This is a genomic window from Bradyrhizobium forestalis (assembly GCF_002795245.1).
In the GTDB taxonomy this organism is placed as follows: Bacteria; Pseudomonadota; Alphaproteobacteria; order Rhizobiales; family Xanthobacteraceae; genus Bradyrhizobium; species Bradyrhizobium forestalis.
In genome coordinates this window covers 1-51,524 of the sequence record NZ_PGVG01000047.1, presented here as the reverse complement: position 1 = coordinate 51,524, position 51,524 = coordinate 1, and the positions used below count along the sequence as shown (strand labels likewise).

General features: G+C 65.1%; 47 protein-coding genes. 28 read left to right on the top strand and 19 right to left on the bottom strand.

Annotation, left to right across the window (positions count from 1 at the left end; genetic code table 11):
* Positions 1–163: 163 nt before the first annotated feature.
* From CVM73_RS33895 to CVM73_RS33885, 3 genes are read right to left on the bottom strand one after another with little or no spacing between them, the layout of a single operon-like run.
* The gene (locus CVM73_RS33895; RefSeq protein ID WP_100236119.1) at positions 164–1,375 is read right to left on the bottom strand and encodes an ABC transporter substrate-binding protein; all 1,212 of its coding nucleotides are present in this window, start codon (positions 1,373–1,375) and stop codon (positions 164–166) included.
* Positions 1,376–1,425: 50 nt separating this feature from the next.
* Positions 1,426–1,749, bottom strand: a complete 324-nt coding sequence (locus CVM73_RS33890) for a 2Fe-2S iron-sulfur cluster-binding protein (protein WP_100236116.1) — start codon at positions 1,747–1,749, stop codon at positions 1,426–1,428.
* A gap of 12 nt (positions 1,750–1,761) precedes the next feature.
* Positions 1,762–2,970 carry a cytochrome P450 gene (locus CVM73_RS33885; protein WP_100236115.1) on the bottom strand — a complete coding sequence of 403 codons (1,209 nt, stop codon included), beginning with the start codon at positions 2,968–2,970 and terminating at the stop codon, positions 1,762–1,764.
* 83 nt (positions 2,971–3,053) lie between these two features.
* On the opposite strand from CVM73_RS33885, the gene CVM73_RS33880 reads away from it, so the two are divergent.
* The gene (locus tag CVM73_RS33880) at positions 3,054–3,560 is read left to right on the top strand and encodes a MarR family winged helix-turn-helix transcriptional regulator (protein WP_100236114.1); all 507 of its coding nucleotides are present in this window, start codon (positions 3,054–3,056) and stop codon (positions 3,558–3,560) included.
* Between the two features lie 359 nt (positions 3,561–3,919).
* On the opposite strand, the gene CVM73_RS33875 is transcribed toward CVM73_RS33880, so the two are convergent.
* Complete coding sequence (locus CVM73_RS33875; protein ID WP_167407217.1) at positions 3,920–5,770, bottom strand: feruloyl-CoA synthase; 1,851 nt, start codon at positions 5,768–5,770, stop codon at positions 3,920–3,922.
* 149 nt (positions 5,771–5,919) lie between these two features.
* On the opposite strand from CVM73_RS33875, the gene CVM73_RS33870 reads away from it, so the two are divergent.
* Both CVM73_RS33870 and atzF read left to right on the top strand, forming a co-directional pair.
* Positions 5,920–6,414: a MarR family winged helix-turn-helix transcriptional regulator gene (locus CVM73_RS33870; RefSeq protein ID WP_100236112.1), complete on the top strand. Its 495-nt coding sequence runs from the start codon at positions 5,920–5,922 to the stop codon at positions 6,412–6,414.
* A 194-nt stretch (positions 6,415–6,608) separates the two neighbouring features.
* On the top strand, positions 6,609–8,417 hold the full coding sequence (atzF, locus tag CVM73_RS33865) for an allophanate hydrolase (RefSeq protein WP_100236111.1): 1,809 nt from the start codon (positions 6,609–6,611) through the stop codon (positions 8,415–8,417).
* A gap of 141 nt (positions 8,418–8,558) precedes the next feature.
* Here atzF and CVM73_RS33860 read toward each other — a convergent pair whose 3' ends face one another.
* From CVM73_RS33860 to CVM73_RS33825, 8 genes are all read right to left on the bottom strand, one after another.
* Positions 8,559–9,281: a GntR family transcriptional regulator gene (locus CVM73_RS33860; protein WP_100236110.1), complete on the bottom strand. Its 723-nt coding sequence runs from the start codon at positions 9,279–9,281 to the stop codon at positions 8,559–8,561.
* Positions 9,278–9,673: an oxalurate catabolism protein HpxZ gene (hpxZ, locus tag CVM73_RS33855; RefSeq protein WP_100236109.1), complete on the bottom strand. Its 396-nt coding sequence runs from the start codon at positions 9,671–9,673 to the stop codon at positions 9,278–9,280. Before hpxZ ends, CVM73_RS33860 begins: the two co-directional genes overlap by 4 nt.
* 12 nt (positions 9,674–9,685) lie before the next feature.
* Positions 9,686–11,080 (bottom strand): AtzE family amidohydrolase, encoded by a 1,395-nt coding sequence (locus CVM73_RS33850; RefSeq protein WP_167407216.1) that lies wholly within the window; start codon positions 11,078–11,080, stop codon positions 9,686–9,688.
* A gap of 4 nt (positions 11,081–11,084) precedes the next feature.
* Positions 11,085–11,264, bottom strand: a complete 180-nt coding sequence (locus CVM73_RS33845) for a DUF4089 domain-containing protein (protein WP_166812384.1) — start codon at positions 11,262–11,264, stop codon at positions 11,085–11,087.
* A gap of 26 nt (positions 11,265–11,290) precedes the next feature.
* Positions 11,291–13,015 carry a dipeptide ABC transporter ATP-binding protein gene (locus CVM73_RS33840; RefSeq protein ID WP_100236106.1) on the bottom strand — a complete coding sequence of 575 codons (1,725 nt, stop codon included), beginning with the start codon at positions 13,013–13,015 and terminating at the stop codon, positions 11,291–11,293.
* 286 nt (positions 13,016–13,301) lie between these two features.
* Positions 13,302–14,201, bottom strand: coding sequence for an ABC transporter permease (locus CVM73_RS33835; protein WP_100236105.1), 900 nt, complete (start codon positions 14,199–14,201; stop codon positions 13,302–13,304).
* Between the two features lie 10 nt (positions 14,202–14,211).
* Positions 14,212–15,225: an ABC transporter permease gene (locus tag CVM73_RS33830; protein WP_100236104.1), complete on the bottom strand. Its 1,014-nt coding sequence runs from the start codon at positions 15,223–15,225 to the stop codon at positions 14,212–14,214.
* 188 nt (positions 15,226–15,413) lie between these two features.
* Positions 15,414–17,036: an ABC transporter substrate-binding protein gene (locus tag CVM73_RS33825; protein ID WP_100236103.1), complete on the bottom strand. Its 1,623-nt coding sequence runs from the start codon at positions 17,034–17,036 to the stop codon at positions 15,414–15,416.
* Between CVM73_RS33825 and CVM73_RS39450 the strand changes: the two genes are divergently transcribed.
* Positions 16,972–17,418: a hypothetical protein gene (locus CVM73_RS39450; protein WP_167407211.1), complete on the top strand. Its 447-nt coding sequence runs from the start codon at positions 16,972–16,974 to the stop codon at positions 17,416–17,418. The two genes, CVM73_RS33825 and CVM73_RS39450, sit on opposite strands and share 65 nt — an antisense overlap.
* 22 nt (positions 17,419–17,440) lie before the next feature.
* Here the strand turns inward: CVM73_RS39450 and CVM73_RS33820 are convergent, their stop codons facing one another.
* Both CVM73_RS33820 and ugpB read right to left on the bottom strand, forming a co-directional pair.
* Positions 17,441–18,400, bottom strand: coding sequence for an aminoglycoside phosphotransferase family protein (locus CVM73_RS33820; protein ID WP_100236118.1), 960 nt, complete (start codon positions 18,398–18,400; stop codon positions 17,441–17,443).
* A 223-nt stretch (positions 18,401–18,623) separates the two neighbouring features.
* Positions 18,624–20,006, bottom strand: coding sequence for a sn-glycerol-3-phosphate ABC transporter substrate-binding protein UgpB (ugpB, locus tag CVM73_RS33815; RefSeq protein ID WP_100236102.1), 1,383 nt, complete (start codon positions 20,004–20,006; stop codon positions 18,624–18,626).
* A gap of 144 nt (positions 20,007–20,150) precedes the next feature.
* Here ugpB and CVM73_RS33810 point away from each other — a divergent pair, with 144 nt between their 5' ends.
* From CVM73_RS33810 to CVM73_RS33760, 10 genes are all read left to right on the top strand, one after another.
* Positions 20,151–21,146, top strand: a complete 996-nt coding sequence (locus CVM73_RS33810) for a TRAP transporter substrate-binding protein (protein ID WP_100236101.1) — start codon at positions 20,151–20,153, stop codon at positions 21,144–21,146.
* Between the two features lie 6 nt (positions 21,147–21,152).
* Positions 21,153–23,231, top strand: a complete 2,079-nt coding sequence (locus CVM73_RS33805) for a sensor histidine kinase (protein WP_245452505.1) — start codon at positions 21,153–21,155, stop codon at positions 23,229–23,231.
* A complete protein-coding gene (locus CVM73_RS33800) occupies positions 23,201–24,946 on the top strand; it encodes an ATP-binding response regulator (RefSeq protein WP_100236100.1) in 1,746 nt (581 codons plus the stop codon). The genes CVM73_RS33805 and CVM73_RS33800 overlap by 31 nt, the downstream gene beginning before the upstream one ends.
* 11 nt (positions 24,947–24,957) lie before the next feature.
* A complete protein-coding gene (locus CVM73_RS33795) occupies positions 24,958–25,695 on the top strand; it encodes a response regulator (RefSeq protein ID WP_100236099.1) in 738 nt (245 codons plus the stop codon).
* 438 nt (positions 25,696–26,133) lie between these two features.
* Positions 26,134–26,745: a sigma-70 family RNA polymerase sigma factor gene (locus tag CVM73_RS33790; RefSeq protein ID WP_100236098.1), complete on the top strand. Its 612-nt coding sequence runs from the start codon at positions 26,134–26,136 to the stop codon at positions 26,743–26,745.
* A 512-nt stretch (positions 26,746–27,257) separates the two neighbouring features.
* Positions 27,258–27,953: a cytochrome c biogenesis CcdA family protein gene (locus CVM73_RS33780; RefSeq protein ID WP_100236096.1), complete on the top strand. Its 696-nt coding sequence runs from the start codon at positions 27,258–27,260 to the stop codon at positions 27,951–27,953.
* 31 nt (positions 27,954–27,984) lie between these two features.
* On the top strand, positions 27,985–28,548 hold the full coding sequence (locus CVM73_RS33775; protein WP_100236095.1) for a thioredoxin family protein: 564 nt from the start codon (positions 27,985–27,987) through the stop codon (positions 28,546–28,548).
* Between the two features lie 103 nt (positions 28,549–28,651).
* Positions 28,652–29,626 carry a hypothetical protein gene (locus CVM73_RS33770; protein WP_167407215.1) on the top strand — a complete coding sequence of 325 codons (975 nt, stop codon included), beginning with the start codon at positions 28,652–28,654 and terminating at the stop codon, positions 29,624–29,626.
* A gap of 366 nt (positions 29,627–29,992) precedes the next feature.
* On the top strand, positions 29,993–30,586 hold the full coding sequence (locus CVM73_RS33765) for a L,D-transpeptidase family protein (RefSeq protein WP_100236093.1): 594 nt from the start codon (positions 29,993–29,995) through the stop codon (positions 30,584–30,586).
* An 87-nt stretch (positions 30,587–30,673) separates the two neighbouring features.
* Positions 30,674–31,711: an amino acid ABC transporter substrate-binding protein gene (locus tag CVM73_RS33760; protein ID WP_100236092.1), complete on the top strand. Its 1,038-nt coding sequence runs from the start codon at positions 30,674–30,676 to the stop codon at positions 31,709–31,711.
* Between the two features lie 189 nt (positions 31,712–31,900).
* On the opposite strand, the gene CVM73_RS33755 is transcribed toward CVM73_RS33760, so the two are convergent.
* Positions 31,901–33,067 carry an acyl-CoA dehydrogenase family protein gene (locus tag CVM73_RS33755; protein WP_100236091.1) on the bottom strand — a complete coding sequence of 389 codons (1,167 nt, stop codon included), beginning with the start codon at positions 33,065–33,067 and terminating at the stop codon, positions 31,901–31,903.
* A gap of 159 nt (positions 33,068–33,226) precedes the next feature.
* The gene (locus CVM73_RS33750; protein ID WP_167407214.1) at positions 33,227–34,426 is read right to left on the bottom strand and encodes an acyl-CoA dehydrogenase family protein; all 1,200 of its coding nucleotides are present in this window, start codon (positions 34,424–34,426) and stop codon (positions 33,227–33,229) included.
* Between the two features lie 136 nt (positions 34,427–34,562).
* On the opposite strand from CVM73_RS33750, the gene CVM73_RS33745 reads away from it, so the two are divergent.
* Both CVM73_RS33745 and CVM73_RS33740 read left to right on the top strand, forming a co-directional pair.
* The gene (locus CVM73_RS33745; RefSeq protein WP_100236089.1) at positions 34,563–35,108 is read left to right on the top strand and encodes a carboxymuconolactone decarboxylase family protein; all 546 of its coding nucleotides are present in this window, start codon (positions 34,563–34,565) and stop codon (positions 35,106–35,108) included.
* 90 nt (positions 35,109–35,198) lie between these two features.
* Positions 35,199–35,693 (top strand): VOC family protein, encoded by a 495-nt coding sequence (locus tag CVM73_RS33740; RefSeq protein WP_100236088.1) that lies wholly within the window; start codon positions 35,199–35,201, stop codon positions 35,691–35,693.
* 95 nt (positions 35,694–35,788) lie between these two features.
* On the opposite strand, the gene CVM73_RS33735 is transcribed toward CVM73_RS33740, so the two are convergent.
* Complete coding sequence (locus tag CVM73_RS33735; protein WP_100236087.1) at positions 35,789–37,027, bottom strand: MFS transporter; 1,239 nt, start codon at positions 37,025–37,027, stop codon at positions 35,789–35,791.
* A 142-nt stretch (positions 37,028–37,169) separates the two neighbouring features.
* Complete coding sequence (locus tag CVM73_RS33730) at positions 37,170–38,417, bottom strand: MFS transporter (RefSeq protein WP_100236086.1); 1,248 nt, start codon at positions 38,415–38,417, stop codon at positions 37,170–37,172.
* A 209-nt stretch (positions 38,418–38,626) separates the two neighbouring features.
* Between CVM73_RS33730 and CVM73_RS33725 the strand changes: the two genes are divergently transcribed.
* A complete protein-coding gene (locus CVM73_RS33725) occupies positions 38,627–40,693 on the top strand; it encodes a prolyl oligopeptidase family serine peptidase (protein WP_100236085.1) in 2,067 nt (688 codons plus the stop codon).
* Positions 40,694–40,951: 258 nt separating this feature from the next.
* Here the strand turns inward: CVM73_RS33725 and CVM73_RS33720 are convergent, their stop codons facing one another.
* Entirely contained in the window at positions 40,952–41,623 is a 672-nt protein-coding gene (locus tag CVM73_RS33720) for a DUF938 domain-containing protein (protein WP_100236084.1), read from the bottom strand.
* A 292-nt stretch (positions 41,624–41,915) separates the two neighbouring features.
* Between CVM73_RS33720 and soxX the strand changes: the two genes are divergently transcribed.
* The 11 genes from soxX to CVM73_RS33665 all read left to right on the top strand — a co-directional run bounded on the left by soxX (position 41,916) and on the right by CVM73_RS33665 (position 51,354).
* Entirely contained in the window at positions 41,916–42,209 is a 294-nt protein-coding gene (soxX, locus tag CVM73_RS33715) for a sulfur oxidation c-type cytochrome SoxX (RefSeq protein ID WP_245452507.1), read from the top strand.
* 25 nt (positions 42,210–42,234) lie between these two features.
* Positions 42,235–42,723, top strand: a complete 489-nt coding sequence (soxY, locus tag CVM73_RS33710) for a thiosulfate oxidation carrier protein SoxY (protein WP_100236082.1) — start codon at positions 42,235–42,237, stop codon at positions 42,721–42,723.
* Positions 42,724–42,738: 15 nt separating this feature from the next.
* Positions 42,739–43,050, top strand: coding sequence for a thiosulfate oxidation carrier complex protein SoxZ (gene soxZ, locus CVM73_RS33705; protein WP_100236081.1), 312 nt, complete (start codon positions 42,739–42,741; stop codon positions 43,048–43,050).
* The gene (gene soxA / locus CVM73_RS33700) at positions 43,050–43,913 is read left to right on the top strand and encodes a sulfur oxidation c-type cytochrome SoxA (protein ID WP_167407213.1); all 864 of its coding nucleotides are present in this window, start codon (positions 43,050–43,052) and stop codon (positions 43,911–43,913) included. The genes soxZ and soxA overlap by 1 nt, the downstream gene beginning before the upstream one ends.
* Positions 43,910–44,215, top strand: coding sequence for a hypothetical protein (locus tag CVM73_RS33695; RefSeq protein ID WP_100236079.1), 306 nt, complete (start codon positions 43,910–43,912; stop codon positions 44,213–44,215). Before soxA ends, CVM73_RS33695 begins: the two co-directional genes overlap by 4 nt.
* 51 nt (positions 44,216–44,266) lie before the next feature.
* Positions 44,267–46,018, top strand: a complete 1,752-nt coding sequence (gene soxB, locus CVM73_RS33690) for a thiosulfohydrolase SoxB (protein ID WP_100236078.1) — start codon at positions 44,267–44,269, stop codon at positions 46,016–46,018.
* Complete coding sequence (locus CVM73_RS33685; RefSeq protein WP_100236077.1) at positions 46,015–46,473, top strand: DsrE family protein; 459 nt, start codon at positions 46,015–46,017, stop codon at positions 46,471–46,473. Before soxB ends, CVM73_RS33685 begins: the two co-directional genes overlap by 4 nt.
* A 278-nt stretch (positions 46,474–46,751) precedes the next feature.
* On the top strand, positions 46,752–47,789 hold the full coding sequence (locus CVM73_RS33680) for an MBL fold metallo-hydrolase (protein ID WP_100236076.1): 1,038 nt from the start codon (positions 46,752–46,754) through the stop codon (positions 47,787–47,789).
* A gap of 92 nt (positions 47,790–47,881) precedes the next feature.
* Positions 47,882–48,052, top strand: a complete 171-nt coding sequence (locus CVM73_RS33675) for a hypothetical protein (protein ID WP_167407212.1) — start codon at positions 47,882–47,884, stop codon at positions 48,050–48,052.
* A 176-nt stretch (positions 48,053–48,228) separates the two neighbouring features.
* A complete protein-coding gene (locus CVM73_RS33670; protein ID WP_100236074.1) occupies positions 48,229–49,440 on the top strand; it encodes an MFS transporter in 1,212 nt (403 codons plus the stop codon).
* Positions 49,441–49,644: 204 nt separating this feature from the next.
* Positions 49,645–51,354, top strand: coding sequence for an N-acyl-D-amino-acid deacylase family protein (locus CVM73_RS33665; RefSeq protein WP_100236073.1), 1,710 nt, complete (start codon positions 49,645–49,647; stop codon positions 51,352–51,354).
* The last annotated feature ends 170 nt before the right edge of the window (positions 51,355–51,524 follow it).

Sequence of the window (51,524 nt, the reverse complement as noted above, 5' to 3'; positions counted from 1 at the left end):
AACGTCTCCAAAACGGCCGACCGACCAATCCATTCCTGCCTTCAATGCGGTCATCCTTCTCAACCGCACTGCAAAGAATCAGACTCGATTCACTCAAGGCAAGAAAAATCTGTGCACGCCTTAGCCCACAAGGGGAGAGGGTGCAGCGGCGCTCTTCGCTCGCCTACTTCACTAACTCGCACCCGCCCTCCGCCAGCGGCCTAAACGCCTGGTCGGCGGGAATCGTCGAGACCAGCTTGTAATAGTCGTACGGGTATTTCGACTCCTCCGGCTTCTTGACCTCGAACAGGTACATCGGATGCACGACGCGGCCGTCCTGGCGGATCGCGGTGTCGCCGAACAGCTTGTCCTTGCCCTTGAACTTCTTCATCTCAGGCACGGCGTCCCTGGCATTGTCGCTGCCGGTGGCCGCGACCGCGTTGAGATAAGCGAGCGTGGAGGCATAGACGCCGGCCTGGTTGCCGCTCGGCATCTTGCCGTTCATGCCGGGCCGCGCGGCAAAGCGTTTTGCGAACGCACGGGTGTCGTCGTTCATGTCCCAGTAAAAGGCTTCCATGAGCTGGAGGCCCTGGGCGACCTTGATGCCCATGCCGTGAACGTCGTTGATGAAGAGCAGGAAGGCGACGAGCTTCTGGCCGCTCTGCTGGATGCCGAACTCGGCCGCCTGCTTGACCGCGTTGATGGTGTCGCCGCCGGCATTGGCGAGCCCGATCACCTGCGCTTTGGAGCTCTGCGCCTGCAACAGGAAGGAGGCGAAATCGGAGGTGCCGAGCGGATGCTTTGACGAGCCGATCACCTTGCCGCCATGCGACTCGATGTACTTCTGCGCCTCCGACTCGATGCCCTTGCCGAGCGCGAAGTCGACTGTGAGGAAATACCAATCCTTGCCGCCACGCGAGACCATCGCGGCCGCGGTGGTATTGCCCGTCGCCCAGGTGTCATTGACCCACTGGATGGTGTTGGGCGAGCAAGCCTTGCCGGTAAGGTCCGAGCTCGCGGTCGAGGACGCCAGGAACGTCATGCGGCTGTCGCGCAGCAGCGTATTGATGGAAAGACCGACCGCGGAGTTCGGCACGTCGACGATGGCGTCGACGCCCTCGACGTCGAGCCATTTACGCGCGATGGCATTGCCGACATCGGCCTTGTTCTGGTGATCGGCATAGACGATCTCGACCTTGATGCCCTTGCCGCCGCCGTTGAAATCCTCCGCTGCCATGCGCGCGGCCTCGACCGAGCCCATGCCGTTGGTGTCCTGGAAGATGCCGGAGATGTCGTTGAGCACGCCGATGCGCACCACATTATCCGAGATCTCGGCGCTCGCCGCGCCGCTCATTACGCTCGCGGCCAGTGCGAGCGCCCATTTCAGATGCTTCATCATTCCCTCCCCTGCTTGTTGGTTGCCGGTCGTTGCCGGCACATCGAGATTCAGACCTGCCGATCCGGCAGTCTCAGCACGAGCCCGTCGAGTTCGGGCGTGATGTTGATCTGGCAGGACAGCCGGCTGTTCGGCAGCCGCTCGGCGGCGGCGCCGTCGAGCAGCGCGTCCTCATCGTCGGCGACCGCGGGCAGGCGTGCGAGCCAGCTCTCGTCGACATAGACGTGGCAGGTCGCGCACATGGCATTGCCGCCGCATTCGGCCAGGATGCCGTCGAGGCCGTGGCGGGTCGCGGCCTGCATGACGCTCTCGCCGCCTGAAGTCTCGATGCGGTCGGACTTGCCGTCGGGATGGATAAAGGTGATGGCGGGCATCAAGACTCCTCGTCAGGCCGGGGTGATGGTGACCGGCAGGCTGTCGAGCCCGCGCAGCGTGTTGTTGAAGCGGCGCTTCGGCTCGCCCGTGATCTCGATCTTCGCGACGCGGCGCGCCAGCGCCGTCAGCATCACCTCGCCTTCGAGGCGGGCGACGAGCTGGCCGACGCACATGTGGATGCCGGAGCCGAAGCCGACATGGCCGGAGGTGCGACGGGTGATGTCGTAGCTGTCGGGCTTGTCCCAGCGCCTGGGATCGCGATTGGCGGCGGCGAGGAACATCAGCACCTTCTCGCCCTCGCCGATCCTCGCGCCTGACAGCTCGACCTCACGCGTGGTGGTGCGGAAGAAGGTCTGCACCGGGCTCTCGAACCGCACCGCCTCCTCGAAAGCGCCGCGCGCCAGCGTGAGATCCTCGCGCAGGCGCTGCCATTGATCCGGAAAGCGCGCGAGGCAATAGACCGCAGCCCCGATACCGTTGACCGTGGTGTCGAGACCGGCCGACAGCAGCGAGCGCACCAGCAGCGGCGCCTCGGTGGCCGTGATAGCGCCCTCGTCGACCTGCGCATGAATGCAGGCCCCAAAGCCGCCAGGCGCCAGATTCTCGCGCTGGCACTGCTCGGCGACATAGGCCTGATGCGGCGCCGAGCGTTCGATCGCCTCCTGGCGCAACTGGTTGGGCGGGCCGAACGCGTTGAACACGACGCTGGCATAGGGAATCAGGTGCTCGCGCCCCTCCGGCTTCAGGCCGAGCGCATCGGGAAAGATCGAGAGTGGATAGGCCTCGGCAAGATCCGCGATCGCATCGAAGCTGCGCTTCTCCAGCAGCGCATCGACCCTGGCCTCGGCTGCTTCGGCAAAGCGATCACGGACCTGCTTCATCACGGTCGGCGACAGCACTTTTGAGAGCACGGCGCGGGTGCGGGTGTGCGCGGGCGGATCGGCCTCCAGGATCAGGCTGGGCGGCCGCCACGGCGTCTCCTTCTTGAAATCGCTGAGGCCGACGCCACGGCTGGAGCAGAACGTCGCAGGATCGTTCAGCACGGCATGGACCTCGGCATAGCGCGCGACGCCGTAGACCTTCCATTTGTCGAGATAGACGACGGGGCCCGCTTCCCGCAGCCGCTCGTGCGTGGGATAGGGATCGGCAAAAAAAGTCATGTCGAAGGGGTCGACATCGAGATGCGGGACTCCCGATCCCGCGGTGCCGGATCCGATCATGGAAGACCTCCCTCATTTTGATCTTGTGAAAGGCCGGCGCTTGCCCTTAGGTCTTTCGGTACGCCGCGAGTCAGAAACCCGATATGCCGCCGTCTTCGACCAGAGCCCGCCAGAAGCCCGCGCCCAATGATACGGGGCCGACGCTCGATCTCGAGCGTTACGTGCCGGCGTTCATCACCTTCATCGCCAACAAGCTCTCGAACAGCGCGACCGCGTTCTATCAGAAGCAGTTCGGCGTCAACGTCACGGAATGGCGGATCATGTCGCTGCTGGCGATCGAGCCTGGCATTCCCGCCTCGCGCATCTGCCACGTCATTGGTTTCGACAAGGGCCCGGTGAGCCGGACGCTGGCGGGGCTTGAGAAGCGCGGGCTGATCTCGATCCGCACCGACCCCAACGACGGCCGCACCCATTCGATCGCGCTGACCGCAAGGGGCCGCGCCATCCATGACAAGGTGATCGTGGCGGCGTTCGAGCGCGAGCGGCGACTGCTGTCCTGCCTGAGCAAGGACGAGCGCGAGGTGCTGATCGACCTGCTCCGCCGGCTGCACGACAATCTCGGCGCGGTGACAGACAGCAGCTACACCTGACGCACCGCGTCGCGAGCGCATCTTGTCTTCGGGCACGCGCCCGCGTTTGCCCGCGGCACCACTCCTGCCGAGCATTTGTTTCCTCCGAGATCGGACGCGGCGGTTCGCCCGCCGTCATCCTTGTCTGGAACGGTTCGCACAAATTAGTTGCTTAGGCAACAAAAGAATCGGCAAGATAATGCGGCAGCGTTGCTGGCTTATCGGCGCCGCCCGCTCGCGTGTCCCGGACGCGGCGCGGCATGAAATGACGCGACGCAGAGCCGGGACCCATAAGCCGCGTGCACGACGAGAGATGGGCCCCGGCTCTGCAGCGCATCACTGCGTGCTGTGCTGCGTCCGTGGCACGAGAGATGCTAGTGTTACAGCCCGATCCACTCGTCCGACGCATCATCATTCAGCCGCGCCACTGCATCGGCACGGCGCGTCAGCACGGCGCGCTGGTTGATGTAGCCCTTGTCGGTGATCTCACCGCCGTCGACCGATGGCGGCTCGACGAGGAGCAGCGCGCGCGTGGCGTGGCCGGAGGAGTTGGCGCTCTGCTGCTTCAGCTTTGCGAGGCCCTGCGCGATGGCGCCGCGAACCTTGGCATCCGCCAGCACATCGCCCACAGCTGCCGTCTCGGGCAAGCCGGCATGGGCGCGACAGGCGGCAGCGTTCGGAAATACCAGGAAGCGCACCTCGTCGCCGCCGTGACCCGCCACGACGATGTCCTGTGCGAGCGGTGCCAGCGCGGCGATGCCGGCAACGCGCAGCGTGCCGACATTGACCCAGGTGCCGGAGTTGAGCTTGAAGTCTTCGGCGACGCGGCCGTCGAAGAACAGGCCGCGCTCGGGCCGTTCGCTATCGGCAAGCTTCACGGCGTCGCCGATCAGGTAGAAGCCCTCTTCGTCGAACGCCTGCCTGGTCAGTTCGGGCGCCTTCCAATAGCCGGGCGTGACGTTGGGGCCGCGCACCCGCACCTCGAGCTTGTCGCCGGAGGTGATGAGCTTCAATTCGGTGCCGGGAATGGGCACGCCGATGTTGCCGGAGCGCTCGGCGAGAAAATGACAGTCGGTGGCGAGCGGTGAGGTCTCCGTCGAACCCCAGGCCGAGACCATCGGCAGCGTGCGACCTACGGTCTTGGTCGAAAGCTCTGCCAAGGCATCCCACAAATTCTGCGGCAGCGCGGCGCCAGCATAGAAGGCGAATTTCACCTCGCTGAAAAAGCGGCGGCGCAATTCCTCGTCGCCGCGCAGTGCCGCGATCAGCATGTCGAAGCCGCGCGGCACGTTGAAATAGACCGTCGGCATCACGCTTTTCAGATTGGCGAGCGATGTCGCGAAGAGACCGGGCGCGGGCTTGCCGCCGTCGATATAAAGCGAGCCGCCGTTGCGCAGCACGAGATTGAAATTGTGGTTGGCGCCGAACGTGTGGCTCCAGGGCAGCCAGTCGAGAATGACGAGACTGCCACGGCTCTCTTCAAGGAAGGTCCAGGTCTGCGCCTTGGCTTGCTGGCTCGAGGTCAGCATGCGCTGGGTATTGATGACGGCTTTCGGCGTGCCCGTCGAGCCTGACGTGAACAGGAATTTTGCGATCGTGTCGGGCGTTACTGCGGCGAAGGCTTCTTCGACGTCTGGCGTTTCAGCCGTTGTCGCGATGGTGCGGAACGCGAGCGCGTCGGCGTCGTCGGCATTGCCGCTGATGATTGGCGCGCGGTGCAGCGGCTTGATCGCGGCCAGCGCCGCTGCGAACGGCTTGGTCGCAGAGACGTAGATTGCGCCCGGTTCGAGCAGCGCAATCATGCTCTTGAGCTTGTCGAAATCCTTCGACATCAGCGAATAGGCGGGCGAGATCGCCGCGGCGGGCACGCCGACATGCTGGGCGGCGAGCGCGAGCAGCGCGTGGTCGATGCTGTTGTCGGAGAGGATCGCGAGCGGGCGTTCCGCGCTGAGCCCTTGCTCGAGAATCCACGACGCCGCCCCGCGCACCTGCCGCAGCGCCTGCGCGTAGGTGACCGTGGTCCAGGGAGCTTCAGCACCGACGCGCTCGGCGAGGAAGACCTTATCCGGCGATTGCCGCGCAAAATGCTCCAGCCAGTCGCCGATGCAGCGCGCGCTCTCGCGCAAGGGTTCCGGCGAACGCAGCACGATGCTGCCGTCGGCGCGATGCTCGGCGACGGTCTTGGGCGATGCGAACAGATCTGACGCGTCACCGCGTGCGGCGGTTGTCATGGTTTCCTCCTCGCCCGTATCCGGGAGCGGCTGCAGCCTCGTTCCGGGCTGCTTTGGTCATAATGTTGGGCAGTACAATTGTTGTCGTCAACAACAATCTTTCGCTTGGGGGCTCGAGTCGCTAAGGTGCGCTCCGCAGGAGACACGACGTGACAGCCAGCGCAGCCCAGACGTCCCCGCGTAAACGAGCCGGCAACGGCGCAGTGCGACGCAATGACGCCGACGAGATCGGCCTCGACGCCCTGGTCGGCCACGCCGGCTATGCGGTGCGACGCTTCCAGATCTGGATTTTCCAGGACTTCATCAGGACGCTCGGCGACGTCGACATCAGGCCGACGCAATATTCGGTGCTGACGGTGGTCGGCGCCAATCCCGGCCTATCGCAGATGGCGGTCGCAAAACGCCTCGGCATCGAGCGCGCTCGGCTGGTGCATCTGCTCGACAGCCTCGAACAACGCAAGCTGGTGAAGCGGACCAAGTCGAAAGAGGACCGGCGCTCCCATGCGCTGCACCTCACAGCGCAGGGCGAGACGGCGCTGGCGAAATTCAAGCATCTCGCCGCCGAGCATGAGCGGCATGTCGAGGCCAGGATCGGCAAGGAAAACCGGGCGCACCTGCTCCGGATCCTCGCGGGCTTCACCTGATCCAGCCTGCCCACGATTTGGGCAGATGCCCGGAACCGGGCGCTGGCGCCCGCGCCCGACCGGCCATCGAAATATCCTCCAACCCGCTGATCCCTCGATAATATCCGGCACGCACGCCCTGCCCGGATAATGTACACAATGGCACATCGCTTGCTTCACTCGGGGCGAAGACGAATTGCCGGAGTTTGGACGCCATGGGGGCTGAACAGCCTGAAACGATCGCCGCGATCGTGGCCGCGCATCGCGCGGGCACGATGACGCCGGCAGAGACGATCGCGCGGACCTATCAGCGCATTCGCGACCACAACGATCCCGCCGTGTTCATCAGCCTGCGCGACGAGAAGGACGCGATCGCAGAGGCCGACAAGCTCGCGGCCCGGGCGGATGCTGCCAGCCTGCCGCTCTACGGCGTGCCGGTCGCGGTGAAGGACAACATCGACGCGCTGGGCTTTCCGACCACGGCGGCCTGCCCGGCTTTCTCCTACACCCCGACGCATGATTCCACCGCGGTGGAGCGCCTGCGCGCCGCGGGCGCCATCATCATCGGCAAGACCAATCTCGACCAATTCGCAACCGGTCTCGTCGGCGTCCGTTCGCCCTACGGCATCCCCCGCAACTCGATCCGCGAGGATCTCGTTCCCGGCGGCTCGAGCTCGGGCTCGGCCACCGCCGTCGGCGCCGGCCTCGTGCCGCTGTCACTCGGCACCGACACTGCCGGCTCTGGCCGCGTGCCGGCGATGCTCAACAACATTGTCGGGCTGAAGCCGAGCCTCGGCATGATCTCGACCGCAGGCCTGGTGCCGGCCTGCCGCACGCTCGACTGCATCTCGGTATTCGCCTTGACGGTGGACGATGCTGCGCTTGCGTTATCCGTGATGGCCGGCCCGGACCAGGCCGATCCATTCTCGCGCGACCGGCCGCTTGGCGCGATCACGCCGCTCCCCGCGAATCTGCGCCTCGGCGTCCCGCGCAATGGGCAGCTGATCTTCTTCGGCGACAAGAAGGCGGAAGCCGCTTACAGCGATGCACTGAAGCGATGGACTGCGCTTGGGGCCACGCTGGTCGAGTTCGACCTCGAGCCGTTCTACGAGACGGCGCGGCTGCTCTATGAAGGTCCGTGGGTCGCCGAGCGTTATCTCGTGATCAAGAACCTGCTGGCGTCCGCGCCTGACGCGATTCACCCCGTCACCCGCGAGATCACCGCGGCCGGCGCGCGGCTGACCGCGGCGGAAACCTTCTCGGCGCTCTATCGCCTGCAAGGGCTGCGCAAGATCGCCGAGCGCACGTTTGCGAACATCGACGCGCTGGTGCTGCCGACGGCGCCGACGGCCTACACGACCGCACAGGTGCTCGCCAATCCGATCGAGCTCAACAGCCGGCTCGGCACCTACACCAACTTCGTCAACCTGCTCGACCTCTGCGGCCTCGCCATACCGGCTGCGATGCGCAGCGACGGCATTCCCTTCGGCATCACGCTGCTCGCGCCCGCGGGACGCGATGCGATGCTCGCGAGCATCGGCCGCGTGTTCCATGCGGATACGAAGCTGACGATTGGCGCAAAGAGCGTCGCGCAGCCCGCGCTCGCGCCGCTGCCTGCAAGCAGCACCGACGAGATTCCAATCGCAGTCGTCGGCGCGCATCTGTCCGGCATGGCGCTGAACGGCGAACTGACGGCGCTGAACGGACGCCTGATCGAGGCGACCAGGACCGCGCCCGATTACAAACTCTATGCGCTCAAGACCACGCCGCCGAAGCCGGGCCTGCTGCGCGTCGAAGCCGGCAGGGGCGCTTCGATCGAGCTGGAGATCTGGTCACTGTCATCGTCTGCCTTCGGCAAGTTCGTCAACGCGATCCCTGCGCCGATGGCGATTGGCACGGTGCGGCTTGCCGATGGCCGCAGCGTGAAGGGGTTTCTCGTCGAGCCGGAGGCGCTGGGCGAGGCGCGGGATATCACGGCGTATGGTGGCTGGCGGAAATATATGGCGGAAGCTGCGACAGGGTAGGTTCGTGTCCCGGGCGCAGCGCATCACGCAGTGGTGCGCTGCTGAACCGGGACCCATCTAGCGACTTGCGAAATGGATAGGTGGGTCCCGGCTCTGCGGAGCAGCGCTACGCGCTGCACCGCGTCCGGGACACCGAAGTCCCTACACCGACACCGCGTAGATCTCATACTCCCCGCGCACCAGCTCGATATGCGCGCGCATCGCCGCGGCGGCGCCCTGCTTGTCGCCGCGCATGATGGCGACGACGACGCGGTCGTGCTCGGCCTGCGATTTGGCCAGACGCCCGAGGTTGCGGAACTGGGCGCGGCGGAATGGCTGCACACGCACGCGCGTCGCCAGCGTGATCTCGGCGATGTAGCCGTTCTGCGAGCCCGCATAGATCGCGTTGTGGAAGCGCTCGTTGACCTCGTGGAAGCGCTCGGGATTGCCGGCGTAGCTCAGCACCCGCAGCTCCTCGTGGATGGCCTCCAGGCCGTGACGCTCGGCCGCGGACATGCGCTCGGCGGCAAGGCCTGCGCACAATGCCTCGAGCTCCGCCATCGCCTCGAACATGCCTTTCAGCCGCTCGACGGATGGCTGCGCCACCACGGCGCCACGATGCGGCCGCGCCTCGACGAGACCGCTCGCCACCAGCTGGCGCAGCGCCTCGCGCACCGGTGTTCGCGAGACGCTGAAGCGCCGTGCAATGTCGGTCTCGTCCAGCGGCGAGCCTGGCGCCAGGGTTCCGCGCACGATCTCGTCGGCAAGCTGAAGCCGCAGCTCCTCGGCGCGCGTGACCTTCTGCAGCGACGGCAGCGCCCGGTCGACGCGGGGCACCACCGGCTCGGCCGGCAGTGTCCCAGGCGGAAGATCGTCAAGCGTCATACGGTCTCTTTCGGCTCGTCGATGATGCTGACATGAGCCGCGACGACGCGCCAGCCCTCCGGGAAGCGAATCCACGTCTGCATCTGCCGGCCGACCTTGCCGGGCGCCGTGTCGCGATAGAACAAGGTGGACGCCACGGCCGTGTCGCGGCCGTAGCTCGTGATCACGGTTTTGGCGGTGCGGCGGTTCAGCCCGACCGGCGAGCGCGCGGCGCGGAAGCCGGAGATCGCCTCATAGCCATAGAGGTTCTCGCCGATGCCGTAGCGCAGGGTGCGGGGATCGTCGCGGAACAGCTCGCCGAGCGCGGCGACGTCGTTGCTGACGAGGGCCTGCTCATAGCGCTCGAACGCGGCTTTGACTTCCGCAATCGCCTCGGGGAGATCGATCTCCATCTCAGAATCCTCTCAAAGTCCCCTTGGCGCGGGCGCAGCGACGACGCCCATCTTCTCCAATGCGTGCGCGACACGCAGCGCGATGTCCTCGCGCCAGGGCGCTGCGATGATCTGCACGCCGATCGGTAGCGGCTCGAGCGGTACCGGGACGGCGACGACGGGCAGACCGATGAAGGAGATCGGCTGGGTGTGAATGCCGATATTGGCGCGCACCGGCAATTCGACGCCGTCGAGATTGAAGTTCACCTGTCCGAGCTTCGGCGCGGTGCAGGGCGTCGCCGGCGCGATCAGCACGTCGACGGTCTTAAAGATCTCGGCAAGCTGCGCGCGATACCAGCGGCGGAATTTTTGCGCACGATCGACCAGCGGCGCCGGGACCATGGCGCCTGCAATCAGCCGGTCGCGCACGGCGGGATCAAAGTCGTTCGGGCGCTTGCGCAGGCGGGCGAGATGCAGCGAAGCGCCTTCGGTGGTGGTGATGACGTAAGCCGCGGCGCGGGCGCGCGATGCTTCGGGGATATCGACCACTCGCGACGCACCAAGCGCCTTGGCCACGCGGCTGACGGCTTCGACCGCTTCCGGAAACACGTTCTTCTGGAAGTGCCCGCCGGCGATCGCAACGCGCAGGCCCGAAATGGACTCATCGAGCAGCGGCGTGACGGGTTCGACACCGCGCATCGTGCAGGCGCCGTCGTCTGCGTCCGGTCCCTGCATCACGTCATAGGCGAGCGCGAGGTCGGTGACGGAGCGCGCGAACGGGCCAAGATGATCGAGGCTCGCCACGAACGGGAAGGAGCGCGCACGAGAGAGCCGGCCATAGGTCGGCTTCAAACCAAAGATGCCGCAGAACGAGGACGGCACGCGGATCGAGCCGTTGGTGTCGGAGCCGAGCGCGATCGGCACCAGCGCGCCGCCGACGGCGCTGCCCGAGCCGCCCGACGAACCGCCGGTCATTCGCGTCGTATCATGCGGATTGCGCGAGGGGCCGTCATGGACGTTCTCGCCGGTGAAGTCGTAGGCATATTCGCCCATGTTGAGCGCGCCGACCAGCACGGCGCCGGCGGCTTCCATGCGCTCGATCAGCGTCGCGTCGCGCCTGGCCTTCGGCAGGTCGCGGTTGATCTTCGAGCCGGCGCGGGTCGGAAGCCCCGCGACATCGAACAGGTTCTTCACGGCGAAGGGGACGCCAGCGAGCGGGCCGACGGTCTTGCCCGCGGCGATGTCGGCATCGATCGCGCGCGCTTTCGCGCGGGCGCGATCAGCGGTGACGTCGGTGAAAGAATTGAGGATGCTGTCGTGCTGCTGGATGCGCGCGAGCGCGGCTTCCGTGGCATCGAGCGCGGACATTTTGCGGGCCACGACCGCGCTTGCGATCTCAGAGGCCGTCATCTCTGGCTTAGCGGTCATGGCATCAAGCCGTGAAGATCGGCGCCGGCTCAGTCTCGTCCGGCAGCGCGAATTCGTCGACGAGGCGGGCGAGCCGCAGCGAGACGTCGAGATTGGCGCGCACCGCCGGTCTCCAGGCCTCCTCGACCGGCAGCGCCAGTGCTTTTGATACTGCGTCGATATAGTCGTCCAGGGGTTCGGCCATCACGCTCTCAAGCAATCAGTGCACTCTCAGTGTACCTGTAACGGCGGATGCGGGATCGCCGTCAGCAGCTCCTTGGTGTAGTCGTCCTGCGGATCGCTCAAGACCTTTTCGGAAGAGCCCTCCTCGACGATCCGTCCCGTCCGCATCACAATGACACGATCGCACAACAAGCGCACCACATTCAAATCATGCGAGACGAACAGATAGCTCATACCTAGCCGCGCCTTGAGGTCCTGCAGCAGGTTGAGGACCACGGCCTGGACCGAGACGTCCAGCGCCGCGGTCGGCTCATCGAGGATGACGAGCTTGGGATGTAGCGCGATCGCCCGGGCGATGCCGACGCGGGCCTTCTGGCCGCCGGACAATTGGTGCGGGAAGCGGTCGAGCAGATTGTGCGGCAGGCCGACCATGGTCGCCAATTCCTCGCAGCGGGCGCGGAGCGCGTCGCGCCCCCTGATGTCGCCGAGCTGCATGATGGGATCGGCGATGGCGCGCGCGGCGGTGAAGCGCGGGTTGAGGCTGTCGGTCGGGTCCTGGAACACCATCTGGATCCGGCTGCGCTGCGGCAACCGGGCAAAAGCTGATGGCGCGATGCTGCCGATGTCCTCGCCGTCGAACTGGATCAGGCCGGAGGTCTGGTCCAAGAGGCGCATCACCATCATCGACGTGGTCGATTTGCCGCAGCCGGACTCGCCGACGAGACCGACGCTCTCACCATGACCGATCGCGAAGCTGATGCCGTCGACAGCGCGGAACACGTCCGGCTCGACCGGCGGCTTGCGGCCGAACAGCTTTCCGAGCGTCGCGGTGGCGCCCTGGCGGGGATACTCTTTCACGAGCTTTTCGATCCGGAGGAGAGGCTTGCTCTCCGCGCTTGCTGCTTCGGCCGGAGCGGGCTCCGCGGGCACGGCGGTCGCAGCGCCCTCTTCCTCCGGCAGCAGGTCCCGCAAGGACACGCCGAGCCGCGGCGTCGCGCGCATCAGTTTCTTGGTGTAGGGGTGCTGCGGGTTTGCGAAGATGTCGGCCGCCTTGGCGGTCTCGACCACGCGGCCCTTCTCCATCACGACGACGCGGTCGCAATAGGCAGCCGCGAGGCCGAGATCGTGGGTGATCAGGATGGTCGACATCGCCTTGCGCCTGGTCAGCTCGACGATCAGGTCCATCACCGCCTTCTGCGTGGTGACGTCCAATCCAGTCGTCGGCTCATCCGCGATCAGGAGCTGCGGATTGCAGGCGAGCGCGAGCGCGATGACAACGCGCTGGCACATGCCGCCTGAGAGCTCGAACGGATAGGCGTGATAGCGCTCGCGCGGCCGGGCGATCTTGACCTGCTCCAGCGCCTCGATCGCCTTCTCGCCATGATCTTTGACCTGGGCCTGCTGCACATGGGTGCGCAGGACGTCCTCGATCTGGTCGCCGACCTTGCGGATCGGGTTCAGCGCCGCGCGCGGGTTCTGGAAGATCATCGAGACTTCGCGGCCGCGCAGGTCGCGCATCTGGTCCTCGGTCGCGGCCTTGACGTCGATGCCGGAGAACATCACCGAGCCCTCGGCGATCTTGCCGGCGCGGTCGAGGATGCGCATCACCGCATAGGAGGTCACCGACTTGCCGGAGCCGGACTCGCCGACGATGGCCAGCGTCTCGCCCTTGGCGACCGAGATGTTGACGTGCTGCACCGCCTTGACGATGCCGCGGCGGGTGCTGAATTCGACCGTGAGGTCCTGGACATCGAGCAGGGGCTGGGCGGTCACGGGCGGCTCCCGATCAAAAAGGTCGAAAACAACCCCATGCACAGTAGAACGACATTGGAATCATTGGAGAATTTTGGCTGAAAATTTGCGTGTGAGGTGGGCACGGGCCTCTCGCTCCCTCCCCCCTTGCGGGGGAGGGTTGGGGAGAGGGGTGGCCCCGGGAAAGGTCTGAGTTCGTGGCTACCCCTCTCCCTGCCCCTCCCCCGCAGGGGGGGAGGGAATGAGAGAGCAGTGCCCTCCTCACATGCGAGCCTCGCGTGGCTCGCGGAGTGTTTGGAAACAACCATCACGTCCTCCGCTGGGGGTCGACGATGTCGCGCAGGCCGTCGCCGAGGAGGTTGAAGCAGAACACGGCGATCATCAGCGCAAGGCCGGGGAATAGCGCGATCCACCATTCCCCCGACACCATGAAGCCCGCGCCTTCGGCGACCATGATGCCCCATTCGGCGGTCGGCGGGCGGACGCCGAGGCCGATGAAGGACAGGCCTGCGGCGTTGAGGATGGCGTAGCCCATGGTCAGCGACATCTGCACGATCATGATCGGCATGATGTTCGGCAGGATGTGCACCAGGAGGATGCGGAGTTCGCCGTTGCCTGATAGCCGCGCCGCCTGCACGAAGCCGGCGTTGCGGCGGACATTGGCCTCGGCGCGCGCGACGCGGGCGTAGAGCGGGAAGTTCACGATCGCGGTCGCCAGGATGATGTTCTGCACGGTGTTGCCGAGCGCCGCGACGATTCCCATGGCGAGCACAAACAGCGGGAAGGCCATGATGGTATCGGCGATGCGGCCGACGATGCGATCGGTCCAGCCGCCGAAATAGCCCGCCGCGATGCCGGCCAGACCGCCCATCAAGAACACCAGCACGACCGAGGCGATCGCGATGAAGACATCGAGGCGGGTGGCGACGATGACGCGGCTGAAGATGTCGCGCCCGAGCTGGTCGGTGCCGAACCAGTGCGCCGCGGACGGCGGTTTCAGTGCGGCGGCGGTGTCGGAGGCGAGCGGATCGTACGGCACCACGTAAGGGCCGAACAACGCGGCGAACACGATGATCAGGAGCAGCGCGAAGGCGAAGCCCGTGACCTTGTTCTCGCCGAGGACGTAGCGGGTCTGTTCGAGCACCGCTGATAGGCCCGACGTGCGGGCGGGACCGACCGGTTCAACAGCAGGCGCAACGGAGCTCATTCTGTCCCTCCTAGCCCTCAAGCCGCACGCGCGGATCGATCACGCCGTACAAGATGTCGATCACGAGATTGAGCAGCACGTACATGATCGCCATGGTCAGCACGAAACCCTGCACCGGCGCGAAGTCGGAGGAGATCAGCGCTTCCACCGCGTAGGAGCCGATGCCGGGCCAGGCGAACACTTTCTCGACCAGGACGTTGGCGCCCAAGAGGAACGAGAACACCATGCTGAGCGTGGTGATGACGGGCAGCATCGCGTTGCGGAAGGCGTAGGTGACGATGACGGTCGCCGGCGACAGGCCGCTGGCGCGCGCGGTGCGGACGAATTCGGATGCGAGCACCGCGAGCATCGAGGCACGCGTCATGCGCGCGATCGGTGCCAGCGAGAAGACCGCGAGCGTCGTCGCGGGCAGGATGAGCTGACTCAGGGCCGAGCGGAATGCCTCGACATCGCGCGCGATCAGGGTGTCGATCAGGTAGAAGCCCGTCACCGTCGGCGGCACGCTGTAGAACACGTCGAGCCGGCCGAGCGGCGCCGGCGACCAGCCGAGCCGGAAATAGAACACATAGACCAGCACGAGGCCGGTGAAGAACACCGGCAGCGACACGCCGGCCGTCGTCGTGACCCGGCAGAGATGGTCGATCCATGATCCCGGCCGCGTCGCAGCGAGCACGCCGAGCGGAATGGCGATGACGATCGAGACGATGAGGCCGAGCAGCGTCAGCTCGGCCGAGGCTGGCAGGCGATTGCGGATCTCAGTCGCGACCGGCTGGCCCGTGGTGAGCGAATTGCCGAAATCGCCATGGGCGAGGTCGCTCGCGTAGCGGAAGAACTGCTCGATCAGCGGCTTGTCGAGACCGAGTTTTTTCCGGATCTGCTCCACGGCCTCCTTGGTCGCGGCGGGACCGGCGAAGTAGGCCGCGGGATCGCCCGGCAGCGCGCGCGTGAGGAGGAAGGTGACGATGACAACGCCGATCAGCGAGGGAATCGCGAACATCAGGCGCTTGCCGATCATGGTCAGCATGGGATGCTCCCCATCGTGGACAAGACTCTCTCGGCACGCGCAGCCATGTTCCCTCCCCCCTTGCGGGGGAGGGCTAGGGAGAGGGGTGACCCCGGGAGAGGTCTGAGTTCGTGGCTACCCCTCTCCCCAACCCTCCCCCGCAAGGGGGGAGGGAGCCTGAAGAGCGTGCTCACCTCACCCATGTCCCCTCACCCCTTCGCCATCGCGCGATAATCGAGCCTCCGGTGGAACCAGTATTGGTAGCCGCTGATGTTCTTCTGCATCGCGACGTTGACGAAGGGCTGGTACAGCGGGATGCGCGGGATGTCGGTGAAGGCGAGATCGACGAAACCCTTCACGTCGGCGTCGTAGGCCGTCTTGTCGCCAATGGCGGCGGCGGTGCGCGCGCCGTCGATCAGCTTGTCCATCGCCGCCGACTTGTAGCTCATGGTGTTGAAGACGGAATTGTTGCCGTGATAGCACCAGTAGAAGAAGTATTCGGGGTAATCGAGCCAACCCGAGAACACGTTGGTGAAGAGCGGCATCTCCTTCTTGTTCAATTCGGTGCGCCAGTTGGCGCCGGGCACCTTGTTGATGGTGGTCTTGATGCCGAGCTGGGCGAGGCTCTCCTGCACCAGCACGCAGAGCGGCTCGTTGACGCCGGCGAAGTTGAGGTCGAACGAGATCGTGGTCTCGAAGCCGTTGGCATAGCCGGCCTCGCTAAGCAGCGCCTTCGCCTTCTCCATGTCGGTGTTGTATTTGTGCGGCTGCGGCCAGGCGACCTCGGTGGCCTTGTCCTTTGGCGCGCCGAACATGGGATTGCCGAGCCCGAACAGCACGGCGTCCATGATCTTCTGGTACGGCATCGCATAGGCGATGGCCTGCCGCACCTTCGGATTGTCGAAGGGCGGCTTGGTCACGTTCATGCCGATATATTGGATGCCGTTGGAGAACGGCAGCGACACCACGTTGAGCTTGCCGTTCGCCTTCATCTCCTGGAAATCCTTGAACGGCAGCTCGTAGGAGATGTCGGCATCGCCCCGCTCGAGCAGCGCACGGCGGTTGCCGGCCTGCGGCACCATGCGCCAGATCACGCGCTTGATCTTCGGCAAGGGACCACCGACCCAGTCCTCGTTGCGCTCCATGATGACTTCGGTGCCCGCAGTCCACTTCGTCACCTTGTAGGCGCCGGAGCCCGCGGTCTGCTGTTTTGTAAACTCGAGGCCCCAGGGATCCTTTTCGCTCGCGTTCTTCTTCACCAGCTCGGAGTTGACGATGCAGGGCACGATGACGGCGAGATCGGGGATCGTCAGCTTGTCCTTTTTCAGGAAGTCGACGCGCACGGTGTGGTCGTCGATCACGACGAACTGTTCCGGCTTGGTCAGCGAGCCCGCGCTCATCTGGAAGGTCGGGAAGCCGCCGACGCTGACGGCGCGGTCGAGCGACCATTTCACATCCTTGGCCGTGACCGGCGCACCGTCGTGGAATTTGGCGTTCTTCTTCAGCTTGAAGGTGACCGACATGTCGTCGATCCTAAAGTCCTCGGCGAGCTCGCCCTTGAACTTGTCGCGGTCGTAATAGGGCACGCCGCCGGGACCGCTCTTCATCTCGTGGCTGATCAAGCGGTCGTAGCAATTCCAGGACACCTCATAGCCGGGCACGTTGGTGCCGACACCATGGATGTCGAGATTGTTGGGGCCACCTTCCGAGACGATCAGCAGCGTCTCGGAACGGGCATCGGCCTGGGCGGAGGAGATCACAGACGGCATGGCGGGAAGCGCCGCGCCAGCGGCCAACCCGGAAACGGATTTAAGGAAATCGCGGCGCTTCATGAAATCGCTCCAACACAAGGTTTTTGGTTGGAACCGGATTCGCAAGGTTCGTGCCAAGGCTAATGAGGTGTTTCGCTCGGGCTACGTCATTGAAGTGAAATGGTATTTCTATTCCCCTGGGATGGTTTGGCGAGGGGGTGGCGGCCTGCATTGCATACAAAGAAAGGCAATTGATGAAAAATTAGGCCGCGGAAGAGCGTGGCCCATTCGGAAGGCGATGGGAGGAATCGTCGCGCCGCGGCGCAACGGTCAGGCCTGTCATTCCGGGGCGATGCGCAGCATCGAACCCGGAATCCATCGGGCGGCGGAACGCGCGGGACAATGGATTCTCAGGTGCGCAATTGCGCACCATAGCTCGCCGCTGCGCGGCGCCCCGGAATGACGGAGAGAGTTGGGGCCGGCGCTCACCCCGACCAGATCAGCTCCTGCAACTCGACCAAATCATCCGCCTGCTCCTGCCAGCCCTCGATGCAAATGTGCGCGTTGAGGTCGCTGGCGCGGTGCAGCAGCATCAGGGCCATCAGGCGGCGCTTCAACGCGAAATCCAGCTTTGCATAGCCAAAACCTTCGAGCAGGTTGCGCACCCGGCCCGGCCGGCCCGCCGCCATGAAGGCGCTGGGGCCGAGCAGGTCGTAATCGCGCCAGCCCGTCAGCACGTCGCCGAAGTCGAACAACCCCGCGAGCGACCATTGGCCGTTGTCGCAGGCGAGCAGAAAGTTCTCCGGAATGTATTCGCCGATCAGGATCACCGGCGCTGCATCCATCGGAATGAGCTTTGCGGCATCGCGCAGGAGATCGTCGAGGCCGGCGAGGAATTTCGGCGCAAGGCCGAGACGTTGGTGCCTGCTATGGCAGCCCTGCATCTGCTTGCGCATGAAGTCGTCCCAGCGCGGCTCGATTGCTTCGAGCGCTCCGAGCGGCGCGCGCTGCACCGCGGCTATGGTCTCGCCGATCTGGCGCAGCAGGCGTTCCTTCTGGGCTTCCGGCAGAGACGGCCAGACCCCCGAGCCGAGCGTGCCGGCAAGGCGGGTGATGATCAGATAAGGCCAGCCACAGCGCATCCCTTCGGCGACAATCTCGGGGATCGGCAAATTCAGGTGGCCGGCGAGCTGCATCAGCGAGCCGCGCTCGGAGACGAATTGCGCGCGCAAAAGCGGCGGGAAGATCTTGAGGATGAGCTTCTCGCCGAGCCCGACCACGAGATTGGTGCCGGCTGAAAATACATGTGGCGAGCTGGTATCCAGGCCATGGCCGCGCGCGATGTCGAGTGCGATCGGCAGCCATTGCGCGGGCGTGGTGCGAAAGGCGCGAAAGCTTTCGGTGTCGGTGAATGTAGGGAGGTGTTGAGATGAAACCTTCGTCATCCGCATCCGCTCGTGCGACGCGGCTTTTGTTGCTTCGATGCAAGCCGAGAAGGCGGTGCACCTCTCCCGCTTGCGGGAGAGGTCGCGCCGAAGGCGCGGGTGAGGGTTCTTTCCTCTGGGGGATTGTCCCGTTGCGGAGACACCCTCTCCCCAACCCTCCCCCGCAAGCGGGGGAGGGAGCACATCTCGTTCGTGGCTGCACCGAGTCCAAATCTCACAGCACCTACCGCTCCGGACTTGCGCGCTCGAACTGGCGCAAGAGCTTGTTGCCGCGCTCGACCGCGGAATCCAGCGCCTTTTGCGCGCTCTTGTTGCCGGCGAAGGCCTGCTCGAGCTCGTCCTCGATGGCGCCGCGGATCAGCACGAAGGAGCCGAGCCGGATGCCTTTGGAGTTCTCCGTCGGCGGATTGAGCGTGATCTGCTCGAACGAGATCGCCGAGCCGGGATTGCGTTCGTAGAATCCTTGAGAGCGCGTCAGCTCGAAGGCGGCGCGCGTCACAGGCAAATAGCCGGTGTTCTGGTGCCAGGCAGCCTGCACGCCCGGCTGCGACAAATAAGAGAAGAATCGCGCCACGCCCTTGTATTCCTCGCGGGGACGGTCGCGCAGCACCCACAGCGTGGCGCCGCCGATGATGGAGTTCTGTGGCGCGCCCTTCATGTCGGGCCAATAGGGCATCAAGCCGTAACCGATCTCGAATTTCGAATTGGCCTTGATGTCGGCGCGCGTCGCCGAAGAGCCGATGAAGATGCCGCATTCGCCCTTCTGGAAGCGCGGCTCGGCCGACTGCCCGCGGCCACTGTAGTCGAACACCTTGGTCTTCTGCCATTCGCTGAGCGCCGCGATGTGATGGACGAGAGACGGATTGTTGATGGTCAATTCCGCATCCAGCCCGGCAAAGCCGTTCGCCCGCGTCGCCAGGGGCAGGTTATGGAAGGCAGAAAAATTCTCGACATGGATCCAGGACGGCCAGGACGTGGTGAAGCCGCACGCCGCGCCCCGGTCCCGCAGGCGCTTCGCAGCCGCCCCCAATTCCGGCCAGGTCTTCGGCGGCGCCTCCGGATCGAGGCCGGCGTCGCGGAACATGGTCTTGTTGTAGTACAGGATCGGCGTCGAGGAATTGAACGGGAACGACAACAGGTTGCCGGCCGCATCGGTGTAGTAGCCGGAGACCGCAGGCAGGTAGTCGTTCAGCGAGAACGGTTCGCCCTGGTCGCGCATCAGGCTGTACACCGGATAGATCGCGCCCTTGGCCGCGGTCATGGTGGCGGTGGCGACCTCGTTGACCTGGACGATCGCGGGCTGGCTGCGCGAGCGGAAGGCGAAGATCGCGGCCGTCACCGTCTCGGTGTAGTTGCCCTTGTAGGTCGGGACGATGCGGTAATCCGGCTGCGAGGCGTTGAAGTCGGCGGCGAGCTTGTCCAGTTGCCGGCCGAGCTCGCCGGACATGGCGTGCCACAACGCGATGTCGGTGGCGGCGCGCACCGGGGCGGCCAGCGCGAGAGCCGCGAACACGGCGAGAACCTGCAAAAGGCGCGATGCTGACGTCACGATGGCTCTTCCCGTGTCGCACGACGAAAGGCGGCTGCCCTGCTTAAGGCCCGGCATTTGCCGTTTCAACCGGGAATGACAGGCGGCCGCGCCGCACAATCAGCCCGCGGGCCGGGCGCAGGATGGCCTTCCCTTAACCATCTGCTAGATTGCATTGAACCTTTTCCTTCCGCCATAGACTCCACCACTGAGGGGTTGAGTGTGCCAGTGCTGAGCCGTGCCGAACTCTCGCGGACCGGGGTGATCTTCGTCGCGCTTCTGCTTGCCGTCTGGACGACGGGCGCCGTTGCGCGCGAATTTCGCGCCGCCGACACCCAGACCGAGGACTACCCGACCGTCCAGGCGCTGCGCTACATGGGCGCCCTGATCGCCGAGCGCACCAAGGGCCGGCACGAGATCAAGGTGTTCCACTCCCGTCAGCTCGGCGAGGAAAGGGAGACGATCGAGCAGACCCGGGCCGGCGCGATCGACCTCAACCGGACCAATGTCGCCCTGATCGGCAATTTCGTCCCGGCGATGAACGTGCTCGCCATGCCGTTCCTGTTCCGGTCCATCGAGCACATGCAGAAGGTGCTGGACGGGCCTGTTGGCAGCGAGATCCTCGGCAGCTTCGAGCCCTATGGCTTCGTCGGGCTCGCCTTCTACGATTCGGGCGCGCGGTCGATTTACAACGGCGTCCGCCCGGTCCGGAGCGTCGCCGACCTCCGGGGCCTGCGGATCCGGGTGCAGCAGTCGGAGTTGATGAGCCAGATGATTCGCTCGCTCGGCGCCGAACCGGTCGAGATGCCCTATGGGCAGGTGCTGACCGGGCTTGCCAATCACCTGATCGACGGCGCCGAAAACAACTGGCCATCCTTCGTGACGACGGACCATTACAAGCATGCCGGCCATTACACGCTCACCGAGCACACGATGAGCCCGGAGGTGCTAGTGATCTCGCTCAAGGCCTGGAACAGCCTGTCGGCGGAGGAGCAGACGATCTTCAAGGAGGCCGCGCAGCGCTCCAGCCGGTTCATGCGCGAGAAGTGGCGCGACCTCGAGGAGCAGTCGCAGCGCAAGGCGCAGGAAGCCGGCGTGACCATCATCAAGGACGTCGACCGCAAGCCATTCGAGGACGCCATGGCCGCAATCTACGCCAAGGCCGGACGCGATCCCGCGGCGGCCGCGCTGATCGAACGCATTCGCAAGGTGGAGTGAGGCCTGTTGGCTGCGCTTGGACATCACGACCACGCGGACAGGCCGCCCGGCCCGATCGGGCAGCTGCGCGCGCGACTCGTCGGCGTGCTGCGGGCGGTGCCGATCCGCTGGCGCATCCTGTCGATCGCCGCGCTGAACTCCGCCGTGGTGGTGGTGCTGGTGGCGATGATCTGGAACGGCGCGCAGGTGCTCGGCTCGGCCTGGGACGACGTGCGCCAGGTGCGGGAGTCCGACCGGATCCTGGCGCTGCTCGAAAGCGAGACCGGGCGGCTGCAGAACCTGATCCACCGCTACATCAACCAGCCGAGCCCGGACCTGTTCGCGGAGATCCTGCTGCTGCGCGAGGCGGTGCTGGGCACGCTGACCAATCGCGCCGCCAAGGACCCGATGCTGTCGGGCTCGGTGGAGGAGCTGGAGCGCACCACCGACCGCTTCCTCAACGGCTTCGGCGAGCTGCGCAGTGTGCAGGCGACCATCGCCAAGACCTATGAGGAGCAGGTGCAGGGCCCGGCCAGGGACATGGCCGGCCTCTACTCCATCATTGAAGGCGCCACCGGCCATCGCGATGCGCTGATCTGGCCCTCGCTCGGAAAATCCCGCGAGGCCTTCACCGCGATGCTGGTGGCGGCCAATTCCTATTATCTGTCGCTGTCACCGGGCGCGGCCGACGACGCCCGCCGCAACACCGAGACGATCGAGAAGACCATCCCGGTCATGATCGACCTCGCCGACAATGACCTCCAGAGGATGGCGCTGCAAAAGCTCGGGGCCCGCACCGCCGCGCTGCGGGAGGGCTTCGCAAAGCTCTCCGAGCAGCTGGCGAGCCGCACCGAGCTGTTGCGCAACACCATCGACGCTAGCCAGGCCGAGGCGATCGGGGCCATCGACGACCTCTCGACCAAGATGCGCAAGCGCGAGCAGAAGGCGCAGGAGACGTTTGACCGCACGCTGGCCGACATCTCTCGCCGCGTCCTCTCCATTGCGGTGATCTTCCTCGGCATCATCCTCACCGCCGGCGTCTTGATCGCGCTGTCGATCCGCCTGCCGCTGCAACAGATCATGGCGGCGATGCGCGCGATCACGCTCGGCGATCTCGACCGCGAGGTGCAGGGCACCAAGGCACGCGATGAGGTCGGCGCCATGGCGCGCGCGGTGGAGGTGTTCCGCGAGAACGCGATCGCGAAGCGCGAGACCGAGGACGAGCTGCGCGCGTCGAAGGAGAAGGCCGAGAGCGCACTGCTCGAGCTCAACGCCGCGCAGCAGAACCTGATCGACGCCGAGCGGCTCGCCGCGCTCGGCGGCCTGGTCGCCGGCGTCGCCCACGAGGTCAACAATCCGATCGGCATCAGCCTCACCGTGGCCTCCAGCTTTGCCCGGCGCAGCGAGATCTTCGAAGCCCAGCTCAAGGGCGACGGCGCCTTGCGCCGCTCGCAGCTGGAAGAATTCGTGCAGTCCTCGCGCGACGCCTCGCAGCAGCTCGTCGCCAATCTCCAGCGCGCCGGCGAATTGATCCAGTCGTTCAAGCAGGTCGCGGTCGACCGCTCGCATGCCGAGCGGCGGCAGTTCAGCTTAAGCGAGGCCACCGACCAGATCATCGCCAGTCTGCGCCCGGTGCTGAAGCGCTCGCCGATCACGCTGGAGGTCGACGTGCCCGAGGGGCTGCTGCTCGACGGCTATCCCGGCTCCTACGGCCAGATCCTGACCAACCTCTTCCTCAACGCCGCCAACCACGCTTTCGCCGACGGGCGCGCCGGCACGATCTCGATCTCGGCGCGGCCGCGCGGGACCGAGGACATCGAGATCAGCTTCGCCGATGACGGGGCCGGCATGACCCCCGACGTGCAGCGCCAGGCCTTTGACCCTTTCTTTACCACCCGGCGCAATGAAGGCGGCACGGGACTTGGCCTGCATATCGTCTATAACCTCGTCACCCAGCAGCTCGGCGGCCGCATGATGCTGGAATCCAAGCTGGGACAAGGCACTACTTTTCGCATTATCATGCCCCGCCTCGCCAAGGGCGGCGCGCAAAGCACAGAGACTGACGGGACTTCTCAATGGCCGAACAGGACGATGTCCTCCACCTGATCGACGATACCGGTACCGCGTCGGAGGATAGCAACGCCCGGAAATGGAAGATCGCCGTCATCGACGACGATCCGGCCGTGCATGACGGCACGCGTTTTGCTCTCTCGGATTACAGCCTGAACGGCCAGAGCCTGGAGATCCTGTCGGCCTATTCCGCTGCGGAAGGCCGCAAGCTGATGGCCGAGCACGGCGACATCGCCGCCGTGCTGCTCGACGTCATCATGGAGACCGACGTCGCCGGCCTCGAGCTGGTCGAGTTCATCCGCAACGAGATCCGGAACGAGACCGTGCGCATCATCCTGCGCACCGGCCAGCCCGGCCAGGCGCCGGAGCGGCGCGTGATCGTGCAGTACGACATCAACGACTACAAGGCCAAGACCGAGCTCACCGCCGACAAGCTGTTCACCTCGCTGACCGCGGCGCTGCGCTCCTATCAGCAGCTCGAGCGCATGGTGCAGACGCGGCGGGGGCTCGAGATCATCATCGACGCCGCCTCGACGCTGTACGATTTCAAGTCGATGCAGCGGCTCGCCGAGGGCGTGCTGACCCAGCTCGCCTCGCTGCTCAACGTCGATTGCGCCGGCATCCTGGTGCTGCGCGACAATGGCGGCACCGATCCCGAGCTCTCGGTGCTCGCCGGCAGCGGCTGCTACAGCCGCTTCATCGGCACCACGTCCTCGAAGGCGCTCGACCCCGAATTGCGCGAGATGGTGGAAGCCGCGTTCCAGCGCCGCAAGAACGAATTCGCCGACCACCGCAGCGTGATCTATTTGCGCACCGGATCCGGCCGCGAGGTCGTGGTGCTGCTGCAGGCCGAGCGCGAGCTGTCGGAGACCGACCGCTCGCTGGTCGAGATCTTCTCCAGCCGGCTCTCGATCGCCTTCGATAACGTGATCCTCTACCAACAGCTGCAGGACGCCAACACCCAGCTCGAAGACCGCGTCGCCCAGCGCACCCGCGCGCTGATGCAGGCCAACCGCCGGCTCTCGGCGCAATGGCTGCGGCTGCAGCGCGCCAACGGCTTCAAGAACGAGATTCTGGGCACCGTCGCGCACGATCTGAAGAACCCGCTCGGCGTCATCCTCGGCCGCACCGAGATGCTGAAGGAGCTGATCTCGACCGGCGCATCGATGGGCGGCGTGGTCGCCCAGGTCGACCACATCCGCGACGCCACCAAGCGCCTGACCACGATGGTCGATCATTTGATCTCGGATGCGATGGCCGATGCTTTCGACATCACCATCCGCCGCGAGGCGGTCGACGTCGCGGCCCTGGTCAAGGAGGTCGCCGAGCCCAACCAGCCGCTCGCCGTCAACAAGCAGCAGGCGATCAACGTCATCGCGCCGCCCAACATCGTCACCATGTGCGACACCGACCGCATCCGCGAGGCGATCGACAACCTTATCAGCAACGCCATCAAATACTCGCCGATCGGCGGCAAGATCGGCGTCGTCGTCATTCATGACGGCAGCGACACCATCGTCCGCGTCAGCGACGACGGCGCCGGGCTGTCGCCGGAGGATCTCGGCCGGCTGTTCGGCCGGTTCCAGCGGCTGTCGGCCAAGCCGACCGCCGGCGAGAGCTCGACGGGGCTTGGGTTATCCATCGTGAAGCGTATCATCGACATGCACGGCGGTGAGGTGACCGCCGACAGCGAGGGCCCAGGCAAGGGCTCGACCTTCACCATCACCCTTCCCGCGACCGAGATGCCGTGACTTAAGAAGCCATGACCCAAAGCCAGCACATCATGATCGTCGACGACGAGGCCCCGGCCCGGGAGATGGTCGGCGATTACCTCAAGATGCACGGCTTCACCGTGACGCTGTGCGACGGCGGCAAGTCCTTGCGCGCCGCGATCCAGGGCAGCATGCCCGATCTCGTCGTGCTCGATCTCAACATGCCCGAGGAAGACGGGCTCTCGATCATTCGCGACCTCAAGAGCCGCATCAACGTGCCGGTCATCATGCTGACGGCGACCGCGAGCCCGATCGATCGCGTCGTTGGGCTCGAGCTCGGCGCCGACGATTACGTGGCAAAGCCCTGCGAGCTGCGCGAGCTGATGGCGCGCATCCGCTCGGTGCTGCGGCGGAGCGGGCCGGCCAAGGCTGCTACGCAGGATGCATCGGCGGCGAAATCGGACAAGGACCAGTTGGTGCGCTTCGGCACCAAATGGCTCGATCTCGAAGCGCAGGCCTTGCGCGACGACGAGGGCAACGAGCATCCGCTGACGGCGTCCGAGTTCGGGCTGCTCAAGGTGTTCGCCGCCAATCCGAAGCGCGTGCTGTCGCGCGAGCGCCTGCTGGAGTTGGCCAATGCGCGCGACGCCGAGGCCTTCGACCGCGCCGTCGATCTGCGCATCATGCGCATCCGCCGCAAGATCGAGCCTGATCCGGCAAAACCGGCCGTGATCCGCACCATCCGCGGCGGCGGCTACCTGTTCTCGCCGTCGGGCGAGAAGGCGTAAGCAGCCTCACAACTCCGCCGTCGTCCCGGACAAGCGCGCCTCAAGCGCGCGCCGATCCGGGACCCAGCAACAGGGCTGGTTTGGCGCGAGGGCGGTCACTCCGAGTCTTCGTCAAACTGCATCCTGTGATTATGGGTCCCGGGTTCGCTTCGCGCCCCGGGACGACAGGCGAGTGTTTGGCGGGACCGAACGCAAAGTCCGGAAATTCGTTCCCGGTTGCTCAGTCTGCCCTCCAAATCCCCACACCCGCATTTTCCGTACATTGAAATTCCACGACTTTTTGCCTCGAATGTTTCGTCGCGCCCTTCCCGACGAAACAATTTGGCGGCGCACGAAACCATTTTCCGCTTTTCGTGCAGACGTCCCGAAACGTTGGCTCATTAACACTTTGGTCCAAGGAAACGCCGCTCGGTTGCGGCGCTACGGGGAGCCAAGTCCATGCGGAACGTCATTGCCATCAACGCCCAAGCCAGCCAGAGCATCATTGCCGCTCAGGCGACCTCGGACGACATGCTGCTCGAAAGCATCGCCGACGGCAACCGGACCGCCATGCACATCCTTTATTGCCGGCATAATGTGCGGGTGTACCGCTTCATCCTGCGCATCGTGCGCGACGCCACCACGGCCGAAGACCTGGTCAGCCAGGTGTTTTTGGACGTGTGGCGGACCGCCGGCCAGTTCCAGGGCCGCTCGCAGGTGTCGACCTGGCTGCTCTCGATCGCCCGCTTCAAGGCGCTGACCGCGATGCGCCAGCGCCGCTTCGAGGACATCGACCAGGAAGACGTGCGCCAGATTCCCGACGGCTGCGACACGCCGGAGACCTCGCTCGACCGCAGCGACACCAGCGCCATCCTGCGCGCCTGCGTGCAGAAGCTGTCGCCGGCGCATCGGGAGATCATCAACCTCGTCTACTACCACGAGAAGTCGGTGGAGGAGGTCGGCCAGATCATCGGCATCCCCCAGAGCACGGTGAAGACCCGGATGTTCTACGCCCGCAAGCAGCTGGCCGATTTGCTTAAGGGCGCCGGCGTCGATCGTTTCGCGGCCTGAACACAATGATTTCAGGGGGATAGGACCATATCTCAGGCCCTGTCCCCGGACACGGAAGTGTTACCGCCGACGAAACAATTGAAACAATCGACAACATCAGGCGGAAAAACTTCCCTCCTATAAAGCTCGCATACGGTTTCGTTAAACCTCCCAAGACCTCCAACGACCCGGACGGGATGCCCCCCTCCGGGTCGTTTTGTGTTTTGGGGGGCGAGGCTCTCACCGCGCACTCCCGCCTCTCCCGCTTGCGGGAGAAGCCGACGCGTGCGGGCGATGCGAAGCACCGTCCCGCGTGCGGCGGGTGAGGGTTCTTTCCTCTGGGGGAGTATCTCGTTGCGGACACCCTCTCCCCCGCCCTCCCCCGCAAGCGGGGGAGGGAGCGCACCACCGCTATCGCCGGCACTGTTGCTCTCCCCGCCAAATCAGCTTCGCCCGTCACGAACGTGTGACGACGCGTAACGAGCGCCGCATCCATCCCGAACAGCCCTCGTGACCTCCATCACGAGTGCCCGATGCTCGAACTGCTCTTCGCCGTCCTCGCCGGCCTCCTCACCATCGCCGCGCCGTGCACGTTGCCGATGTTGCCGATCCTTCTCGGCGCTTCGATCGGGCGCGCGGGGCATCTGCGCCCGGCGATGATCGCGCTCGGCTTCGTCATTTCCTTCTCCACAGTCGCGCTGCTGCTCGGCGCGATCACGCAGGCATTCGATTTCGATCCGAATGTGCTGCGCGAAGCCGCATCCATCCTGCTGCTCGGCTTCGGCCTGTTGATGCTGTGGCCGGCCCCGTTCGAATGGCTGTCGATCCGGCTCAATGGCTGGCTCGATCTCAGCTCAGGCGGCGCGCAGCGCGAGGGCGCGCTCGGCGGACTGATCCTCGGCACCACGCTCGGGCTGGTGTGGACGCCCTGTGCCGGCCCAGTGCTCGGCTCGATCCTGACACTGGTGGCGACCTCAAAGAACCTGACCTGGGCCGGCACGCTGCTGGTCGCCTATGCCATCGGCGCGGCGATCCCGATGCTGGCGATCGCCTATGGCGGACAGGTCGCGACGACACGGGTACGCAGCCTCGCGTGCATCTCGCCGCGGCTGCAGCAGGGCTTTGGCGTCGTCGTCATCGCCTTCGCGGTCGCCGCCTATTTTCAATACGACACGCTGATCGTGGCGTGGCTTACCGGCTTCTATCCCACCGGCCAGATCGGCCTGTGATCATCGAAGATTTCACCCGGAGGACGCTTCCATGACTGTCAAACTGCTCGCCGTTTCCACCGCACTGATCGGCTTCACCGTCACAGGCGCCGTCATCCCCGGCATCTGCAACGAGGTGTCCCGCGCGGCACCGCTCCGCGTCGCCGCCGCAAGCCAGCAGACCGCGCCCGACTTCACCGGCATCACCAGCTGGTTCAACTCGAAACCGCTCAGCCTCGCCGACCTCCGCGGCAAGGTCGTGCTGGTCGATTTCTGGACCTATGGCTGCGTCAACTGCGTCAACACACTGCCGCATGTCACCGATCTCTATGCCAAGTACAAGGACAAGGGCCTGGTCGTGGTCGGCGTGCACACGCCGGAATTCCCGTTCGAGCGCTCGGCCGCCAACGTGCAGGCCGCGCTGAAGCGCCACGGCATCACCTATCCGGTGGCGCAGGACAACGATTCCAGGACTTGGAACGCCTATCGCAATCAATACTGGCCGGCGCAGTACATCATCGACCAGACCGGCAGGATCGTGTTCCAGCACGCCGGCGAAGGGGCTTACGAGCAGATCGACCGCACCGTGGCAAGGCTGCTGAACGTCGACAGCTGACGCCGCGCGGCCATCGCGGGGCGGGTTTCAGTTGTCGCCCTTGTTGCTTGACTCCACGGACCCGTCCGTGGAGTTTCGCGAGCGACGCAATCAGCCGCACGCAATGGACGACACGCCCAGCCATAGCGACATTCGCCTTCGTGAAGGCTCCTCGATCGCGCAGCGGCTGGTCATGTCCGGCTTTGCGGTCGCCGTCGCGCTGTGCTTCACGCCCGGCCTGTTCACGCACGACATTCTGGAGATCATCATATCGGTGGCTGCGCTGCTCGTGGGCGCGGGGTTCGTCGTCGGCATCATGCTCGCACCGGCCGTGGTGTGGATCATCACGCCGAACGAGATCTTGATCGGGCGACAAAGCCCGTTCGGAAAGCTGCGCACGCGCATCGTCGCGAAAGACGACATCACGGGGTTACAGGTTCCCGGCAGCAAGAGGGTGAAGGCCCGCTTTCAACTCGTCTTCACGCTGGCCTCAGGGGAACGCCTGGCGTCCCCGCCGATCGCCGACGTCACCCATGTTCGTGACACGGTCGCCCGGATCGCGACGCAGTTCGAGGTTCCCAATGTCGAGGAGCCCGTCAATCCGCTCGATGCCAGCAATCCCGAGATGCAGCTTGGCGAACCGCTGGAGCCGTTTTCCGTCAGGGACATTCGGATCGTGTCCCTGATCGCGATCGCCCTGTGCGCTGTGCCCTACGCCTACAAGCTCTGGCGCGGATGGCCGCCCAGCCATGTCGACATCCTGCTGCTGCCGCTCGGTGCGATCGCCGCATACGCCGTGCACCGATACGCCAACCTCGTGACCGGCGCCTTCTGGATCATCCGGCAGAACGATATTCGCGTCGAACGCCTGTGGGGCGACGGCAGCTTGCGCGCCGACCATATCGCCGGGCCCGACGTGAAGGCGATCACGGTCGACCGCCGCGGCCGGTCCGAGGACGAGCACTGCATCGTCACGATCCGGTTGCATTCGGGACGGAGGTTTCGCAGCCCTCGTATCGGGTCGCGGGTCGAGGCGCGCGCGGTGGGGACGGAGATCGTAAGGCGGCTGGGGATCGCGGCGGAGAGCAATAAGATTTGACGGAATGCCTGTTGGGTCAGACGATTTGGCCGCGAACTCGGTCTGAGCCTCTCCCGCTTGCGGCAGAGGTCGACGTGCTCGAAGAGCGCGGCGGGTGAGGGTTCTATCCTCCTGGGGGATTCTTTTTGTGGAGACACCCTCTCCCCCGCCCTCCCCCGCAAGCGGGGGGAGGGAGCGCACCGACTGTGCAGCCGCCGACACTGCTTTTCGCGCCATCCCCTGTTCGTGGCATTGCTCCGGCGCCGTCAAAAAACCAAAGCATTCTCGTGACATGCCAGGACGGCGCGCCATCAACTTGCCATGAACCTGCCCCTCAGGTTTGATGGTTCCGAATGATTTGCGCTGTGGCAGCGGGGAGAGCTTGAAATGACGGATTTTCGTCGCCTGACCGGGATTTTCATGGCTGCGATGGGACTGGTCCTGTCCACGCCGCAGGCCTTCGCCCAGCAGCCGGACCGCGGCGACGAGCCGGGCCTGATCGCCGACGACGGCTACCAGCTCGAGCCGGAATGGCAGAAGCAGGTGGTCTACTTCCGCACCACCGAAGCGCCGGGCACCATCATCGTCTCGACCGCAGAGCGGCACCTCTATCTGGTGCAGCCCGGTGGGCGCGCGATCCGCTACGGCATTGGCGTCGGCCGCGACGGTTTTCAGTGGCAGGGGCTGGTGACCATCACCAACAAGAAGGAGTGGCCGGACTGGACGCCGCCGCCGGAGATGATCCAGCGCCAGCCTTATCTGCCGCGCTTCATGGCCGGCGGCCCCGGCAATCCGCTGGGCGCCCGCGCCATGTATCTGGGCACCACGGTCTACCGCATCCATGGCACCAACCGGCCCGACACGATCGGCACCAAGGTGTCCTCGGGCTGCTTCCGCCTCGTCAACAACGACGTCGCCGATCTCTACGATCGCGTCCCTGTCGGGACCAAGGTCGTCATCCGGCAGAAGCCCGAACTCTAAGGGCTATGGTTCGAGCATGATCGCACCGATCATGCTCTCCTCCTCCTCCAAATTCCTTTCCCCGATAACTTTCGAGAGAGAGACATCATGCGTACTTTTCGTGGCGGCCTGCTGATCGGGCTCGCGGTCGCCGTACTGGTCGGCGTCCTCGCCATCATCTATGAATTCTACGACACCCGCACCCTGAAGCGCACCGTTCGCCGCGGCGAAGTGCTGTGCGGCGTCAACAAGGGCCTGCCTGGCTTCTCATATTCGGAAGACAACAAGAACTGGACCGGCTTCGACGTCGATTTCTGCCGCGCGGTCGCCGCGGCGATCTTCAACGACCCGGCCAAGGCGAAGTTCATTCCGCTCGACGCCAGCGAGCGCTTCAAGGAATTGCAGAGCCGGAAGGTCGACATCCTCTCGCGCAACTCGACCTGGAGCATGGCGCGTGAGCTCGACTACGATCTCTATTTCCCTGCCGTCGCCTATTACGACGGTGCGGGCTTCATGCTGCCGCGTTCGCGCAACAAGGAAACCTCGCTGGATCTGACCGGCAGCAAGGTCTGCGTGCAGGCCGGCACCACGACGGCGCTAAACGTTGCCGATTACTTCCGCGCCAACAACATGAAATATGAAGAGGTCAAGTTCGACAACCTCACCGACGTGGTGAAGGCCTACGACACCGGCAAGTGCGACACGCTCTCCGCCGACGTCTCGCAGCTCTACGCGCTGCGGATCAACCTGTCCAAGCCCGGCGACCACATGATCCTGCCGGACATGATCTCCAAGGAGCCGCTCGCCCCCGTCGTGCGCCAGCGTGACGACGACTGGATGATGATCGTGAAGTGGACGCTGTATGCGATGATCAACGCCGAAGAGCTGGGCGTGACCTCGGAGAACATCGACGAGGCCCTGAAGTCGAAGAAGCCGGAAGTGATGCGCCTCGTCGGCACCGAGGGCAATTACGGCGAGCAGCTCGGCCTCACCAAGGACTGGGCCGCGCGCATCATCCGCCACGTCGGCAATTACGGCGAGATGTACGAGCGCACGATCGGCGAGAAGTCCAAGCTGAAGATCCCGCGCGGCATGAACCAGCTGTGGAACGCGGGTGGCGTGCAGTACGCACCGCCGATGAGGTAGGCGGTCTAGCCATCGTCATTGCGAGCTTGAGCCAAAGCTCGCGCCACACGCTCAGCCGTCATCGCCCGGCTTGACCGGGCGATCCAGTATTCCAGAGACGGTTGTGATCAATCGAGAGGCCGCGGCGTACTGGATCGCCCGGTCAAACCGGGCGATGACACCGAATGCGAGGCGACGGCGGGCCTCGCCTCAATACCCCCGCGCCCGCGCCAGCTGCTCGGTGTGGTAGTTCGCGTCGCCGAACAACTCCTCGCAGACCCGGGCGCGCTTCATGAAGAAGCCGATGTCGAACTGGTCGGTCATGCCCATGCCGCCATGCATCTGCACGCCTTCCTGCACCGCGCGGGTGGCGGTCGTGCCGGCACGGGCTTTGGCGACGGCAACGGCTGATGCAGCCTTGGCGACGGCAACGGCTGATGCAGCCTTGGCGACGTCGGCGTCCAACGCCTGCAGCGCTTTCATGACGGCGGCGCGGGTGATCTCGATGTCGACATAGAGTTCGGCGGCGCGATGTTGCAGCGCCTGGAATTCGCCGATCAGCTTGCCGAACTGTTTTCGGCTCTTCAGGTATTCGACGGTGCGGCCAAAGACCTCGTCGCTGAGGCCAACCATTTCGGCGGCGACGGCGCCGCGGCCGATGTCGAGCACGCCATCGAGCAGGCTGGCTGCCTGATCGACCTCGCCGAGCACGCTGTCGGCGGTAACCTCGACATTGGCGAATTCGATCCGCGCCGCATTGTGCGCGTCGACCATGATGGTGCGCTCGATCGCAACGCCCTTGGCCGCTGGGTTCACCAGGAACAGCGTCAGGCCCTCGCGCTCGCCGGCCGAGCCGGCGGTGCGCGCGGCGACGATGAAGAGATCTGCGACGTGGCCGTCAACGACCAGCGCCTTGGCGCCGGAAAGTTTAAAACCGTTGCCGGCGCGCACGGCCTGCAGGCTGGTCTGCAGCGGACGATGCTTGGCGCCCTCGTCGATCGCAAGCGTTGCGAGCAGCGAGCCGCTCGCGATCTTCGGCAGATATTCCGATTTCTGCGCGGCATTGCCGCCGCGGTTCAGTGCCGAGGCCGCGACCACGCTGGTGGCGAGGAACGGCGAAGGCATCAGGGTGCGGCCGATCTCCTCCATGACGACGCCGGCTTCGACATAGCCGAGGCCGCTGCCGCCGAACTCGTCCGGCACGAGCAAGCCGGCAAAACCCATCTCGGCGAAGGAATGCCAAAACTCCTTGGAGAAGCCGGTGGGGTCCTTGCTGTCGCGCAAGTGGCGCAGGTGCGACACCGGCGCCTTGTCGCTGATCAGCCCGCGCGCGCTGTCGCGGAGCATGGATTGTTCTTCGGTGAGGACGAGGGCCATGGTGCGTGTTTCCGATTCGAATTCTATTTGTCTTCGTCATTCCGGGATGGCCCGAAGGGCCAGGCCCGGAATCCATTTCACCGCGGAGAATGCCGCCTGATGGATTCCGGGCTCGCCGCTATCGCGGCGCCCCGGAATGACGTGTGGTGAGAGCGCACCTCACGCCCCCGGCAGATCGAGGATGCGCTTGGCGACGATGCCGAGCATGACCTCGGACGTGCCGCCTTCGATCGAGTTGGCCTTGGTGCGGAGCCAGGCGCGCGGACGGGCGCCCTGCTTGGAGCGCTCGCTCTCCCATTCCAGCGCATCGACGCCGCCGGCCGACATCAGGATCTCGTAGCGGCGCTTGTTGAGCTCGGTGCCGTAATATTTCATCGCCGAGGAGAACGCCGGATGCGCCTGCCCCGCCTTGGCGAGATCGACGGCGCGCTCGGCGCAGGCAGCTAACGCGGCTTCATCGACGTCGAAGCGCGCGATCTGGCCGCGCAGCATGACGTCGTCGAGCCTGCCTTGCGCATCAGTACCGACGGAATCCGCCGCGATCTGGCCGAGCGGACGGCCGACGCCGCGCTCGCCCATGCCTGAGATCATCGCGCGTTCGTGCTGGAGCAGATATTTTGCGACGTCCCAGCCGCGGTTGATCGTGCCGACCACGTGCGATTTCGGCACGCGGACGCCGTCGAAGAAGGTCTCGCAGAACGGCGAGTAGCCGGAGATCAACAGGATCGGCTTGGTCGAGACGCCCTTCGAGGTCATGTCGAACAGGACGAAGCTGATGCCGTCATGCTTCTTCGCGGCCGGATCGGTACGGACCAGGCAGAAGATCCAGTCGGCGTAGTTGGCGTAGGACGTCCAGATCTTCTGACCGGTGATGATGAAGTCGTCGCCGTCGCTCTCGGCGCGGGTCTGCAGCGAGGCGAGATCGGAGCCGGCATTCGGCTCGGAATAGCCCTGGCACCAGCGAATCTCGCCCGCGGCGATCTTCGGCAGGTGCTCGTTCTTCTGGGCGTCGTTGCCGTATTTTAGGAGCGCCGGCCCGAGCATCCAGATGCCGAAGCTCGACAGCGGCGGCCGCGCGCCCATCCTGGCCATCTCCGCGCGCAGCACCTTGTGCTCGGCGGCGCTGAGGCCACCACCGCCATATTCCTTCGGCCAATCCGGCACGGTCCAGCCCTTGTCGCGCATGCGCTCGAACCAGATGCGCTGCGGCTCGGACGAGAATTTGGCATTGCGCCCGCCCCAGAACACGTCGGCGTCCGAGGTTGCGGGCTTGCGCATCTCCGGCGGGCAGTTGGCTTCCAGCCAGGCGCGTGTCTCGTCGCGGAATGTTTCGAGATCGGCCGTTTCAGAATCGCTCATGGTCGTTTCCATCACTCAAAATCGACTTGTTGGGCGCGACTCTGGGCCATCGCACCGTGGAATTCAACCACTTCCGCAGCTCGCATTCGGCTATAGTCGCCACAAGCGCGAGCTTGAAAACAAAGAGGAAACGAGGATGCGCCTGAAACTTCTTTCGCCTGGCGAAATGAACTGGAGCCAGCGGCAGACCTATGACGAGTCGATTGCCGGCAAGCGCGGCAAGCCGCCGGCGCCGATGATGGCCTGGCTAAACAGCCCGGAGATGGCCCGTCACGCCACGCGGCTCGGCGAGGTGCTGCGTTTCGACACGATCTTCCCCGCCAAGCTTTCGGAGATCGCGATCCTGGTGACGGCGCGGCACTGGACTGCGCATTACGAGTGGTATGCGCACAAGCGCCTCGCGCTCGCGGGCGGCATGACGCCTGAGATCATCGACGCGATCCGCGATCGCCGCACGCCAGAGTTCGACGATCCCAAGGGCAGGATGATCTACGACGTCGCGAAGTCGCTGCACGAGGGCCATGGCGTCGAGAAGGGACTCTATGATGAGGCGGTGAAGCTGCTCGGCGAGCGCGGCGTGGTCGAGGTGATCGGGCTGTGCGGCTATTACACGCTGGTATCGATGACGCTGAACACGTTTGAGTTCGGCCTGCCGGAGGGTGAGGCGTCGGAGCTGTCTTAGTTTCCGATTCGGAAACGATGGGTTTCGAGATGGACTAATGGCACTGTCCCGAGGCCTGCCTTATGTGCATGTTTTCGACGGAGCATTCACATGTCGCAAAGCCCAGCCGTCCATGCCGGCACCAGGATCGGCCACGTCCATCTCAAGGTCGCCGATCTCGATCGCGCGCTCGGTTTCTATTGCGGCGTGCTCGGCTTCGAGCTGATGCAGCGCATGGGCTCGGGCGCGGCCTTCATCTCAGCCGGCGGCTATCACCACCACATCGGGCTCAACACCTGGGAAAGCAAGGGCGGCTCGCCGCCGCCGCCGGGCACCACCGGGCTCTATCACACCGCGATCCTCTATCCGACGCGCTCCTCGCTGGCGGACGCACTGCATCGCGTGCTCACGGCGGGCATCGCGCTCGATGGCGCCAGCGATCACGGCGTCAGCGAGGCGCTTTACTTGCGCGATCCGGACCAGAACGGCGTGGAGCTGTATTGGGACCGGCCGAAGGAGCAATGGCCATTCGGGCCGGACGGCAAGCTCGCGATGTTTACCAAGAGGCTGGATGTTGAGGACTTGTTACGGCAACGCGAGGCGTGATGCCAAGGGTGGGCAAAGCGAAGCGTGCCCACCAATTCTTACTCAACGCGTCGAAAAACTGATGGTGGGCACGGCGCTATGCGCCTTTGCCCACCCTACGAGACCTTTGCTTTGGATACGCCCCGCACCATGATCAGCGCTGCCGCCATCACCTCCAGCACGATGCAGAGATAGAACGGCAGCGAATAGCCGCCCGAGAGATCGCGCAAGGCCCCGACGACGCCGGGGCCGAAGGCGTAGGTGACCTGATTGATCGCGGTGTTGAGGCTGATCAGCACGCCGAACGCGGCGCTATCAAACTCCTGCTGCACGATCAGCGACGGCAACGTGATGAGATTGCCGACCGAGAAGCCGAACACCGCGCAGGCCGCGATCAGCACATAGTCGTTGTGCAGATTGATGACGACGAGCAGCGCCGCCGCCTGGCTGAGGAACGACAGCGCAGACGCCAGGCGCTGGTCGAGGCGGTCGATCACCAGCGAGAACAGCACCCGGCCAACCACCGCCATCGCCGGCAGCACCGCGACCGCCACAGCGGCGCGCTCGCGGCCGATCACGGGATCGAGGAACGAGATCAGGTGCACGATGAAGCCGACCTGGGCGAACAGCACCAGGGCGAAGGCGATCGTCACCGTGAGGAAGCCGACGTCACGCAGCGCTTGGCTGCGGATCTGCGTCGAGGATTGCGGTTTTGCCTTCGCGGCAGCGTGCCAGCCATGGCGATCGGGCGGGCGGCCGACGAGAATGAGGATGACCGGAAGCAGCAGCACCAGCATGGCGCCGGCAGTGGCATACATCGCGCTGGCGAAGCCGACATGGCCGATCAACGCCACCAGCAGCGGCACGCCGACGATGCCGCCGAAGCTGGCGCCGTTCAGCGCAAGGCTGATCGCCATGCCGCGCTTGTGGTCGAACCACAGGCTGATCGTGTTGGTGATCATGGCGAGGCTGGTGCCGGCCCAGCCGAAGGCGAGCACGGCATCGGCGAGATAGAGCTGCCAGGGCTCGCGCACCGCGCCGATCGCGACCGCGGCCGCCGCCATCGCCAGCGTGCCCGCAATCAGGCAGAGGCGCGGGCCGTAGTTTCGCACGGCCTCGCCGACGAAAACGACCAGCAGCGCGCCGAACAGATAGAAGAACGTGGTGCCCGCGGAGATCAAGGTGGTGGGCCAGCCCCGCGCGCGCTGGAGCTCGGCGACATAGACGCTCTGGCCGTAGAAGCCGAGACCCCAGCCGAAGGTGGCGAGCAGGAAGCAGACCGCGACGATGCGCCAGCCTTCGTAGCGGACGGAGGATTCGTCGAGCGATGTCGCATGATGGGGGTTGTCGAGCATTTGCGCTTCTCCTTGGCTTCCCCCCGCGAGCGCCTGGCTTCACGCTCGTCTGTTCATGACGAGCATCATGTAACGACACAGCTCCCGAAAATCACTTCGACGGCGATCGAAGCATCCACGTTGCTGACAACCTCCTGCCAACTTAGACCGCGTCCGGAAACTCGCCCATGGCCGCATCCAGTCGCGCCTTGCGGCGGCGGGCCCAGGAGACCAGCGAGAGCACGACGAGACCGAGGATCACCGGCGGGAAGACCACGAGGTTCACCGCCGACCAGCCGTAATTGGCGAGCAATTGCCCGGAGGAGAACGAGCCGATCGCCATCATGCCGAACACCAGGAAATCGTTGAAGGCCTGCACCTTGTTGCGCTCCTGCGGACGATGCGTCTCCAGCACCAGCGCGGAGGCGCCGATGAAGGAGAAGTTCCAACCGATGCCGAGCACGATCAGCGTCGCCCAGAAATGCATCGCGGTGAGGCCGGAGAGGCCGATGCCGGCGGCGCCGGCTTCGAGCAGCAGGCCGGCCGCGACGATCTTCGGGGCGCCGAAGCGGGCGATCAGCGTGCCCGTGAAGAAGCTCGGTCCATACATCGCGACGATGTGCCATTGAATGCCGAAGTTGGAATCGGACACGCTGAGGCCGCACATCTTCATGGCGAGCGGCGCCGAGGTCATCACCAGATTCATCATGGGATAGGAGATCACGCCGCACAGCGCCGCCGCGATGAAGCGCGGCTGAGTCACGATGGTCAGCAGCGGCCGTCCGCCATGCAGATCGGCCGGCGCGGGCTTGGGCATGTCGACGCCGGCGACGATGCCCATGGCAACCAGCGCCACCGCGGCCTGCACCAGGAAGCTGAAGGCGAACAGATAGGGCTGCCAGACATCCATGGTCCATTGCACGAGCTGCGGACCGAGCACACCGGCGAACACGCCGCCCGCCATCACCCAGGACACTGCCTTGGGGCGGTAGGCCGCGCTGGCGCCGTCGGCGGCGGCGAAGCGATAGGACTGCGCCACCGCGCCGTAGAGGCCGCCGAGGAAGGTCGCGACACAGAACAGCGCGAACGAGCCGTGCAGGATCGCGAACGAGCCGAGCAGGCCGGTGAGCGTGCCGAGGCCCGTGCCGATGACGAAGGCCACGCGGCGACCGAAGCGGCGCGAGATCGCGCCGGTCGGCAGCGTGCCGGCAGCAAGCCCCACCACATACATCGAGATCGGCACGGTCGCGAACGACATGTCGGGCGCGAGCGTGGCGCCGACGATCGCGCCGGTGGCGAAGATCACCGCCGAGTTGGCGCCGGTCAGCGCCTGCGCGGCGGCAAGGCGCACCACATTGGCACGCACGCGGGCGTCGTCGGCGATCTCATTGGCTGCAGTCACGTCCAGCATTCGGCACTTCCGCCCCAACGGGCTTTTGAGGCTTTCAAGGGCCTTGTTGATTCGCGGCACTATGGAGGGGTGCAGAAGGGCGGGCAACCGGTGCAAACGGGCGCGGGCCATGCCTCTGACGCAATCGATGGGATGATAGCGGAGCGGCCCCTTGACGGCTTGCGCTCGATCAAATCCTATCCGCCGCGATTTTTCCGGGAGTTTCGTTCATGACCGTCGACGACAGGCCCACGCTCAGTGCTCCCGACGACGATCCCTGGCTGTGGCTGGAGGAGATCGAGGGCACGCAGGCGCTCGATTTCGTCGAGCGGCAGAATCAACTGACGCTCGCCGCATTCGGCGGCAAAGCCTTCGAGCACGATCGCGACATCCTCGCGGCGATCTACGACCGGCCGGACAACATTCCCTATGTCAGCCGGCGCGGCAACGACCTGCACAATCTCTGGAAGGATGCCATCAACCCGCGCGGCCTATGGCGGCGGACTTCGCTGGCGGAATTTCGCAAAGCCGATCCGGCCTGGGAGACCATGCTGGACATCGACCAGCTCGCGAGAAGCGAAGGCGAGGACTGGCTGCTGAGCTCGATCGCCACCATGCCCGGCAGCTCGCGCGCGATTCTGGGCCTGTCGCGCGGCGGCAGCGACGCCGTCACCTTGCGGGAATTCGACCTCGCCACGAAGAGTTTCGTGGCAAACGGATTTGCGCTGCCAGAAGCGAAAGGCGGCGTCGACTGGCTCGATGCCGACACGCTGCTGCTGTCGAGCGCCTATGGCGAAGGCATGGCGACGAGCTCGGGATATGCGCGGACCGTTCGCCTGTGGCGGCGAGGCCAGCCTGTCGATCAGGCGCAAGTGATCATCGAGACCAGCGCCGATCACATGGCGATCTCCGGCATGGCCGACGACACAGGTGAGGCGCCGCGGGTGTGGATCGTCGATCAGATCGACTTCTTCAACCATGGCATCTGGCTGCGCGATGCGGCCGGTCGCACGACGAAGCTCGATCTGCCGACCGGGATCTGGATGCAGGCGCATGGCGACTGGTTCGCGATGAAGCTGCGCAAGGACTGGACGGTCGAGGGTCGCACCTATGCCACCGACACCGTGCTCGGCATGTCGCTCTCGGCGTTCCTTGCCGGCAGCCGCGATTTTGCGATCCTGTTCGAGCCCGCACCGCGGCGCGCGCTGCAGGGGTTGTTCTGGGCCGCCGGCAAGCTGGTGCTGTCGATCCTCGACGAGCTCAAGCCGAGATTCGAGATCTGCACACCATCCGCTGCGGGCTGGAGCCGTGAGATGCTTCCCGGCCTGCCGCGAATCGGCGTCGTCGATGTCTGGACGCTCGATCGCCATCCCTCCGAGAGCAATGGCGACCTGCTCGCCAATGTGCAGGATCCGCTTACACCGCCCTCGCTGCTGCTGATCGAACGCGGCATCGCCAGCCCGGCCGTGTTGAAGCAGGCGCCGAGGACGTTCACCGCGGATGGGCTCGTGGTGACCCAGCACGAGGCGATCTCCGTCGACGGCGAGCGCATTCCCTATGTGCAGACCGGTCCCGCGAGCGAGACCGGCGATGCGCCGGTCTATATGAGCGCCTATGGCGGCTTCGGAGTCTCGGTGAAGCCGTACTACAACGCCTCGCTCGGCAAGCTATGGCTGGAGCGCGGCGGCACGACCGTGCAGGCGAATTTGCGCGGCGGCGGCGAGTTCGGCACGCGCTGGCACGATGCCGGACGGCTTGCCGGCAAGAAGCTCTCACACGACGATTTCGCCGCGGTCGCGGCCGATCTCGTCCGCCGCGGCGTGACGAGTGCGAAGCGCATCGCCGCGCAGGGCGGATCGAACGGCGGCATCCTCATCACCAACATGCTGGTGCGCTATCCCGAACGCTTCGGCGCGCTGTTCTGCACCATCCCGCTGATCGACATGCGCCGCTACACAAAGCTGCTCGCGGGCGCGAGCTGGATCGCGGAATATGGCGACCCCGACAAGGCGGAGGAATGGGAGTGGCTGAAGACCTATTCGGCCTATCACAACGTGAAGGCCGGCCAAGCCTATCCGCCGATCCTGATCGCCACCACACGGCGCGACGACCGCGTTCATCCCGGCCATGCCCGCAAGATGGCGGCCAAGCTCCAGGCAATGGGCTTTGAAGCCTGGTTCTACGAGCCCGCCGCCGGCGGTCACGGCTACGGCAAGGACAACAAGGAGCGCGCCGGCTTCGAGGTGCTGGGTTTTCGGTTTCTGAAGGAGAGGATCGGGTGGCGGGATGAGGCATAGCAGCGCTGTCGCTTCGAGCTTTCACCGCATCGCGACGTAAGGCGGCCACCACTCTCTCATTCCCTCCCCCCTTGCGGGGGAGGGGCATGGAGAGGGGTGCCACACGGGGACTCTCTCGATTTGCGCGCGTGCCATGATCGGGGATGGATAGACCGTTTGCTGGGCTACCCCTCTCCCCCGCCCTCCCCCGCAAGGGGGGAGGGAGCGCACCGCCTGCGCCGCGTACATCTGGACTTACACGAGCAATGCCGTCGCGCCTCAGCGCGAAAACACCAGCGTCAGATTGTTTGCGGGCATCTCGATCGCATCGACGAGGCCGAGGCCTACCGCCTTCGCCAGCTTCTCGACATCAACGACGTCGCGCACGCCCCATTCGGGATTGCCCTCGCGCAAGGAGGTGTCGAACACCGCATTGCTGAGTGCAGTATGCTTGCCGTCGCGCTTGAAGGGGCCGTAGAGGAACAGCTTGCCGTCGGCGCGCAAATAGCGGCCGGCGCCGGCGAACAGGCCTTCGGCCACGGCCCAGGGCGCGATGTGAATGACGTTGGCACAGAACACGGCCGCAAGGCTGGTCGGGCCCTGCCCGCTTTTCATCTCCGGACACCAGTCGGGATCGGTGAGGTCGATCCGCAGGGGGCTGCGGATGTTCGGCAGGCTCGCATGCACGCGCCAGGCTTCGATGCTCTTGAGGTGGCGCTGGTTGAGGTCGCTCGGCCACCAGATCAGGCCAGGCGTGTGGCGGGCGAAATGAACCACGTGCTGGCCGGTTCCACTGCCGAGTTCCACCACGTCGCCGGTTAGCCCAGTGAGATGCTTTTCCAGCGCCGCCCAAATCGGTTCGTGATTGCGATGGAAAGCCGGCGCATCGAGCCGGCCATCCGGCTCGACCCGTCCGCCGTCCCTGCCAAATTCGACGACATATTCAGCCAAGTGACGTCCCCAAAAATGTGAAACAGAAAACACGGCCATAACGGCCAAACGCCTGAGAATAATTTGCTAGTTCCAGACGATCTGATGAACGAACTATCTCCCCGGTTGCAATACGAAGGATATTAACCCCATTTTGCCGCGTGCATAGTCTTGATTGTCAGGCGATGCCCTTTGTGCTTTTGAACAATTCCGCAAATGAGATCATCGACATAACGCCCGGGACGATGCCTTGACCGCCTTTCCTTGCAAGCCGGCCCTGCTTGTTGCGCTGGCCCTCCTCGCCGGCACGGCCATGGCCCCGGCGGGGGCGCAGTCCACCGTGGCAGAGGGCCAGAAACTCGCCTTCGACCGCGGCAAGGGCAATTGCCTGACCTGCCACGTCATCAAAGGCGGCGACCTGCCCGGAACGATCGGGCCGGAACTGAAGGACCTCAAGGCCAAATACCCCGATCGCAACGAGCTGGTCGCGATCATCTTCGACGAGACCAAGCGCAATCCGCAGACCATGATGCCGCCGTTTGGCCGAAACCGGATTTTGACCGAACAGGAGATCAACGCGATCGTTGATTTCCTGCAGACCCTGTAACGGCCGGCGGCCCAGGAGACTTGAGATGACCACGACCACCGGCGCTCATCCGACGCGGCGCCTGATTCTTCAGGGCGCAGCCTCCGTCGCGCTGCTCGGCCTCGGCAATCTGGCGTTCGCCGCGCCCGCGCGCGCTGCGGCGAACGACAAATATCCGGAAGAGGCCTTCAGGCAGAAGGGCGAGGCGGACGCGATCAAGGCGCTCTACGGCAAGACCGCCGAACCGTCGGACAAGGTCAAGCTGGATGCGCCCGAGATCGCCGAGAACGGCGGCGTGGTGCCGATCTCGGTGACCACGACGCTCGACAAGGTCAGCTCGATCTCTTTCTTCGTGGCCGAGAACCCGTTCGCGCTCGCGGCAAGTTACAAGATCCCCGATGGCACGATCCCTGCCGTCGCCAACCGGCTGAAGATGGCCAAGACCACCAAATTGACCGCGATCGTGGAAGCCGACGGCAAGCTCTACAGCGCGACCAAAGAGGTCAAGGTCACCGTCGGCGGTTGCGGCGGTTAAGCGAGGCAGTTCGACATGGCATCAAGCATTCGCGTACGCGCCACCGCCAACGGCGACATCACCGAGGTGCAGGCGCTGATCCAGCACCCCATGGATACCGGCCTGGTCAAGGATTCCAAGGGCGAAGTGATCCCCGCGCATTTCATCCAGCAGCTGAAGTTCGAATGTAACGGCAAGGACGTCTTCGTCGCCGATTGGGGCACCGCGGTTTCCAAGGATCCCTACGTCAAGTTCAGCTTCAAGGGCGCCAAGAAGGGCGACGAGCTCAAGATCTCCTGGACCGACAACAAGGGTGCGTCGGACGCGACCACCGCGAAGATCGCGTGATGAAGGCCCGCTCCGCCCTCCTGCTTGGCTCGCTCAGCGCCGCACTCGTCGCGTTCGCCCTGACCTCTCCGCGCGTGATCGCGGCCGACAAGGTCGATCCTGTTGCCGACGCAAAAGCGTTCCAGAACTTCTTCTTCCAGAAGTTTCCGAACGTGACGCACGAGGACTTCGTCAATGGTCCTTATTCCATGAACGAGGACATGAAGCGGCAGTGGCAGGAGAAGGAAGAATTCCCGCCTTACGAGTTCGCACTCGATGCCGGCAAGGAGATGTTCTCGACCCCGTTCAAGAACGGCAAGACCTACGCCGACTGCTTCCCGAACGGCGGCATCGGCATCCGTCAGAACTATCCGTACTTCGACACCAAGGAAGGCAAGGTCGTCACCCTCGAGCTCGCGCTCAACCGCTGCCGCGAGGCCAATGGCGAGGCGCCCTACTCCTACGTCAAGGACGAGATGGCCTCGCTCACTGCCTACATGGCCTTCACCTCGCGCGGCAAGCCGATGGACATCAAGATCCCCGATGATCCCCGCGCGCTGGCGGCGTTCGAGAACGGCAAGCGCTATTTCTACACCCGCCGCGGCCAGATGAACTTCTCCTGCGCGAGCTGCCATGTGCAGAGCCCGGGTGAGCGCATCCGCGCCGAGACCCTGGCACCGGCGCTCGGCATCCTCAACGCGATGCCGATCTACCGCTCCGAATGGAGCGGCATGGGCACCACCAGCCGCCGCTTCGTCACCTGCAACAGCCAGACCCGCGCGGTTCCGCTGGAGCCGCAGTCGGATGAATATCGCGACGTCGAATATTTCCTGTCCTACGTCGCCAACGGACTGCCGATCTCAGGCCCGGGAGCACGGCCATGAAGCGGTCACTTGCCTTGGCCATGCTGCTCGCCGTGAGCCTCGCGCCATCCGCGCGCGCGGCCAATGAGGCGGACTACAAGGCGGCCTATGCTGCCGCCGAGGCCGCCTCCAAGGAGGCAGCCGGCATGCGCAACCAGTGGACCGTGACCGTATCGACGCTCGCCGCCGCCAAGAAGGCGGCCGATGGCGGCGATTTCGACCGGGCGGTTGCCGCTTCCAAGGAAGCCGAGGCGCTGGCGAGGGCGTCGATCGTCCAGGCGACGTCCGAAAAAGAAGCCTGGAAGGCCATGGAAATCCGCTAGACTTGAGCGCGTTGAACTGTCGTAGCCGAGCATAGGCGCGGAGAATCTGGGATGGCAATCCGCCGCCGCGATTTCCTGAAGAGTACAGCCGCTGTCGCCACCTCGCTCAGCCTGCCCCGGCTCGCGCGCAGCGCCGAGACCGCCAGCATCTATGACCTCGAGCGGTTCGGCAATGCGCGGATCCTGCACACCACCGACACGCATGCGCAGCTCAACCCGGTCTATTTCCGCGAGCCCAGCGTCAATATCGGCATCGGCGAGATGGCGGGACGGCCGCCGCATCTGGTCGGCCGCGCCTTCCTGGAGCGGTTCGGCATCCGGCCCGACAGCGCGGATGCCTATGCCTTCACCTGCTTCGAGTTCGAGAAGTCCGCAGGCCGCTTCGGCAAGCTCGGCGGCTTCGCCCATCTGAAGACGCTGGTCGATCGCTTGCGCGCCGATGTCGGCGAGAGGCGGTCGCTGCTCGTCGACGGCGGCGATCTCTGGCAGGGCACGGGGCTAGCCAACGTCATGCAGGGCCGCGACATGGTCGAGGTCGCCAATCTGCTCGGCATCGAGGCGATGACCGGGCATTGGGAATTCACCTATGGCGAGCAGGCGCTGCGCGACAATCTCGAGCGCTTCAAGGGCGAGTTCCTGGCACAGAACGTCTTCCTGACCGAGGAAGCCGCATTCAACGACGCCCCCGCCTTCGACAAGGCCACGGGACGTGTGTTCAAGCCTTCCGTTGTCAAGGAGATCGGCAGCCATCGGGTCGCGATCATCGGCCAGGCCTTCCCATACGTGCCGATCGCGCATCCCAAAAGGTTCACGCCGGATTGGACTTTCGGCATCCGCGAGGAGGAATTGCAGAAGCACGTCGATGCCTTGCGCGGCACCGACAAGGTCGATGCCGTCATCCTGCTGTCGCACAACGGCATGGATGTCGACCTCAAGCTCGCAAGCCGCGTCACCGGCATCGACGTCATTCTCGGCGGCCATACCCATGATGCCGTGCCGCAGCCGATTGCCGTGAAGAATGCGGCTGGCACCACGCTCGTCACCAATGCCGGGTCCAACGGGAAATTTTTGGCCGTGCTCGATCTCGCGATCGACAAGGGCAAGGTCAGCGACATCCACTACCATCTGCTGCCGGTTTATTCCGAGCTGCTGAAGCCCGATCCTGCCATGGCCGAGCTGATCGGCCGGCTGCGCGCGCCGCATGTGACCGACTGGTCGGCGAAGATCGCAACGCCCGATCGCCTGCTCTATCGGCGCGGCAATTTCTCCGGGCCCATGGACGAACTGATCTGCACCGCGCTCCGCACCGAGCTCGATGCCGAGATCGCGTTGTCGCCGGGCTTCCGCTGGGGCGTCACCGCGCTGTCCGGCCAGGCGCTGACCATGGAGGATGTGCTGGCGGAGACCGCGATCACCTATCCCGAGACCTATGTGCAGGAGATGACGGGGGCCCAGATCAAGGACGTGCTGGAAGACGTCTGCGACAATCTCTTCAACGCCGATCCCTATTACCAGCAGGGCGGCGACATGGTGCGCGCCGGTGGGCTCAGCTACACCTGCACGCCGGACGCTGCGATCGGCGATCGCATTTCCGAGCTGAGGCTCAGCAACGGCAAGTCGCTCAACGCCAGCCACCGCTACAAGGTCGCGGGCTGGGCTTCGGTCAATGACCAGCGAGGCACGCCGGTGTGGGACGTCGTCGGCAAATATCTGCGCTCGGGCCGGATGTTGCAGGAGCGGCTCGGCTCCGGCGTGACGCTGAAAGGCGTCGACGGCAATCCAGGCATTGCCGGGCAGGGATGATGCGGCTGCTTGTCTTATCCGCGATGATGCTGGCGGTGCTCGCCTGGGCCGCGGCCCCGCCCGCTCTTGCGCAGCAGGTGCCGCTGCAGGACAAGCCGTTCGCCGAGCACAAGGTGGTGCTGCAGCTCTCCGACGGCGACGCGAAGAAGCAGGCGCTGGTGCTGAGCGTCGCCAACAATCTGCTGAAGGCCTACGATCCCGACAAGATCGCGATCGAGGTGGTGGTGTTCGGTCCCGGCATCGACCTGCTTCTTGCCGGCAGCGAGCGCCGCAAGCAGGTCGAGAGCCTGATCGCACAGGGCGTGCGCTTCGACATCTGCCTCAACACCGTCGACACGATCGAACGGGAGACCGGCAAGCGGCCGGACTTCATTCCCGGAGCAACACCGGTGCAGGTCGGGGTCGGGCAGATCCTGTTCCTGGCAGAGAACGGGTACACGGTGGTGCGGCCGTAGGGCTTCGCGGTCTGGCATGGTGCCAAAACACCCTCGGTGTCATTCCCCGCGAAGGCGGGGAATCCAGTACGCCGCGGCCCCTCCGTATCCCACTACGGCCTCTGGAATACTGGATTGCCCGCCTTCGCGGGCGATGACAGCGAATATGTGGTTGCCCGAGACCTTCATCCCACAGAATAAAAATCTTCTAAATTTTCTCTCCCCTGCAGTGAATTACTTCTCTTTCTGACCCGCGTCGTAGTAGAATCCTCGAAGTCAGTTCCAAGCCGGGTCCTGCCATGATCTTCCGCCAGCTCTTCGACAGCGTTTCGGGCACCTACAGCTACGTCCTCGCCAGCCGCCCCGGCGGCGAGGCGTTGATCCTGGATCCCGTGTTGGAGAAAGTCGACCGCTACTGCCAATTGCTGCGCGAGCTCGACCTCAAGCTGGTCAAGGCGGTCGACACCCATCTGCATGCCGACCACGTCACCGGCCTCGGCGAGCTGCGCGACCGCACCCATTGCATGACCGTGATGGGCGACCAGACCAAGGCCGACGTGGTGGCGATGCGGGTCGCCGACGGCGACAAGGTGACGATCGAGGGCTTGTCGCTCGACGTGATGTACACGCCGGGCCACACCGACGATTCCTATTCCTATCTGATGGGCGACCGCGTCTTCACCGGCGACACGCTTCTGATCCGCGGTACCGGCCGCACCGACTTCCAGAACGGCTCGGCGCGCGCGCAATACGATTCGATCTTCAACCGCCTGCTCAAGCTGCCGGACGAGACGATGGTGTTCCCGGCGCATGACTACAAGGGCGACACCGTCTCCACCATCGGCGAGGAGAAGCGCTACAATCCGCGGCTCCAGGTGCGCTCGGTCGACGAATATATCGAGCTGATGGCGAACCTGAAGCTGCCCAATCCGAAGATGATGGACGTGGCGGTGCCCGCCAACATGCATGTCGGCCTGCATCAGGAGGAGCTCGAGAAGGAGGGGCGTGCGCTCAGCGCAATCGAGGCGATCCGCATCCTCGGCCGGCCCGACATCCTGCTGGTCGACCTGCGTGAGACCAACGAGCGGCTGAAGCACGGCATGCTCGAAGGCGCGCTGCACACGCCCTATCCATCGGTCGAGGAGAGCCTGAAGCCCGGCGGCATGCTGCGCGAGGTCGCGGCCGCGACGGGGCGCCGCGTGGTGTTCTTCTGCGCCTTCGGCGAACGCTCGGCGATGGCGGTGGCGGCTGCGAAGGACGCGGGGCTTCTCAACACCGCTCATATCGCCGGCGGCATCGATGCCTGGAAGAAGGCGGGCGGGCCGGTGGTGCACTGACGGCCTCGCCTCAGGCCTTGAGTTGGGTCAGGAACCGCACATATTGGGCGAATAGATTCATTCGGATGCAGCATCACCATCCGGGACCAGCCATGGCCAAGACCGGGAATACCACCACAAAGCCGAGCGAACCGCCGAAGCAGGCGCAAGACAAGGCAAAGAAGCCCTCGCGCCGGCGCGAGATCGACGACGACGATTACGAAGACGGCGACATCGCGACGCCGAAGCGTGATCGATATGGCCCGGATGACGAACCGTTGTGAGGGGACGATTCCCGGTTTGATCGGACGCTAGCGCCACACTCTCCGCTGTCGTCCCTGCGAAACGCAGGACGACGGATAGACCCCGCCCGCACTAGCTGCCATGCGCCCGCGTTCATGGACAAATAACCACTCGCCCCGATAGTTTGCGCCTCCATCGGGAGTGAAACGGAACTGCAATGGTCGACGTTCTCGCCGCACCGCAGCAAGGCAAGGCGGACAGTGCGCTGCGCACGCTGACGGGAATCTCGATCGCGCATTGGGTCAGCCATTTCCATCTGCTGGTCCTGCCGATGCTGTTCCCGTTCCTGAAGGAAAAGCTCGGCGTCGGCTATGTCGAGCTCGGCTTCGCGCTGACCACGCTCGCCGTCGTCTCGGGCCTGACGCAGGCGCCGACCGGCTATCTCGTCGACCATTTTGGCGCGCGCAAAATCCTGCTGATCGGGCTGACGCTCGGCGGCTGCGCGCTGATCCTGCTCGGCCTGCATCTCAGCTACGTCTCGCTGATCGCCTGCGCCGTGCTGCTCGGCCTCGCCAACAGCGTCTATCATCCCGCCGATTACGCCATCCTCGCCGAGCACATGGACGAGGCGCGGATGGGCCGTGCCTTCTCGGTGCACACCTTCGCCGGCTATCTCGGCGGCGCGGTAACGCCGGCGATCGTGGCCGCGCTGGTCACGGTGTGGGGCGGCGTCGGCGCGCTGATCACGTCGGGCGCGATCGCGATCGTGGTTGTGTTGCTGTTGATCGCCATGGGCATTCCAGAGGCGGGCGCGCACAAGACCAAGCCGGGTGGCGAGAGCGCGCCGAAGCAGGCGGTGATCACGCCGGCGCTGATCACGCTGACCGCGCTGTTCATGCTGCTCAGCCTGTCGGTCGCCGGCATCAACAATTTCGGCGTGGTCGCGCTGATGAGCGGCTACGGCACCTCCTATTCGATTGCCAATGTCGCGCTGACCGCGTTCCTCGCCGCTAGCGCCGCGGGCGTGCTCGCCGGCGGCTTCCTCGCCGACCACACCGCGCGTCACGGCTATGTCGCGGCGGCCTGCTTTGCCGCGAATGCGGCAATCGTGCTGCTGATCGCGCTGGTGACGCTGCCGGGCTGGGCGCTGACGGCCACGATGGCCACCGCGGGCTTCCTCTCCGGCGTGATCGCGCCCTCGCGCGACATGCTGGTGCGCAACGCCGCGCCTGCCGGCGCTGCGGGCCGCGCCTTCGGCATCGTCTCCACCGGCTTCAATCTCGGCGGCATCGTCTCACCGCTGCTGTTCGGCTGGATCATGGATCAAAGCGCGCCGCAGTGGGTGTTCGGCGCGTCCGTGATCTTCATGCTGGCGACGGTGGTGCTGTCGCCGTTCACGGAACGGAAACGGGACGCTTCTGCGAATTGAGCAGTCGGTATCGCTACAAATTCAACTGTCGTCCCTGCGAACGCAGGGACCCATAACCACAGGGAGGAGTGGCGAGCAAGGCTGATCACCAAGAGTCTTCGCAAAACACCTCCCTGTGGCTATGGATCCCGGATCTGCGCGCGCTTCGCTGCGCTTGTCCGGGATGACGAGCAAAACAACAAACACAAACCGGGAAGAAACACCATGAGCACCCCTGATCTCGTGATTCGCGGCGGCACCGTTGCGGACGGAAGCGGCGGCGAGCTGTTCGAGGCGGATGTTGCCATCGCCGGCGGGAAGATCAGTGAGGTCGGCAAGGTTGCGTCGAAGGGACACGAGGAAATCGACGCGCGCGGAAAACTGGTGACGCCGGGCTTCGTCGACGTGCACACCCATTACGACGGCCAGGTCACCTGGAGCCAGGACATCACGCCGTCCTCGCAGAACGGCGTCACCACCGCGATCATGGGCAATTGCGGCGTCGGCTTTGCGCCATGCAAGCCTGACGACCACATCCGCCTGATCCAGCTGATGGAAGGCGTCGAGGATATTCCGGAGCCGGTGCTGAGCGCAGGGATTCCCTGGGCGTGGGAGAGCTTTCCGGATTACATGGACTGGCTCGGCAAGCGCGATTTCGACATCGACATCGGCGCGCAATTGCCGCATGCGGCGCTGCGCGTCTATGTCATGGGCGAGCGTGGGGCGCGCCGCGATCCCTCCACTGCGGAAGACAACGCGGCGATGGCGAAGCTCGCGGGCGAGGCGGTGCGCTCGGGCGCGCTCGGCTTCTCGACCTCGCGCACGCTCAACCACCGCACCTCCACCGGCGATTTCACGCCGACGCTGAAAGCGGGCGAGGACGAGCTCACCGCGATTGCCGGCGCCATGCATCGGCAGGGGCGCAGCGTGCTGCAATTCGTGCTCGATCTCTCGACCATCCACGAAGACCTGCCGATGATGCTGCGGGTCGCAGACTCGACGAAATGCCCGATCTCGTTCTCGATCACGCAGAACGACAAGGCGCCGAACCGCTGGCGCCAGACGCTGGACGAGATCAATGCGGCGGCGCGGCGCGGCCTCTCCATCACCGCGCAGATCGCGGCGCGCCCGGTCGGACTGCTGCTGGGGCTCGAGCTCTCGCGCAATCCGTTCCAGACCCATCCGAGCTACAAGGCGATCGCGCATCTGCCCCTGAAGGAACGGCTGGTGCGATTGCGTCAGCCGGAGGTGCGCAAGGCGATCCTGAGCGAGACGGCGACCGCGACCGACGATCCACTGTTCTTCCGGCCCAACTATGACAAGATGTTCCTGCTCGGCGATCCCCCTGACTACGAGCAGCCGCCGGAGAATGCGCTGGGACCGCAGGCGCGCAAGCAGGGCCGCCGGCCGGAGGAGCTGGCCTATGACGCCATGCTGTCGGACGAGGGCCGCGGCATGCTCTACGTGCCGTTCCTGAACTATTCCGACGGCAATCTCGATGCGACGCGTGAGATGCTGCTCGACCCGCAATCGGTGCCGGGTCTCTCCGACGGCGGCGCGCATTGCGGCATCATCTGCGATGCCAGCTTCCCGACCTATCTGCTGACGCACTGGACGCGCGACCGCAAGCGCGGCGAGAAGCTCACGATCCCGTTCGTGATCGCGGCGCAGTCGCGCAAGACCGCGCTCTCGGTCGGCCTCACCGACCGCGGGCTTATTGCTCCGGGCTATAAAGCTGACGTCAACGTGATCGACTACGACCGCCTGCACCTGCATCCGCCGAAAGTGCATTACGACCTGCCGGTCGGCGGGCGGCGGCTGCTGCAGGACGTCGACGGCTATGAGGCGACCATCGTATCGGGCGTGGTGACGCGGCGGCATGGCGAGGCCACGGGCAGGCGGCCGGGCAAGCTGATCCGCGGCGCGCGGGAGTGAATTAGGCAAGGCTGCCGCTTACCCTCCCCTGGAGGGGCAGGGTCGGCTCACATGAAGCGCAGCGAAATGTGAGACGGGGTGGGGTGACAGTCTCTCCACCGATACAGTGCCCGAGCGGAGAGATCACCCCACCCCGCTCGGGCACTGTATCGGTGGAGAGACTGTCACCC

Coding starts and splice junctions, on each gene's coding strand:
- CVM73_RS33735 (WP_100236087.1), bottom strand. CDS start 37,027: ATGCTCGACAACCCCCATCATGCGACATCGCTCGACGAATCCTCCGTC.
- CVM73_RS33725 (WP_100236085.1), top strand. CDS start 38,627: ATGACCGTCGACGACAGGCCCACGCTCAGTGCTCCCGACGACGATCCC.
- CVM73_RS33685 (WP_100236077.1), top strand. CDS start 46,015: ATGATGCGGCTGCTTGTCTTATCCGCGATGATGCTGGCGGTGCTCGCC.
- soxZ (WP_100236081.1), top strand. CDS start 42,739: ATGGCATCAAGCATTCGCGTACGCGCCACCGCCAACGGCGACATCACC.
- CVM73_RS33670 (WP_100236074.1), top strand. CDS start 48,229: ATGGTCGACGTTCTCGCCGCACCGCAGCAAGGCAAGGCGGACAGTGCG.
- CVM73_RS33680 (WP_100236076.1), top strand. CDS start 46,752: ATGATCTTCCGCCAGCTCTTCGACAGCGTTTCGGGCACCTACAGCTAC.
- CVM73_RS33760 (WP_100236092.1), top strand. CDS start 30,674: ATGCGTACTTTTCGTGGCGGCCTGCTGATCGGGCTCGCGGTCGCCGTA.
- CVM73_RS33890 (WP_100236116.1), bottom strand. CDS start 1,749: ATGCCCGCCATCACCTTTATCCATCCCGACGGCAAGTCCGACCGCATC.
- CVM73_RS39450 (WP_167407211.1), top strand. CDS start 16,972: ATGGCGGGAAGCGCCGCGCCAGCGGCCAACCCGGAAACGGATTTAAGG.
- soxA (WP_167407213.1), top strand. CDS start 43,050: ATGAAGGCCCGCTCCGCCCTCCTGCTTGGCTCGCTCAGCGCCGCACTC.
- CVM73_RS33695 (WP_100236079.1), top strand. CDS start 43,910: ATGAAGCGGTCACTTGCCTTGGCCATGCTGCTCGCCGTGAGCCTCGCG.
- CVM73_RS33845 (WP_166812384.1), bottom strand. CDS start 11,264: ATGGCCGAACCCCTGGACGACTATATCGACGCAGTATCAAAAGCACTG.
- CVM73_RS33875 (WP_167407217.1), bottom strand. CDS start 5,770: ATGACAACCGCCGCACGCGGTGACGCGTCAGATCTGTTCGCATCGCCC.
- CVM73_RS33665 (WP_100236073.1), top strand. CDS start 49,645: ATGAGCACCCCTGATCTCGTGATTCGCGGCGGCACCGTTGCGGACGGA.
- CVM73_RS33850 (WP_167407216.1), bottom strand. CDS start 11,080: ATGACCGCTAAGCCAGAGATGACGGCCTCTGAGATCGCAAGCGCGGTC.
- ugpB (WP_100236102.1), bottom strand. CDS start 20,006: ATGCCGGGCCTTAAGCAGGGCAGCCGCCTTTCGTCGTGCGACACGGGA.
- CVM73_RS33730 (WP_100236086.1), bottom strand. CDS start 38,417: ATGCTGGACGTGACTGCAGCCAATGAGATCGCCGACGACGCCCGCGTG.
- hpxZ (WP_100236109.1), bottom strand. CDS start 9,673: ATGGAGATCGATCTCCCCGAGGCGATTGCGGAAGTCAAAGCCGCGTTC.
- CVM73_RS33830 (WP_100236104.1), bottom strand. CDS start 15,225: ATGCTGACCATGATCGGCAAGCGCCTGATGTTCGCGATTCCCTCGCTG.
- CVM73_RS33740 (WP_100236088.1), top strand. CDS start 35,199: ATGTCGCAAAGCCCAGCCGTCCATGCCGGCACCAGGATCGGCCACGTC.
- atzF (WP_100236111.1), top strand. CDS start 6,609: ATGGGGGCTGAACAGCCTGAAACGATCGCCGCGATCGTGGCCGCGCAT.
- CVM73_RS33755 (WP_100236091.1), bottom strand. CDS start 33,067: ATGGCCCTCGTCCTCACCGAAGAACAATCCATGCTCCGCGACAGCGCG.
- CVM73_RS33675 (WP_167407212.1), top strand. CDS start 47,882: ATGGCCAAGACCGGGAATACCACCACAAAGCCGAGCGAACCGCCGAAG.
- CVM73_RS33860 (WP_100236110.1), bottom strand. CDS start 9,281: ATGACGCTTGACGATCTTCCGCCTGGGACACTGCCGGCCGAGCCGGTG.
- CVM73_RS33780 (WP_100236096.1), top strand. CDS start 27,258: ATGCTCGAACTGCTCTTCGCCGTCCTCGCCGGCCTCCTCACCATCGCC.
- CVM73_RS33775 (WP_100236095.1), top strand. CDS start 27,985: ATGACTGTCAAACTGCTCGCCGTTTCCACCGCACTGATCGGCTTCACC.
- CVM73_RS33895 (WP_100236119.1), bottom strand. CDS start 1,375: ATGAAGCATCTGAAATGGGCGCTCGCACTGGCCGCGAGCGTAATGAGC.
- CVM73_RS33825 (WP_100236103.1), bottom strand. CDS start 17,036: ATGAAGCGCCGCGATTTCCTTAAATCCGTTTCCGGGTTGGCCGCTGGC.
- CVM73_RS33745 (WP_100236089.1), top strand. CDS start 34,563: ATGCGCCTGAAACTTCTTTCGCCTGGCGAAATGAACTGGAGCCAGCGG.
- CVM73_RS33795 (WP_100236099.1), top strand. CDS start 24,958: ATGACCCAAAGCCAGCACATCATGATCGTCGACGACGAGGCCCCGGCC.
- soxY (WP_100236082.1), top strand. CDS start 42,235: ATGACCACGACCACCGGCGCTCATCCGACGCGGCGCCTGATTCTTCAG.
- CVM73_RS33790 (WP_100236098.1), top strand. CDS start 26,134: ATGCGGAACGTCATTGCCATCAACGCCCAAGCCAGCCAGAGCATCATT.
- soxB (WP_100236078.1), top strand. CDS start 44,267: ATGGCAATCCGCCGCCGCGATTTCCTGAAGAGTACAGCCGCTGTCGCC.
- CVM73_RS33885 (WP_100236115.1), bottom strand. CDS start 2,970: ATGATCGGATCCGGCACCGCGGGATCGGGAGTCCCGCATCTCGATGTC.
- CVM73_RS33835 (WP_100236105.1), bottom strand. CDS start 14,201: ATGAGCTCCGTTGCGCCTGCTGTTGAACCGGTCGGTCCCGCCCGCACG.
- CVM73_RS33800 (WP_100236100.1), top strand. CDS start 23,201: ATGGCCGAACAGGACGATGTCCTCCACCTGATCGACGATACCGGTACC.
- CVM73_RS33765 (WP_100236093.1), top strand. CDS start 29,993: ATGACGGATTTTCGTCGCCTGACCGGGATTTTCATGGCTGCGATGGGA.
- CVM73_RS33750 (WP_167407214.1), bottom strand. CDS start 34,426: ATGAGCGATTCTGAAACGGCCGATCTCGAAACATTCCGCGACGAGACA.
- soxX (WP_245452507.1), top strand. CDS start 41,916: ATGGCCCCGGCGGGGGCGCAGTCCACCGTGGCAGAGGGCCAGAAACTC.
- CVM73_RS33880 (WP_100236114.1), top strand. CDS start 3,054: ATGCCGCCGTCTTCGACCAGAGCCCGCCAGAAGCCCGCGCCCAATGAT.
- CVM73_RS33770 (WP_167407215.1), top strand. CDS start 28,652: ATGGACGACACGCCCAGCCATAGCGACATTCGCCTTCGTGAAGGCTCC.
- CVM73_RS33820 (WP_100236118.1), bottom strand. CDS start 18,400: ATGACGAAGGTTTCATCTCAACACCTCCCTACATTCACCGACACCGAA.